Raw genomic sequence first — 51,426 nt, 5'->3', positions numbered from 1 at the left:
TGCATTTGTGGGAGAGTAGGTCGTTGCCTTTTTTGGAAGCCCTTCATAGAAATATGAAGGGCTTTTTGCTTTTATATAAGTTTATTGTTAAATAAATATTTATTTTTTTTGTAAGCTATTGATTTAGTTTTGACTAATGGTTTTTTGAGTTTATTCTTTTTGATTATATTCGCTTACATGAATGATATTAAACAATCTACTTTAATAGTTTTAAATAAGACGAAGTTTTTATTATCTATTTTAAATGATGAATTATTAAGTAATTCAACAATCCCACCATATAAATCAAGTATAGGTTCTCATATAAGACATATATTAGATTTTTATCATTGTATTCTTAATACAAATTCAGAATCAGAAATTGATTTAACTTTAAGAAGGAGAGATTTGCTGGTTGAAACAAAATGTATTTCAGCAATTGGTTATTATATGGAAATTGTAAATGAGTTAGAAAAAAGCAATTTTGATTTTGATGATTATGTATTTGTGGTTGACGATTTAGGGGTTGGAAAAATTAAAATTAAATATACTTTTGGAGCTTTATTGGCGCAAGCTTATAGCCATACAATTCATCATTATGCTATTATTAATTATATTTTGGATGGATTAAAGATTTCTATTGATGATCCTGATTTTGGCTATAACCCTACAACACCAAAGAAATAATCTGTTAATCACCTTTTTTTAAAGATACTGTCTAATATTGTGTTTATACCTTTAAACGCAAAATAAAGAGCCAGACCACAAACAACTAATGAAATTATAAGAATTGGAATGTAAAGAGGTTTTTCTTTATTTGAAAAAGCTATGTGAATAAGGGAAGGTCCTAAAAACATGCACGCTAATGAAAAAAGCATAGTTTTTATACCTTTTGAAAGAAGATTTTTATCTGTTTTATGCTCTTTCACTTTGATAATTTTGAATAGCCATACGAACATTATTATGTTCTTTTAATAACAGTTCAGCTTCTTGCTCTGTTATTTTTAATTCATTTATAATCATTCGAACACCTCTGTTAACAAGCTTATTATTGCTTAATTGCATATTAACCATTTTATTACCTTTTATATGGCCTAATTGAATCATGGTTGTAGTAGTAATCATATTTAGAACTAGTTTTTGAGCAGTCCCTGCTTTCATTCTTGAACTGCCTGTAACGAATTCAGGACCAACTATAACTTCAATGGGAAATTTTGCTGTTAAGGATAAAGGACTATTCATATTACTAGTAATACAACCTGTAGTAATATTGTTGTCATTACATTTTTTTAAAGCTTCAATAACATATGGAGTAGTGCCAGATGCAGCTATTCCAATAACTACATCATTTTGATTAATATTATAAGATTTTAAATCATTCCAACCAAGCGATGTAGAATCTTCAGCAAACTCTATTGCTTTTCTAATTGCAGAATCGCCACCAGCTATTATACCAATAACCAACTCATGGGATACTCCAAATGTTGGAGGACATTCAGAAGCATCTAAAATACCTAACCTTCCACTTGTTCCTGCTCCTAAATAAAATAATCTACCTCCTTTTTTTAATTGATTTACAGTAACAGCGATTAATTTTTCAATTTGTGGTAGTGCTTTTTCTACTGCTAAAGGGACTATTTTATCTTCATTATTTATATTTATCAATAACTCATTAATACTCATCTTTTCTAGATGATTATAATTGGAATCTTGTTCAGTTGTTTTTATAAAATTCATGTTTTAAAAAATAAACATTTTTGTTTTAAGATAAAAAATGAAGGTTCTGTTTTGTATTTTTATCAATCAGTTTATAGATATAAAAAAGCTCCTTTTATGGAGCTAATTTTATTAAGCAATTCCTTTTAAAATGTCGTTAAATGTTTTACTAGGTCTCATACTTTCATTGACTAACTTTTCATCTGGCAGATAGTAGCCACCAATATTTACAGGAGAACCTTGGGTATCATTTAATTCTTTTAGAATTTTAGATTCATTCTCCTTTAGTGATTTTGCTACTTTGCTAAATGTATCTTTTAATTCTTTATTTTCATTTTGAGCTGCTAAAGCTTCTGCCCAATACATGGTCAAATAAAAATGGCTTCCTCTATTATCCAGTTCTCCTACATTACGTGAAGGAGATTTTTTATTATCTAAAAATTTATCTGTAGCCTGGTCTAATGTTTCAGCAAGAATAAGTGCTTTTTTATTGTTGTTTTTTTCACCTAAGAATTCAAGAGAAACAGCTAATGCTAAAAATTCACCTAACGAATCCCAACGTAAATGACCTTCTTCCAAAAATTGTTCAACATGTTTTGGAGCCGATCCTCCAGCGCCAGTTTCAAATAATCCACCACCATTCATTAATGGAACTATAGATAACATTTTTGCACTTGTTCCAACTTCTAGAATCGGGAATAAATCAGTTAAATAATCTCGTAATACATTTCCGGCAACAGAGATTGTATCTTTTCCTTCTTTTAATCGTTTACAAGTATAAGTTGTAGCTTCTATTGGCGATAATATTTTAATATCTAAACCAGTTGTATCATAGTTTGGTAAATATTTATTTACCTTTTTAATTAATTCTTTGTCATGAGCTCTTTCGCTATCTAACCAAAAAACAGCAGGTGTATTTGTAGCTCTTGCTCTTGCAACAGCAAGTTTTATCCAATCTTGAATTGGTGCATCTTTTGCTTGGCACATTCTCCAAATATCACCAGCTTCAACAGTATGTTCCATTAAAACTTTTCCAGAAGCATCTATGACTTTAACAACACCATCTGCTTTAATCTCAAAAGTTTTATCATGTGAACCATATTCTTCTGCTTTCTGTGCCATAAGGCCAACATTTGGAACAGTACCCATAGCGGTTGGATCGAACGCTCCGTTTTCTTTACAAAAATCGATTGTAGCTTGATAAATTCCAGCATAACTACTATCTGGTATAACAGCTTTGGTATCTTGTAATTTACCTTCAGCATCCCACATTTTCCCAGAAGTACGAATCATAGCCGGCATGGATGCATCAACAATAACATCACTTGGAACGTTAAGATTGGTTATGCCTTTTTCAGTATTTACCATTGCTAAAGCAGGACCATTTTTCAAAACCAATTCAATATCAGCTTCAATTTCATGACGTTTAACTTCAGGTAATTCTTGAATTTTAGCTAATACATTACCAAAACCATTATTGGCATCAACGTTTAAGCTTTTAAAAACAGCAGCGTGTTTTTCAAAAACAGAAGCAAAAAATACTTTAACTGCATATCCAAATATAATTGGGTCTGAAACCTTCATCATGGTAGCTTTCATGTGTAATGAAAACAACACATTTTTTGCTTTAGCATCTGCAACTTGTTCTTTTAAAAACTTCAATAATGCTTTTTTGCTCATTACAGTTGCATCAATAATTTCATCTTTTAGGATAGCTAAATTATTTTTTAAAACTGTTTTTGTTCCATTGGCATCGTAATGTTCAATTGATATTGTTGTTGCTGCTTTAAGAGTTTTTGATTTTTCATTATGAGCAAAATCACCTTCTGTCATGGTGGCAACATGTGTTTTTGAGTCTTTACTCCAAGCTCCCATGCTATGAGGGTTTTTTCTGGCGAAATTTTTAATTGCTTTTGGAGCACGTCTGTCGGAGTTTCCTTCTCTTAAAACCGGATTTACTGCACTTCCTTTTACTTTGTCATAAGCTGCTCTTATAGCATTTTCTTCATCAGTTTTTGGGTCATCTGGATAATCAGGTATTAAAAAACCCTTAGATTGTAATTCTTTTATAGCTCCTTTTAATTGAGGGATTGAGGCGCTAATATTTGGCAATTTTATAATATTGGTATCAGGTTTTTTTGCAAGTTCACCTAACTCTGCAAGATCATCTGATTTTTTTTGGCCTTCTGTTAAATATTCTGGAAAGTTTGATAATATTCTTGCTGTTAGAGAGATGTCTTTAGTTTCAATTGTAATTCCAGAAGATTCTGTAATGGCTTTTACTATTGGTAAAAATGAACGTGTTGCTAAAGCAGGAGCTTCGTCTGTAGTAGTGTAAATAATTTTTGACATTTTTGTCTCTCTATTTTAATTAATAAACTATTAAGGGAATTTATAAATAAATCGATTTTTTTTTGCTTTGCGAATATACAAAATTTGCCTTTTTAAAAGGGTTTATTAGTGAATGAAGTTAAATAAATGTATGTATTTTACGAAATTTAAGAAAAGTTTAAAAAACTTCAGAATATCCAAAAAAAAAGTAGAATTTTTTATAAAAAACAAAAGCCATATCACTGTAGAATTTAATCTACTTTGACATGGCTTTCTTTGAAATAACCTTACGTGACCTATTTAACATTTCTGCTAAATCAATTTAAACTTTCGTCTAAATCTTTTCAATTCAAGTTTTGTTATTTCAATGAAACATTTCGTGATGTAATTTTCAATATGCATTGACCTATTACCAAAATGCTTCAGTTTAACTGTTTTTTTTGATGCTGCTAATTTTCCTTTCGCTTTCACGTTAGGTTAACTCCTAGCATTGCTTTTATTTTAACTTTCACTTTCGATCCGGTTAACTTTCAAAGCTTTCAACCGCACTAGTAGCCAGCTACTTTCGTGTCTGGGACTTTTTACAGTGTCATGATTTTCTGCTCACAAACGCTTACACGTTGTACATCAAATCTCAAAAAACAATTATTTATAAAGAACGTTACTTCATATCGAATTTAATATTAATCCACTTTTGAAATGAAAACAACTAATGCTGTTATTAAATTCTTTTGCTAAGATAAATCAACAATTCAAAAAAACAAATTTTATAAGGTATTAGATATCAACTTTTTATAAACTGAACTTATTAACAATTGTTAATAAAAAAAGCCTTGAAATTTTCAAGGCTTTTTATTGGTTTGTCAAAGTAGAAAAAACTTTTAGTAGTGTCTTTTTTCTTTGATTCTTGCTTTTTTACCAGTAAGATCTCTAAAGTAGAAAATACGTGCTCTACGTACTTTACCTCTTTTGTTCACTTCAATTTTTTGTAAAGCTGGTAAGTTAACTGGGAAGATACGCTCTACACCAATAGTTCCAGACATTTTTCTGATTGTGAAAGTCTCAGTAGATCCTGATCCTCTTCTTTGAATTACAACACCTCTGAAAAACTGAGTACGCACTTTTTCGCCTTCTCTAATTTCATAGTACACTGTAATTGTATCTCCAGCTCCAAACTCTGGAAAGTCTTTTTTTGCTACAAATTCGTCTTGTACAAATTTTACTAAAGATTCCATATCTTTAAATTTAAATGGTTGATTCAGAACAACATTCACGATTTTCGCCAGAGGTTAACCCGAAATTGGGTGCAAAGATAATTAATAAATGCTAATCCACAATTATTAATTTAATTTTTATGGTGTTTCCTTTTGCATTGCAAAAGGTCAGGCCATCCGCTTTATCTTTTGTTTCACAAAAGGATACCGCACCGCTGCTATTCTTAACACTTAATCATCCAACAAATCAGGCCTGCGTTCTTTGGTGCGTCGATAAGCCTGTTCTTCGCGCCATTTTTCAATCTCTGGGAAATTACCACTAAATAATAGCTCAGGTACTTTCATGCCTTTATACTCTCTGGGTTTGGTGTATATAGGTGGTGCTAATAAATTATCTTGAAAGGAATCCGTTAAGGCAGATGTTTCATTGCCTAACACACCAGGAATCAATCTTATGATAGCATCGCAAAGCACGGCTGCTGCCAATTCACCACCAGATAGCACATAATCACCGATTGAAATTTCTCGGGTTATAAAATGGTCACGTACTCGCTGATCAACACCTTTATAATGACCACAAAGAATTATAATATTTTCTTTTAATGAAATTTGGTTTGCAATGCTTTGTTTTAAGGTTTCCCCATCTGGAGTCATGTAAATGACTTCATCATAATTGCGTTCTGATTTTAATGCAGAAATACATTTATCAATAGGCTCGATCATCATTACCATGCCTGCACCTCCACCAAACTGGGTATCATCAACAGATTTATAATTATCAGAAGTAAAATCACGCAAGTTGTGAAAGTATACTTCTACCAAATTAGCTTCAATGGCACGTTTTAAAATAGAAGCTTCAAACGGGCTTTTAAGTAATTCAGGTAAAACGGTAATAATATCTATGCGCATGATGATTTACTAGACTACAAAGATAAATGAATTGTTTGGTTTTGCTAAGACTTTTTGAAGCGACATATAAAAGTTGGTAAAAATTCTTATAAAGCAATACCCCTTAATCTTTTGTAAACAAAAAATCCGCAAATTTACTTGCGGATTTTAAATATTTTATATCATTAAAAATCATTTATTTCCTTTTGTTACTTTTTGTTTGTTTATTTCATCTTGTAATTGGCGTCTTACTTTTTGCTCGCGTTCTAGTGCTGTTTTACGGTGTTCTTCAAATTCTTCCTCAATTTCAGAAAGCGCTTGTTTAGCATCTTTAGTAATGATATTGCTGTTTTTAAATTTATATATGAAGAATAATAGAAATCCTAATAACCCAGCAATAATAATCCACATTAGTATATTATAACCAGCTTTACTCATTTGTAAACCAAATAATGACATGCTGTCTTTTTCAGATTTGGTTTTATCCAAATCGCTTTCTGTATTTGTAAGGTTGGTTTTTAAATCGGCTATTTCATTTGCTTGGGTTTTAACGATAGCTTGTGTATCTGTTAAATCTTTATGTAGTGTTTTTAATGAATCAATAACGTGAGACTTTAAAGTTAGAAGCATATTAAGTTTTACAGCTTCATACATTTCACCGTTTGTACCTTTAAAATTACCAGATTTTTTAAGAAGATATTCAAATTGATTATTAATAGTGCCACTATCTAATGAAAGAGTTTCTTCTTCTTGAGTTGTTTGTGCATAAGACGTTAGTGTACAAACTGAAAAAAGAACAATAACGGCTAATGATTTTATGTAATTCATGTTAGAATTGGTTAAGTTAAACTATTTGTTTACGAAGTTAAAAAATAATGTTTAGTATTATTCTTTAAATTTAACAAAAAGCCTCATTTATTGAGGCTTAAATATATACGAAATAATTAAAATTTTGGATGATTATTAATAATATGTATAACGTCTAACTTTTGAAATATATTTTGCAAGTCTTATAACTTGATGGCTATAACCATATTCATTATCATACCAAATGTATAAAACAATGTTTTTGCCATCTGCTCTTACAATGGTTGCCTTACTATCGTAAATAGATGGTGCAGAGCTGCCTATAATATCACTGGATACTAATTCGTCACTCAATTCATATTTTATTTGTTCTACTAAATCACCTTCAAGAGCATACTTTTTTAATATGGTATTAATTCCAGAAATGGATGTGCTGTTCTCTAATTCTAAATTTAAAATGGCTAATGAACCATTTGGAACAGGAACCCGAATGGCGTTTGATGTTAATTTGCCTTCTAAACTAGGTAAAGCTTTTGCAACGGCGCTTCCAGCACCAGTTTCAGTAATAACCATATTTAAACCAGCGGCACGACCACGACGATATTTTTTGTGGTAATTATCTACTAAATTCTGATCGTTGGTATAGGCGTGAATGGTTTCTAAATGTCCACTTTTTACTCCAAAAGAATCTTCAATGGCTTTTAGAATAGGGGTGATGGCATTAGTTGTGCATGATGCTGCCGAAAAAATATTCACAGCATCAGGATTATACTCCAAATGATTAACACCATGAACAATGTTGGGTACCCCTTTTCCTGGAGCAGTGAGCAATACTTTATCGACACCTTTTGATTTTAAATGACGACTTAAAGCCTCTTTATCTCTAAATGCACCTGTGTTGTCAATAACCAATGCATTGGTTATATCATAAAGTGTATAATCGATATCTTCAGGTTGATTGGCTGATATTATATGAACTGTAGTACCATTAATTATTAAAGCATTTTTTTTAGAATCTACTGAAACTGTCCCTGAAAAATCACCGTGTACGGAATCATTTCGTAACAAGGCAGCTCTTTTTTCAAGGGTTACTTCATCTGAATTTCCACGGATTACAATGGCACGCAGGCGTAACTGACTTCCTTTTCCTGTTCGAGCCATTAATTCGCGGGCTACTAATCTTCCAATTCTTCCAAAACCATATAAAATGACGTCTTTAGGTTGGATTTCAGCATTTTTATTTGCGTCTTTCAGTTTTCTGGCAACAAATGCTGTTGCATTTGTGTATTTACCGCTTTCTAAATGAAATTCATAAGTAAGTTTGCCAATATCTAATTTTGCAGGTGGGATATCAAGAGTTTTAATGGCTTGAGCAATTTCAACAGAATCGAATATTGAAATGGGCTTTTGAACAAATTTGCCTGCGTATTCATGCAGGTTGATAATCTGGCTTACGTTTCTATCGATTAATTGATTTCTAAAAATTACCAATTCAATAGATCTGTCATACCAAAGATCGCTTACGATTTTAATAAATTCTACAGTTGCCTTTCGTCTGTCTGATTGAAAAATTAGTTCTTTTTCATAAGTTTCGTTAAAACTCATAATACAAAATAGTTTAGTTTGTTTTTTTTAAATTTTTGCAAAAATACTATATTTCAAACGTTTTCGTAGAGTGTTTGATCAAAAAATAAACCTCTTTAAAATTAATTAAAGAGGTTTAAATTGATAAAATTTATACAGTTATTTATCTAAAGTTGTAGCGTTCCTTTTCGCCGTTTGTATTTATAAGTTCGATTCTTAAAGATTCATAAGAAGACTTGTCTTTTAGAATATTTTGAGCATCCTCAATGGTTTTTATTTTAACATCGTTAATTGATGTTATTATGGAACCTTCTTCAACACCATTATTTCTCCAATAATCAGCATATTTAGTGTCAAGCTGAACAATTTTAATACCATTTGTAGCTTTTACTTTCTTAAGGTCTTCTGGTTTGGTATTTTTTACTTGCCCAACAAGAGGTAAACTTATTGTGTTGTTTTTAAATAATGTTACATCAATTGTTTTTAGTGAACCATCTCTAGAAATAGTTAAATGAACAACATCATTTGGTCTTTTAGCACTTAAATGCCCTGTTAAATCTGAGAATTTGGTTACCTTAATATTATCAATCTCTTTAATGATATCACCTTTATGGATGCCAGCTTTTTCGGCACCGGAATCTTCAACCACACTATCAACATAAACACCCTCGGTATCATTAATACCAATTTTTTCTGCAAAACCACTATTTAAAGCACCTCCACTAATTCCTAAAATTCCATTTTGAACATTGCCATATTCCATAATGTCTTCTATAACTTTTCTGGCAATATTACTTGGAACAGCAAAAGAATATCCAATATATGATCCTGTTTGAGATGAAATGGCAGTATTAATACCTATAAGTTCTCCATTGGTATTTATTAAAGCACCACCAGAGTTTCCAGGGTTTACGGCAGCATCTGTTTGGATAAAAGATTGTGTGTTACTTCCAGATAAATCTCTTGATTTGGCACTTATTATACCCGCAGTTACAGTAGAAGTTAAATTAAACGGATTTCCAACAGCTAAAACCCATTCACCAATTTTAACCTGATCTGAATCACCAAAAGTAGCATAAGGTAATTTTTCATCGGCTTCAATTTTTAAAAGTGCGATATCTGTTTTTGGGTCGGAACCCACAATTTTTGCTGGATACGTTTTGTTGCTGTTTAAAGTAACCGATAGTTCTTGTGAATTATCAATAACATGATTGTTGGTTACAATATACCCATCAGCAGTAATAATCACTCCAGAACCAGTTCCTATTTGAGCACGTTGTTGACGTCTGCCATAAAACAGATCTTCTAAGGTCATTTCTCCAGAGCTTACGGCTAAGTTTTTAACATGCACTACCGTATTTATGCTATTTTCAGCAGCAGTTGTTAAATCTGGCATCTCGTAATTATTTTTTAAATTACTTACATTATTTGTCGTCAGAAAGTTTGGCTGCGTTTCTGCAGTAGTTAAAACAATATTTTTATTTTCCTCTAAAAATAATTTGTAAGCACCTAGAGTTACAAGTCCACCTATTGCCGATACAAATACTAATGTTAAAATCTTCTTCATAATTTTCAATTTAGGTTTTAAATGAATAACGATTAAAATTAAATATTTATTGAATGGGTTATTTTCTTTTAACGATTTTTAACGTCGGTTTTAACGACTATTTAACAACTTAAAAAAACGATTTAATATTTATATATTTGTGGCTAATTATGCAACAGACATTTTATAAATATCAGGGAACAGGAAATGATTTTGTGATGATTGATAATCGTCAGGAAACATTTGATAAAAGCGATACCAAACATATTGCCTTTTTGTGCGACAGGCGTTTTGGTATAGGTGCAGATGGACTTATTTTGCTTGAAAACCATAAGGATTTTGATTTTAAAATGGTTTATTACAATGCCGATGGAAACGAAAGTTCTATGTGTGGAAATGGTGGACGCTGTTTGGTGGCTTTTGCAAAACAATTGGGAATTATCAATGACAAAGCCACTTTTGAAGCAATTGATGGTTTGCACCATGCTGAAATAGAAAGTGGTATTGTAAAACTGCAAATGCAAGATGTAACAACCATTGAAAAACATCCAAAGCATGTGTTTTTAAATACAGGTTCGCCTCATCATGTGCAATTTGAAGAACAGATTGAAAGTTTTGACATAAAAAACCTAGGAGCTAAAATTCGTTACGGATCACCTTATAATGAGGCAGGAAGCAATGTGAATTTTGTAAAGAAAATATCTGAAACAACTTTTGCAGTGAGAACTTACGAACGTGGTGTAGAAGATGAAACATTATCTTGCGGAACAGGTGTTACAGCAGTTGCTCTTGCTATGAATTATCTTGGAGAAACCAGTAAAAATTTGGTAACATTACAAACTCAAGGAGGTGATTTAAATGTATCATTTGAAAAAGATGGAAATTCATATAAAAATGTTTGGTTAATTGGACCTGCCAAGTTTGTTTATAAAGGCAATATATGATTACACTAAAAGGTAAAAACATCTATTTGCGTGCTTTAGAACCAGAAGATTTAGAGTTTATTCATACTATTGAAAATGATGAATCGCTTTGGGAACTAAGTAATACCATAATGCCTTATTCTAAATTTTTAATAAAGCAATATTTAGAACATTCACACAAAGATATTTTTGAAGTTAAACAATTGCGTTTGGTTATATCAAATTATAGTGATAAACCATTGGGAATGATTGATTTGTTTGATTTTGACTTTAAAAATGGTAGAGCAGGAGTAGGTATTTTGGTTAAAGATATTATCGATCGACAATCAGGTTACGGTAGCGAAGCATTGCAATTATTAATTAATTATAGTTTTACACATTTAGGTTTGCACCAATTATATTGTAATATTTCTGAAGAAAATCAAGCGAGTATCAAATTGTTCTCTAGTAAAGGTTTTCAAAAAATCGGACTTAAAGAAGATTGGAACTATGTTAATGGAGATTTTAAAAATGAATACTTATTTCAGTTATTAAATAAATAAATGTATATCAAAAAAATTCTTACAGCAATTGCACTTTTGGGTTTAGTCGTAGCTGCATATTTTGCTTATTTTATATATAATGCCATGTTTAAGCCTAATACTGCATTTAATAATGACAGCGCTTATATTTATATTCCTACTAATGCAACTTATGAAAATGTTAGAGAACAGCTTTTACCACTTTTAAAAGACATTGATAAATTTGATGCCCTAGCAAACCAAAAAAAATATGTTTCTAACATAAAAGCAGGACGATACATTATAAAAAAAGGAATGAATAATAACGATATTATAAATTCTATAAGAAGTAATAATATCCCAATTAAAATATCCTTTAACAACCAGGAAACCATAGAAAAGCTTGCAGGACGTATTGGTTCGCAAATTGAAGCAGATAGTTTGCAATTAGTTCAAGCTATGTTTGATGAATCTTTTTTAAGTAAAAACAATTTCAATAAAGCTACCGCTTTAGGTATGTACATTCCTAATAGTTATGAGTTTTTCTGGAATACATCCGCAGATCAATTTAGAGATCGTATGCTAAAAGAGTTTAAACGTTTCTGGACTGATGCAAGATTAGAGAAGGCAAAATCCATTAATCTTAGCCCTTCTGAAGTTATCGCATTAGCCTCAATAGTTTATGAAGAATCTAAAAAAGCAGATGAACAACCCATTATCGCAGGAGTATATTTAAACAGATTAAAAGTTGGAATGCCACTACAAGCAGATCCTACTATTAAATTTGCTGCTTATCAATTACCTGAGAATAAAAATACTGTTATTAAAAGGGTCTTAAATATTCATAAAGAAATTGATTCTCCATATAATACGTATAAATATGCAGGATTGCCACCTGGACTTATTACTATGCCAGACGTTTCAGCCATTGATGCCGTTTTAAATTATCAAAAACACGGGTATTATTATTTTGCTGCTGATGCAAATAAATTAGGATACCATAAGTTTGCTAAAACTTTAGCACAGCATAATGTTAATGCAAGGGAATACCAAAGGTATCTATCAACTCAAGGTATAAGAAAATAGGTTTGAAAGTTAGATTTAAATATTTTTCATTCTTATTTATTCTAACGGTATTTTCTTATTCACAATCAAAGGTTGATTCATTCTTAACACCAAGCGATACTTTAAATAAACCAAGGCGAAATGCTTTGTTAATATCAGAGGCATCACTTGCTGGAGTCACACTCATTAGTTTAAACCAATTGTGGTATGCCGATTATGATAGATCTAAATTCCACACAATAAATGACAATAGTGAGTGGATGCAAATGGATAAATTTGGCCATCTTTTTTCTTCATACCAATTAGGAAGATTTGGGGCAGATGCACTCAATTGGAGTGGTGTAAGCAAAAAAAATCAGCTTATTTATGGTTCTACCTTAGGTTTTGGTTTTCTAACTACTGTTGAAGTTTTTGATGGTTTTTCAAAAGAATGGGGTTTTTCTTGGGGTGATATATTGGCAAATGGGTTAGGTACAAGTTTGTATGTTGGTCAAGAATTATTGTGGGATGAACAACGTATTTCTGTAAAGTTTTCATTTCATCAAACAAAATATGCACCACAAAGCCCAGATAAACTAGGAAAAAGTTTTCAAGAGCAACTTTTGAAGGACTATAATGGCCAAACATATTGGTTAAGTGCAAATCTTCACTCTTTTTTTAAGGAAAGTAAATTACCAAAATGGATCAATATTGCCTTTGGTTACGGGGCAAACGGCATGTTAAATGGAAGTAAAGATATTGACAATCAGTTGTTAACAAATAGTGATAGATACCATCAATATTATTTAAGTTTTGATGTAAATTTGGAAAACATCAAAACAGATTCACATTTTTTGAGAACTATTTTGAGTGTTTTTAATAGCATTAAAGTACCATTTCCTACCCTAGAATTAAGCAAAAAAAGGTGTGTATTTCATCTATTGTACTATTAAAAAATACACATAATCGATTAATTTTGAATTAATTAAAAAAATGTCTAATTTTGCACGCTGAAATTTTCAGGCATTTTTTTGTTAAAATATGCTGAAGAAATTTAAACATTATGAAAAAAAATATTGCAAGTTATTTAATAGTATCACTTACAATATGCATTTTATTGTATGTTTCGCTTTCATCAAATAAAGCGATTGATTCAAGCAAGTACTCTACGGCAGGTTTAGTGTTAAATTACACGGTAAGCCAAGATGCAGGAACTAAAACTAGTGACTTAGCATTGTTGAACGCAAACAAATCATATTCACCTTTTTTGGGGAAATCATTTGTAGGATTTAAAGAAGCTTTAGCTTTTAAAGAGTCTCGAGGAGATTATTTTACGGTAAATACTTTAGGTTATTTAGGTAAATATCAATTTGGGAAAGCTACCTTAAAGTTAATTGGAATTCATGATTCTGAAGAATTTTTGAAAGATCCTGAACTTCAAGAGCGTGCTTTTATAGCAAATGCAGAGCGTAATAAGTGGATTTTAAGACGAGACATTAAAAATTTTGTTGGTAAGAAAATCAATGGAATTGCAATTACAGAATCTGGTATTTTAGCAGCGGCTCATTTAGCTGGTGCAGGTAGCGTGAAGGATTATTTAAGAAGTTATGGAACTGAAAATTTTGAAGATGCTTATGGTACGACCATTGAGTATTACATGAAAAAGTTTTCTGGTTATGATACGTCTTTCTTGAAGCCAAATAAAAACGCAAAAGCGACTTCAGTTTAAAAAAACAGTTAGTTTTTATGAATAATAAATATTGTAGGTCTTTTATGAAGGTCTACAATATTTTTTTTCCATGAATTTACAGTTTGGGTTTTGATAAATTCTGTTGACAAAGTAATATCACATGCGACACAGATTAATGTGTTAGCATCTAATGTATTGCATAAATCTTCAAGCAATTTGTTGTTTCTGTAAGGAGTTTCTATAAAAATTTGAGATTGATTTTGATCAGAAGAAATTCTTTCTAAATGTTTAATTTCTTTTTTTCTTTCATCTTTATCAATTGGCAAGTAGCCATTAAAAGCAAAACTTTGCCCATTCATACCGGAACTCATAAGAGCCATCAAAATGGAAGAAGGACCAACTAAAGGAACAACTTTTATGTTTTTTTGATGAGCAATTTTAACAATATCAGCTCCAGGATCAGCAACTCCCGGGCAGCCAGCTTCAGATAATAGACCAATATTAGTGCCTTTCAAGCAAGGCTCTAAATATTCAGGTAATAAACTTTTATCTGTAAATTTATTAAGCGGAAAAAGTTTTAAAGTAGCTTGTACTTTTTTAGGGTTAATTTTTTTTATAAAATGTCTTGCTGTTTTTTCATTTTCAACAATATAGACATCAGTTTCTTCTATAATTTTTTTTACTGAAATCGGAAGAACTTCCAAAGGCTCATTATCGCCTAAAGTGGTTGGTATAAGATAAAGTTTTCCTTTTCCAGTATTCATAAGATGTTTTTATTTTTAAGAATTTAGAGTTTAAAAGTACTAAATATTTAGCAGAAGAATATTTTAAACCAACGAATCGGCAATAATAGTACACGCCTCATCTAGCATTTTATAAACATTTTCAAAGCCTTGTTCACCACCATAATAAGGATCTGGTACGTCATAGTTTCGATTGGGATAAACTTCGTTTAAAATAAATTTTACCTTATTTTTATCAGTTTCGTTTCTAGCTATTGAAATAACATTTTGATAATTGGATTCATCCATGACATATATGTAATCAAAGGCATCAAAGTCTTTAATGTTAAATTGTCTGCCTTTTAAATTAGAAATATCAATCCCATACTTTTTGCCAACAGCAATTGACCTTCTATCTGGTTGGCTACCCACATGATAATTGGCTGTTCCTGCCGAATCCACTATAAATTTATTGCTAGGTAGTTTTGATTTTAGAATGCCTTCAGCTAAGGGAGATCGACAAATGTTCCCTAAGCATACCATTAAAATTTTAATCATTACAAAAAAGATTTAAACAGATAGTTTTTTACTTATATCTTCAACATACTTTCTGAATTGCTTGTCGGTTGAAGTTAAATTGTCTACTGTTTTACAAGCGTGAAGTACGGTTGCATGATCTCTTTTTCCTATTTGGGAACCAATACTAGCTAATGATGCTTTTGTGAATTTTTTTGCAAAAAACATAGCTAATTGTCTGGCTTGTACAATATGGCGTTTTCTGGTTTTAGATTGTAACGTATCAATATCCATTTGGAAATAATCTGAAACCACTTTTTGGATATAGTCTATTGAAACCTCACGTTTTGTGTTTTTTACAAACTTTTCAACTATTTGTCTAGCAAGGTCAAGCGTAATTTCTTTTTTATTGAATGAAGATTGAGCTATTAATGAAATGATAGCACCTTCAAGTTCTCTAACATTACTTTTAATGTTTTTTGCAACAAATTCAATAATATCATCAGGCATTTCCACACCATCACGATATAATTTGTTTTTCAAAATAGAAACTCTTGTTTCAAAATCTGGATTTTGCAATTCAGCTGATAGTCCCCATTTAAAACGAGATAATAATCGTTGTTCTATATCTTGCATATCAACAGGTGCCTTGTCACTTGTTAAAATAACCTGTTTACCGTTTTGGTGTAAGTGGTTGAAAATATGGAAAAATACATCTTGTGTTCCAGATTTCCCTGAAAGAAACTGGACATCGTCAATAATTAGAACATCTATTATTTGGTAAAAATGAATAAAATCATTTCTGTTATTTTTCTTTACAGAATCAATGTATTGTTGAGTAAATTTTTCAGCAGAAATATATAAAACCGTTTTTTCAGGATATTTATCTTTAATATCAACACCAATAGCATGCGCTAAATGAGTTTTTCCAAGACCAACTCCACCAAAAATCAATAATGGATTGAATGAAGTTCCGCCTGGTTTCGAAGCCACAGCTAAACCAGCACTTCTGGCTAAACGGTTTGAATCACCTTCTAAAAAATTTTCAAAACTATAATTTGGATTTAGTTGAGACTCAATTTTTACATTACGAATTCCTGGAATAACAAAAGGATTCCTTAATTCTGGATTTTTGTTATTAAGAGGTATATCTACTTCTTGAGATTTAACCGCAGTTCGATTAGAACTTGGTATCTTTTCTGTAAATGGTTGTTTATTGCCGTACGTGTTTTCCATTTTAATGATGTAAACAAGTTTAGCCTTTTCGCCTAACTCTTTTGTTAATGATACCTTTAGAATTTTCACATAATGCTCTTCAAGCCATTCATAAAAGAATTTACTAGGTACTTGAATGCTTAATGCGTTATCTGCAAGCTTAACTGCTATAATTGGTTCAAACCAAGTTTTATATGCTTGCGGTTGTATATTATCCTTTATAAATTCTAGACAATTATTCCATACCGATTGCGCAGTTATACTCATTAATTTTGTTTTATGGTTTGTTAGTTAGTTATTAAACAGAGAAGTAAATTCTCAATCCCATTAGTGTGACAAATATGTGAACAAAATTCTTAAAAAAAAAATCATTTGCTATTGAATATTAAGAAAAAAATCCTCATGTTTATCAACTATCCGAAAGTACAATTTTTTTTTTAAAATACTTATATATTATTCGATGAAAAACCAATTAAAATTTGATGAAATACAAATTAGAGTTCGTTACGGTGAAACAGATCAAATGGGGGTAGTTCATCATGGAAATTACGCATTATATCTAGAGATGGGACGTATTGAATGGTTGAGAAAATTGGGGATTTCTTATAAAAAAATGGAAGATAGCGGTATTAAACTTCCTGTTGTTTCAATGATGTTAAACTTTAAAAAACCAGCATGTTATGATGATGTAATTAATGTGAAAACTCAACTAAAAAACAGGCCTACAGCTAAGATAGAATTTGAATATGAAATCACGGATGAAGCAGGGGAAATCATTGCTACGGCTAGTGTTATTTTAGCGTTTGTTGACATGAAAACAAATAGGCCGGTTAGGGCGCCTCAATACATTTTAGACGTTATTGAGAATTAATTTAAATTATCTTAATTGATACTTCAAAGACATTATTAAACGTTTCAAAGATCAAATTGGAATCTTTTTTTCTTACAGAAATAGTTATCTGACAATTTAATTCTAACTTCTGATTTATAACCTCTAAATTTTTCTCTTTTATAATGCGCATTACCTTATTCATGTTTTTGTAATCAAAAGTAATTAGGTAATCAATGTTAATGGTTTTTTCTACGATAGAGGTATTCTCTAGAACTAGTTGAGCAGTAGTTTTGTAGGCATTTATCAATCCGCCAACGCCTAATTTAATTCCTCCAAAGTATCTAACCACCACAATTAAAATATTAGTAACTTCAAACGATTGTATTTGCCCGTAAATAGGCATGCCTGCAGTATTGTTAGGTTCGCCGTCATCATTTGCTCTAAATGAAATTGTATCAGTTCCTATTTGATACGCATAACACCAATGTCTTGCCGAATGATGCTTTTTTTTAAGGTCGATTAAATGGTCTTTTACCTCGTCTTCATTTAATACTGGAAAAGCATATCCAAAAAACTTACTGTTTTTGTCTTTAAACAAAATTTCTTCTGAAGGGTTTTCAATAGTTTTATATGTGTCTTTTTCGGTCAAACCTTTTAAAATAATTCTTTTTTAGTCTTAAAAAGTGTAGTTACATCCTCATTTTCTGGATTTATATGCCAAACTTGGTAACCTAATTTTTTTGCAGAATTTATATTGTCTGAATTGTCATCTATAAACAAGGTGTGTTTTGCTTCAAGGTTATTTTCCTTTAATACAAATTGGAAAACGTCTTCATTGGGCTTTCTCAACATTATTTCATGCGATAAATAAAATTCATCAAAACAGTTTTTAAAATTCTCATAAAATGGAATGTTTTCTTTTACCCAATTAATATGAATTTCGTTGGTGTTGCTTAAAAGTATGAGTTTGTATTTTGAAGATTTTTTTAGTTCTGTTAAAAACTCTAACCTGTGATTAGGAAAGTCTTTTAGCATGAAATTCCAATTATCAATAAGTGTTTCTTCTGGAATGTTTGGAAAGTTGTCCGAATAAAACTCAATAAATTCTTCTGTAGTAATTAAACCTTGCTCGTAAAGTGAATTGACAGCAGTCATTTCCTCTGGAAAATTTTTAAGTTTAAAAAGGTTGAGAGCATTTTGAAGAGCTCCATCAATGTCAAGATTTAAGAATACGTTTCCAAAATCAAAAACTATACTTTTAATCATTTGTGTAAATTTTAAGAATGTCTTCTTTAATTTTTGTTTCAGAAACCAATTTTCCTGAAAAAGTTGGGGATTTCACGCCTTCATTGAAATAACAATTTCCAGTAAAAATTCTGGCTTCGTCCCATAAGTTTTCATCAATAAAGGTTTGTAATGTTTTAGTTCCACCTTCAATAATAACAGATGTTATCTCATGTTCAAATAAAACAGAACAAATTTGCTGAGCAATATTTCTTGAAAAGTCTATTTCGTTATTATTTATAGCGATGGTTTTTGCCTCGTTATTAAAAACATTAAAGCTTTTAGAAAGTGAATTGTCTTTATCTAAAACCATACGAATTGGATTTTCGCCTGTCCAATCTCTAGCTGTTAAACTGGGATTGTCTTGCAAAACGGTGTTGACGCCAACTAAAATTGCTTGTTCTTCGGCTCGCCATTTATGCACTAATTGCCTAGAAAATTCATTGGTAATCCAAACAGGTTTTTGTTCGTTTTTAGTTTTTGGTGCTATAAAACCATCAGCTGTTTCTGCCCATTTCAAAATAATATATGAGCGTTTTTTATTATGATATGTAAAAAAGCGTTTATGGTGCTCTTTACATTCTTTTTCTAAAACTCCAATGGTAACATGGCAACCTGAATTCATTAGTTTTTCAATGCCTTTGCCTGCAACTTTTTCATTGTCATCAATACATCCAATAACTATATTAGGAATTTTATGGGAGATTATTAAATCACTGCAAGGAGGAGTCTTTCCGTAATGACTGCAAGGTTCGAGTGTAACGTATAATGTAGCTTTTTTTAAAAGCGATTTATCTTCAACAGAATTAATAGCGTTAACTTCGGCATGTGCTCCACCGTACTTGCTTGTAAATCCTTCTCCAATAATAGCGTTATTTAGTACAATAACACAACCAACCATAGGATTTGGGCGTGTTGTTCCTAAGCCATTTTTAGCAATTTCTATACACCTTTTTATGTATTTTTCATGTATATTCACATCGCAAAAATAAGATTAAAAAATGGGTAATAACAATATCATTATAAGAGAAATTCAACCTGGTGATAATGCTCAAATAGAGAGTGTTATTAGAGCATGTTTTCATGAATTTAAAATTCCATTGGTAGGAACCGCTTATGAAGATGAGGAAACACCTAGAATGTTTGAGTCTTTTCAGAATGAAAACGATATTTATTTTGTAATTGAGTCAGATGGTGAGGTGCTTGGTGGTGGTGGCGTTAAACCTTTAAAAGATTTTGAAGCTGATGATGTTTGCGAAATTCAAAAAATGTATTTCTCTCCAAAAGTTAGAGGAAATGGTTATGGTAAGCTTTTGTTTGAAAAATGTATGCAAACTGCCAAGGATTTAGGATATAAAAAGTGTTATTTGGAATCGGCATCACAATTAAAAGCTGCTATACATATCTATGAATCTTTTGGTTTTAAACATTTAGAAGGCGCTTTAGGAAATACAGGACATTTTTCTTGTGGTGTTTGGATGATTAAAGATTTATGAAATTAAAAAGGATTAAGGAATTATTCCAAAGTGAATTAAAGGGATTGTATGAAGTTGAAGAAATAGATAATTTCTTTTATATTCTTATTGAATTTTATTTGGGTTTAAACCGACTTAAATTTGCATTAAGTCCTGAACAACTTTGTTCCAATGAAGAATATCAGCCTATTCTTGAAGGATTAAATGCTTTAAAGAAAAATATTCCCATTCAATATATATTAGGAGAAACTGAATTTTATGGATTGCCATTTAAAGTAAATCCAAGTGTATTAATACCAAGACCTGAAACAGAAGAGTTGGTTCAATGGATTTTGAACAATCTTTCAACATCAAAAAATAAACTTAGTATTTTAGATATAGGAACTGGTAGTGGTTGTATTGCCATTTCATTAGCTAAGAATTTGCCAAATGCTCAGGTATTTGCTCTCGATGTTAGTAATGATGCGTTAAAAACAGCGTCCCAAAATGCTGAATTAAATCATGTAAATATTGAGTTTATTGAAGCTAGTATATTAAACTCAAAAACATGGCATCCGGATTTTAAAAATTTAAAGTTTGATATCATAGTGTCTAATCCACCTTATGTTCGTGGGTTGGAAAAAGAACAAATGAAAGCTAATGTTTTAGATAATGAACCCCATTTGGCATTGTTTGTTGATGACGAAGATCCATTGAAATTTTATAAAGCCATTACACAATTGGCTGTTGATAATTTAAAGGATGAAGGTTCTTTGTTTTTTGAAATCAATGAGTATCTTGGAAATCCAATGATACAATTATTAAAAGAGCATAATTTTTATGATGTTGAATTAAAGCAGGATATTTTCAAAAAGGACAGAATGATAAAAGGAACTAAAAAAGCATGAAATCAATATCTGTGTTTTGCGGTAGTAGCGAAGGGAATGATGATTATATTATTTCTCAAGCTTATAGTTTAGGTGTTGAGTTTGCTAAAAAAGAAATTACTTTAGTATATGGTGCTGCAAAAATTGGCGTCATGGGACAAGTAGCTAGAGGAGTTATAGATAATAAAGGGAAAACTATAGGCGTGATTCCGGAATTTTTAAAATTAAAGGAAGTTTATCATCCTAACCTGTCAGAGCTAATTGTTACGGAAAACATGCACCAAAGAAAAATAATAATGTATGATAAAAGTGATGGTTTTATTATTCTTCCTGGTGGGTTTGGTACAATGGATGAATTTTTTGAAATTACAACTTGGGGACAATTAGGATTACATTCAAAACCTATTGGAATTTTAAACATTAATGGGTTTTATGATGATTTAATAGCATTGGCTCTCAGTATGGTTAAAAAAGGATTTTTAAAACAAGCTAATTTTGATGCATTAGTTGTTGATACAACAATTGAAGGTTTATTAGATAAAATGAATAACTATAAAGCGGTATCAATTCCTAAGTGGTTAAATAAGGAACAAATTTAATAATGAGTATAAAACAGCAAATAGATCAGCTTAGAAATGAATTAAACGAACATAACTATAATTATTATGTTCTTGATACACCAACCATTTCTGATTTTGAATTTGATATAAAACTTAAGGAACTAAAGGATTTAGAAGCTAAACATCCTGAATTTTTCGATGCAAATTCACCAACTCAAAGAGTTGGAGGAGAAATAATCAAGAATTTTGAAACAATACCTCATGAGTTTCGAATGTATTCTTTAGATAATTCGTATTCAAAAGACGATTTAAAAGACTGGGAAATTAGAACTAAAAAGCTAATTGATGGAGACATTAAATATACCTGTGAGCTTAAATATGATGGTGCTTCTATTAGTATAACTTATGAAAATGGAATTTTAGTTAGAGCTTTAACCAGAGGTGATGGTTTTCAAGGAGATAATGTAACAGCTAATATAAAAACCATAAAATCGATTCCTTTAAAGCTGAAAGGTGATTTTCCTTCTAAATTTGATATTCGTGGTGAAATTGTTTTGCCTTTTGAAGGTTTTAATAAAATGAATGAAGAACGTATTGAAATAGGAGAGGAACCTTACAGAAATCCTAGAAATACAGCTTCAGGAAGTTTAAAGTTGCAAGATAGTGCAGAAGTTGCAAAACGTCCGCTTGAATGTTTGTTGTATAATTTAACCGGAGCCAATCTTGGTGTAAAAACTCAATTTGAAAGTTTAGAAAAAGCAAGACAATGGGGATTTAAAGTGCCAAAAGCCGCAAAACTTGTAAGTTCGTTAGATGAGGTTTTTGAGTTTATTGATTATTGGGATGTTCATCGTCATGATTTACCTTTTGAAACAGATGGTGTTGTTATTAAAGTAAATAGTTTACAACAACAAGAAGAATTAGGTTATACAGCAAAATCACCTCGTTGGGCAATAGCTTATAAGTTTAAGGCCGAACAAGTTTCAACCAAATTAAATAGTATTTCATATCAGGTTGGCAGAACAGGAGCTATTACTCCGGTTGCTAATTTAGAACCTGTTGAGTTAGCTGGCACCATTGTAAAAAGGGCTTCTTTACATAATGCAGATCAAATTGAAAAACTTGATATAAGAGTAGGAGATGAGGTTTTTGTTGAAAAAGGAGGTGAAATTATCCCTAAAATCATTGCTGTCGATTTCAGTAAGCGATTACCTGATTCAAAACCTACAGAATATATAACACATTGCCCGGAATGTCATACAGAACTGGTAAGGCAAGAAGGAGAAGCACAACATTATTGCCCTAATTATAATGGTTGTAAACCGCAGATTATTGGTAGAATTCAACATTTTATTTCTAGAAAGGCGATGGATATTGAGGGACTTGGTGGAGAAACTGTGACTTTATTGGTTAATGCGGGTCTTATCAGTAATTATTCTGATTTGTACGAATTAACCAAAGAGCAAGTTATCCCTTTGGAAAGAATGGCTGAAAAGAGTGCGGATAATTTAATAGAAGGCATTAAGAAATCTATTAATATTCCTTTTGAACGTGTTTTGTACGCTTTAGGAATTCGTTATGTGGGTGAAACTGTTGCAAAAAAACTTTCTAAACATTATAAAAACGTCGATGCTTTAGCAAATGCTTCTCAGGATGATTTAATTAATGTTGATGAAATAGGAGTTAAAATTGCTGAGAGTGTTCAAGAGTTTTTTAAATCGGAAAAAAACGTTTTGATTATTGAGAGATTAAAACAATTTGGACTGCAATTAGAAATTTCGGCAGATCAATTAAAAGAGCAAACAGATAAACTAAAAGGGTTAAGTATTGTAGTTTCTGGGGTTTTTGAAACATTATCGAGAGATGAACTTAAAAAACTAATTGAAGATAATGGCGGCAAAGTGAGTAGTTCAATATCTTTAAAAACAAGTTTTATTATTGCTGGTGATAATATGGGGCCAAGTAAGAGACAGAAGGCAGAGAAGTTAAATATTTTGATTATTTCTGAAAAAGAATTCTTACAAAAAATAGAATAATGTTAAAAAAATATCGATAAAAAGTATTTTTTTATCGTTTATTTGTTTTTTTTTATATATTTGTGCTTTAACTATAAAATTATAGTCATGAGTAAGTCAAAAATTATGGTTGGGTTAGTGTTGTTGGTTTATATAAGTTTTGTTGCATTTCAGTTTAATAGCAGTAATTACTTTGCCGCTTCTTTAGATGCTATATTATTACCCTTAATTACTTTAACTTACTTTATAAATAACCCTAAACCAGAATTGTTTTTCTCTCTCTTTTTGATATGTTATTCAATTGCAGACTTAATTGGTTTGAGTGCTAAATTTGATAATGATTTTATTCCGTATTCTTATTACTACTACATTGGAAATGGTGTTTATATAGTTGCCTATTTAGTGCTTTTGGTAAAAATTTTGAGATCACTTTCATTTTTGCATATTATAAAGAATTTTAAGTTACATATAATTGTCTTGATGGGGCTTAATGTTTATATAGCTTATGTTTTGCAGGTTATTGTTAATCCATATGTAGAAATGACGAATGAATATTTTGTTGAAATTATTTATAATGTGTCCATGTTATTGGTTCTTTCGTCATCTTTACTTGCTTATTTTTATAAAGATGACAGAAAATCTTTATTTATGTTTTTGGGTTCTTTAGCTATTGTTTTTTCAGAAGTAATTGGTGTGGCTTATATGTATGTAGACCAGCAAAATTTATTGAATTTCATTTCTACTTCACTAACACTATTGGCTTTTTACTTTTATTGTCAGCAATCAAGCTTTAATAATGAAGAAATTAACCAATTTCATCAGATCAATAATTAAAGATATTTATTAATAAAAGGAATATTTTTTCTGTAAATCACCAAAATAATTGCTGAGAGCAAAAAGGTAATAACCGCAGTTATAAAAAGAGTGCCTCCATCATTATTTACAGCAATTCCTAATTGCGTTAAATGCATCATAATGGCACCTCCAATAACGACTAAGGCAATAAGAGAACCAGCCCAAGCTGTTTTGGGAATTAATAATAGAATACTTGCAATCAATTCAACAATACCAATACTAATTCTTCCAATAGGTTCTAAGCCTATTTTTGTGAATATGTAAACACTATCTGGATGGGTAGTGAATTTAAAGCGTAATGTTTGAATTAGAATGATTGATACTATTAACCTCAATACTAAAGGAGTATATTTTTTCATATTATCAGGTTTAAAGTTTTGTCGTTCAAAAAGTTAATTCATTTCTTAAATTAAATTATTTTTTAAAAGATTCAGTGAAAAGTGTATTTCATCGATAAAACATATAATTATATCGGTAAAGTATTTTTTATTTTTATATTTGAGTAACCTACTTATGTTATTGAATTATGAAACGTTTACTTTTATTTAGTTTAAACAAAGTATTTGTTGGAGCATTGTTTCTTTTGATTGTATTGAATATAATTGGAGCTGTTAGCGAAGATGCTCTGTTTTTACAATCTACAAAACCGTTATTTATTCCTGTTTTTTTAATTTTCTTTTTTATAAATAATAAGTTCAATAACATTCCATTTATTTTATTCTTTTTATACTCATTTTTAGGAGATTCATCCTCTATGTTTTTTTCAAATGAAATATTTTTAAAAGCATCAAGTATTATGTACTTTTTAAGCTATTTGTGTTTATTAAGTTTTATAATCCCAAAATTTAAATTTGAAGAGTTTAATAAAATAATAGCAATTTATTTAACAATAGTATTACTTATAAACATGTTCTTTTTGTATGTAGTGTACGGTGTATTAAAAAGTATTATACCGGATAGCTTAGAGTTATTTTTATTTGGAATTAAAAGTATTTCTTTAATTGTTTTGGTTATTATTGCTTTTGGAGTCTATTTAAATTCTGAGAGTAGGCAGACAATTTTGTTTTTAATAATGACTTTATGCTTTATGTTTAGTGATTTATTGAATTATATAAGTCAATATTATGTATATCACTGGAGCTTTTTAATGTTAGATAGAATATTACATATTTTAGGATTATTCTATTTATTCAATTTTATTATTGAGTATAATAAAAGCTATAAAAAAGAGGAGATAAAAGAAGACAAATTGCCGGCAAACAATATTTTAGCTTAAACAATAATTGAGGTTCCGTTTGCAGAAACATTTTTTGATGAATCAAAATAAAAATCAATTCTCCCTAAGTTTATTCCATAACAACCTACTTGGTTTACTAGCATATTATTGCCTTCTATATTTTTTACAATAGTTGGTTTCTTTAAAAAGGTATGAGTGTGCCCACCAATAATTAAATCAATATCTTTTGTAGATTCAGCAAGTTTTAAATCACTTATTTTATCTGTTTCATTTTTATAGTTATAGCCTAAATGCGATAAACAAATTATGAGGTCGCACTTTTCCTCGGTTTTTAAAATACGTGTCATTTCCTGGGAAATTTCAATGGGGTCAAGGTATTTGGTTTCTTTATAATTTAATTTGTCAACAAGACCTTCTAGTTCTATACCTAAACCAAAAATGCCAATTTTAATCCCTTCTTTTATAAATATTTTATAGGGTTTAACGTGAGTGTCCATCACTGTATTTGAGAAATTGTAATTTGATGAAATGAACTCAAATTTAGCATGTGGCAATTGCGCATATAAGCCATTCACACCATTGTCAAAATCATGATTTCCAATAGTTGCTGCATCATACTTAAGCATACTCATAAGCTTGAATTCAAGTTCTCCTCCATAATAATTAAAATATGGAGTACCTTGAAAAATATCACCAGCATCTAATAATAGTGTGTTTGGATTTTCTTTTCTAATAGATTCAATCAAACTTGCTCTTCTTGCAACACCACCTTTATTGGCGTTTCTTCCATCTTCAGGTCCAAAAGGATCAATATGACTATGCACATCATTAGTATGAAGAATAGTGATTTTTTTTATTTCAGAGGAGGTTGTGAACGAAGATAAACTTAAATTTCCTAATGTTATTAATGCAGTTCCCGCCGATGTTTTTTGTATAAAATCTCTACGCTTCATTTATTGTGCTATTTTTTAATTTGAATAAATCGATCATCAATTACAGGACTAATGGTGTCAACTTTTTTAAAGTAATCTATAAGAACATTTCTGATTTTATAATTTAAATCATACAAACTGTCATTTGGTTTAAAAAAGGTCATATTATCACCTCCATTATATAAAAAATCATTCGTTGTCACGTAATACGTTTTAGAGCCATCAATTTTATGGCCTTTTATGGTGGCATCAACAACTTTAAAATCCTTGTCAATCGTCAATTTGAGTTTTGAGATAGGATGGGCTTTTTTACTTCTACATAAATAACTAACTAAACTATCAATTTGAGTTCCTTTAAGAGCTACAACTACCAAAGTATTTTCAAAGGGCATAAGTTCAAAAGCTGTTTTAGTAGTAATATTACCTTTTGAAATAATTGAACGAATACCTCCATGATTTAATATCACCATATCTATATCTTTTCCAGTTCTAGCTTTAAAAACAGGATTTGCTTGATCATAAACGGCATCGGCCATAAAATTACCAATGGCTGTATTAAATTCTCCATCTGTTTTTGAATAAGTATTTGCTGAGTAAGCCAAAACACTATCTAAATCTTTAATAATATGCTCTCTATATGGTTTTATGAAATTATCAATATCAGAATCTGTTTGTAGACTATCATTTATTGAAATTTGTTTTCCTTCAATTCTGTATGGGTGTATATCATATTGTTTGCAACCAAAAAAAATAAAAATATTTAACAAAAAGATGAAATGTGTAAACCTCATATATAAAACGAATAATTTTGAATGGACTTTTGTTACATTTGCACAAAGCATAAAGATATATGATTTTAAAGGTTTTTAAAGAAAAATCTAAGAAAAAGTACTTGAACAAAATGTTATCAATTCGCAACATTAATGTTAGCGAACATAAGATTAAAAGTTTAGGGGTTATTATTCATATTGATGAAATTGATGACTTTGAATTGTTTAGAGGATTGTCAAAAGAATTAAATGTTCTTCCAAAGGATTTAAAAGTAATAGCGTATTCAAGTAGCGATAAAAAAGAACAAAATTCTTGGGATGCTTGCTTTTTCAATAAAGATTTTGGTTGGAATGGAACTATAAAAAATATTGAATTAAAGACTTTTTTGGATACTGAATTTGATGCTTTAATAAGTTATTATACTCAGGATGAGTTAGAGCTAAAATTATTAACAGCTTTATCTCATGCAAAATTTAAAATAGGCATTTTGCAAACAGATTTTCGTCTGAATGATTTAATAATAAAAACCAATTTAAAAGAATTCAACGTATTTAAAAAAGAACTCATTAAATACTTAACTATATTAAAAAAAATTAAAAATGAATAGTAAATTCCTAGGTACGGGAGTCGCATTGGTTACACCTTTTAAATCAGATTTAAGTATTGATCATGATGCTCTAACCAATATTGTAAATTTCAATGTAGAAAATGGGACAGATTATCTTGTTATTTGTGGTACAACAGGAGAAAGTGTAACTATAACTAAACAAGAAAAGAAGGATGTTATTGCAACTATAGCTAAAGCAAATAAGGGAAGAGTACCTATGGTTTTAGGTATTGGTGGGAATAATACAGCTCAGGTTATTGAAGAAATAAAAGAGACTGACTTAAGTATTTTTGATGCCATTTTATCCGTATCTCCATATTACAGCAAACCAACACAAGAAGGTTTATATCAACACTTTAAAGCTATTTCAGAAGCTTCACCAATTGATGTTATTTTGTATAATGTTCCTGGTAGAACTTCAAAAAACATGGAACCAGAAACAACCCTTAGGTTGGCAAAGGATTTTAAAAATGTTATTGCAGTTAAAGAGGCAGGTAATAATGTTGCTCAATATTTAAAGTTATTAAAAGACAAACCTGAAGATTTTCTTGTTATCTCTGGAGATGACGATTTAGCGCTAGGAGTTGTATTAGCAGGTGGAGCTGGTGTTATTTCTGTAATTGGGCAAGCATTTCCCAAGGAGTTTTCAAATATGATTAGATTGGGGTTAAAAGGTGAAGCAAAACAAGCTTACAGTATTCATTATAAATTAATGGACGTTACCGGATATATTTTTGAAGAGAATAATCCAGCAGGTATTAAAGCTGTTTTTGAAGCTTTAAACCTGTGCCAAGATACAGTTAGATTGCCATTGGTTCCTGCTTCAGATAAATTAAAACAAAAAATCAAGAGTTTTATTGATAACTTTTAAATAAAAGTTAAATATTACTTAAACACTATGATTGCCATAAATCAAGGTTTATTTTAGCCTTAAAATAATATTTTTAAAATCCATATTAAAACCTTAATTTTGCAAACTGTTTTTCAATTTATGAAGAAGTATATCTATATATTAATAGTGTTATTAACTTTTAGTTCTTGTAGCGAATATCAAAAGGCCTTAAAATCTGAAGATACTGCTACAAAATTTAAGTTAGGTGAAGACTTGTATAATGAGGGCAAATACGAAAAGGCCAATAAACTTTTTGCTCAAATTGTTCCAGATTACAGAGGTAAACCACAAGCAGAAAAATTAATGTATTTGTATTCTCAATCATTTTATAAAATGAAAGATTATTACATAGCAGGTTATCAATTTGAACGTTTTGCATCTAGTTATCCAAAAAGTGAAAAACTAGCAGAAGCCTCTTTTTTAAGTGCCAAGAGTAATTATATGTTATCTCCTGTTTATACTAAAGATCAAAAAGAGACTAAACAAGCTATTGAAAAACTTCAGGAATTTATAAACTTGTTTCCAGACTCAGAATATGTGCCAGAAGCTAATACCTTAGTTAAAGAGCTAGATTATAAATTAGAATTGAAGGCATTTAGTATAGCAAAGCAATACGACCATATTTCAGATTATGAAGCATCAATAAAATCATTTGATAATTTTATATTTGAATTTCCAGGTTCAACTTTGCGAGAAGATGCTTTATTTTATAAATTGGATGCTTCTTACAAATTGGCAACCAATAGTGTAGAATATAAAAAACAATTTAGATTGAACGCTGCTAAAGCAAGTGCAGATGCATTTAAAAAATCCTATTCAAATTCTAAATATATTGAAGAGGTAAATGCAATGTCTAACAAAATTGAGGAAGAATTAAAAAATTACAGCAATAAAGCTAATATATAATGAAGATAGATTTAAAAAAAACCAACGCTCCTGTAAATACAATTACGTATGACAGAAACCAAATAGATGAAGCTACAGAAAACATCTATGAGTCTATATCAATAATTTCTAGACGTGCTGAGCAAATTAACTCAGAAATTAAAAAAGAATTAATTGATAAGTTAGAAGAGTTTGCTACTTACAATGATAGTCTTGAAGAAATTTTTGAAAATAAAGAGCAAATTGAGGTTTCTAAATTTTATGAAAAATTGCCAAAACCTCATGCATTAGCTGTTCAAGAATGGCTAACAGATAAAATTTATTTTAGAAATACTGAGGAAGAAACTCAGGAATAATTTCACCATGTCAATATTAAGCGGCAAAAATATACTTTTAGGCATTAGTGCCGGTATAGCCGCTTATAAAACAGCTTCATTAGTTAGGTTATTTGTGAAAGCTGGAGCCAACGTAAAAGTTGTGATGACACCAACTTCAAAAGAATTTGTTACACCTTTAACCTTATCAACACTTTCAAAAAATCCGGTTTTCTCATCATTTACTTCAGAGGATGATGATAATGATGTGTGGAATAGTCATGTAGATTTAGGGCTTTGGGCAGATTTAATGATCATAGCTCCAGCCACAGCAAATACATTATCTAAAATGGCAAATGGTGTTTGCGATAATTTATTATTAGCAACTTATTTGTCAGCTAAATGCCCAGTGTATTTTGCTCCGGCGATGGATTTAGATATGTATAAGCATCCAACCACTCTACGGTCTTTTAATGTATTAAAAAGTTTTGGAAACATTATGATTCCTGCAACTAGTGGAGAATTAGCGAGTGGATTAGTGGGTGAAGGTAGAATGTCAGAGCCAGAAGATATTATGTCATTTCTTGAACATGATATTTTAGACAAACTTCCTCTAAAAGGTAAAAAAGTACTTATTACAGCAGGTCCAACCTACGAGGCCATTGATCCAGTAAGGTTTATTGGCAATCATTCAAGTGGGAAAATGGGTTTTGAAATAGCAAAACAAGCTGCAAATTTAGGTGCTGAGGTTATTTTAATATCTGGACCAACTTCGCAAACCATTTCTCATAGCTTTATTAAAATAGTACCTATTATTTCTGCCGATGACATGTATAATGCGGTTCATAGCTATTTTAATGATATAGATATTGCCATACTTTCTGCTGCTGTTGCCGATTTTAAGCCAAAACATGTTGCTTCTCAAAAAATAAAAAAGAAAGAAAATACGTTAACGTTAGAATTAGAAAAAACTAAAGATATTTTAGCGTCTTTAGGAGCTATTAAAAAGAAACAATATTTAGTTGGTTTTGCGTTGGAAACTAATGACGAATTAGAAAATGCAAAAGGAAAATTAAAAACTAAGAATTTAAATTTAATTGTTTTAAATTCGTTAAACGATAAAGGTGCAGGTTTTAAATCAGACACCAATAAAGTCACTTTTATTGATGATAAACAAAAAGTAAACGAATTTCAATTAAAATCTAAAGCAGACGTTGCTAAAGATTTAATGAATGAAATTATAAAACAAATTAATGCGTAACATCTTATTTATTTTATTTCTTTCTTTGAGTTTAACAAGTTTTTCTCAAGAACTTAATTGTAGTGTTGTAGTGAATGCTCAACAAACAGGAAATGAAAACTTAACTATTTTCAAAACTTTAGAAAAGCAATTAACCGAGTTTGTTAATAATACCAAGTGGACTAATAGAGTTTTTGCACCGCAAGAAAGAATCAATTGTAGCATGGTTATAAGCATAAGCGATTATAGTGTCGAAGCGTTTCAAGGAACAATTCAAGTGCAATCTTCAAGACCAGTTTACGGTTCTTCATACAGTACACCTCTTTATAATGTTAACGATAAAGATTTTACTTTCAGGTATTTAGAATTTCAAAACCTCATTTTTAACCCTACTCAATTTGAATCAAATTTAGTATCTGCCATTGCATTTCATGTTTATATGGTTTTGGCTTTAGATGCAGATTCTTTTTCTGAAAATGGAGGAGATGTGTATTTAAAACAAGCACAAACTATTGTGAATTATTCTCAACAAGAAAATTATAAAGGATGGAAACTTGAAGATGGTTTGCAAAGTAGATTTGCTTTGATAGACAACATATTATCTCCTACATTTAAAGAGTATAGAGATGTTATGTACAGTTATCATAGAGATGGGTTAGATATTATGAGTGAAAATGCAAAACAAGGAAAAGAACAAATTGCAGCTGCTTTAAAACAGTTTGAAACCATGAATAGCAGAAGGCCAAATTCATTTCTTTTGCGTACTTTTTTTGATGCAAAATCTGATGAAATTGAACAGATTTTTAGCGATGGTCCAAACGTGAATATTGCCAGTGTTCAAGAAACCTTACAAAAAGTTGCTCCAACCTATGCTAGTAAATGGAGAAATATTAAGTTTTAAGTTGTTTTAAATTTAAAACTCAACTATATTTAGTTTTCATAATTTTTAAACCTGTTTACCAAAGTTGCTAACCTCACTATCCATACAGAATTACGCTTTAATTGATAATCTTCATGTTGATTTCAATAATGGACTTTCAATAATAACAGGAGAAACAGGTGCTGGAAAATCAATACTATTAGGTGGTCTATCTTTAATTCTTGGGAAACGCGCAGATTTAAGCAGTTTAAAAGACACCTCTCAAAAATGTATTATTGAAGCAGTTTTTGATGTGTCCAATTATAATCTTAAATCACTTTTTGAAGCCGAAGATTGCGATTATGAAGATCAAACAATCATACGAAGAGAAATTTTACCATCGGGAAAATCTAGAGCATTTGTTAATGATTCGCCTGTTAATCTTAATAATTTACAAATCATTGGTGAGCGTTTAATCGATATTCATTCACAACACCAAACCATGCAATTGGTAAGTAATGAGTTTCAGTTTCAGGTTATTGATGCCTTGGCAAAAAATGATGAAATCCTTCAGCAGTATAAATTAGAATTAAAAGATTTTAAAAAACTTCAAAAAGAACTTAAGGAATTATTGGTTTTTCAGGCTGAGGCGATAAAAGAACACGATTATAATTCATTTTTGTTAAATGAATTAATAGAAGCAAATCTTATTGAAGGAGAACTTGCATTACTTGAAGAAGAATATGAAACTTTAAGTAACGTAGAAGCTATAAAAGAAAAATTATCTGAGTCATATCTACTTTTAAATGATGAGCAAATAGGTGTATTGAATTCGCTTAAGGAATTAAAAAATAATTTCTTGAAATTAAAAGGCTATTCTACAAAATATGATGACTTATTTAATAGAGTAGAGAGTAGTTTTATAGAAATGGATGATGTTTACAGGGAAATAGACAGAATGCATGATACTATTGAAGCGGATCCTAAGCGTTTAGAAGAAGTCAATTCCAAATTATTAAAAATTAATAATTTGATGCAAAAGCATGCAGCTAGTGATATTTCAGAACTTATAAAGATTAAGAATGATTTAGATGAAAAAGTATCCATCACAGAAAACTTGGATAATACTATTCAAAAGAAAAGCAAGGAAATTGAATTAAAAACGATTCAATTAAATGCTATAGCTGAAGAAATTAATAATAACAGAAAAAATGCTATACCAGATTTAATTACTCAATTAGAAACTATTTTAAGTAGTTTAGGTATGCCAAATGCACAATTCAAAATTGACTGTGTTTTTGGAGATAGTTTTTATTCTAATGGAAAAGATGAACTTTCCTTTTTGTTTTCTGCCAATAAAGGCGGACAGTTTAATGAATTGAAAAAGGCTGCTTCGGGCGGTGAATTGTCTAGAATTATGTTGGCTATTAAATCGGTACTTTCAAAATATATTCAATTACCAACCATTATTTTTGATGAAATTGATACAGGTGTTTCTGGTGAAATCTCTAATAAAATGGGAGATATTATGTTGCTTATGAGTAAAACCATGCAGGTAATTTCTATTACTCATTTACCTCAAATTGCAGCAAAAGGACACACGCATTTTAAAGTATATAAAGAAGATATTAATGAGGTTACAACAACCAACTTGATGAAGTTGAATCATGATGAACGCATTGTTGAAATAGCTCAAATGTTGGGAGGCATTGAAATGTCATCTTCTGCTATAGCACATGCTAAAGAATTACTTAATTAATTAGTATCTTTGAACCCGAAATAGAATTATTATTCCAATATATATAAACTTAAATTAAATATGTCATACAATTTACTAAAAGGAAAGAAAGGAATCATTTTTGGAGCTTTAGACTCAAATTCAATTGCTTGGAAAACTGCTGAACGAGTTCATGAAGAAGGAGGTCAGTTTGTTTTAACAAATGCGCCAGTAGCTATGCGTATGGGGCAAATTAACGAATTAGCAGAAAAAACAGGTTCTCAAATTATTCCTGCTGACGCAACATCTATAGAAGATTTAGAAAATTTAGTAGCTAAATCAATGGAAATTCTTGGCGGTAAAATTGATTTTGTTTTGCATTCAATTGGAATGTCTATCAACGTTCGTAAAGGTAAACATTATACAGATCAAAATTATGAATGGACACAAAAAGGAACAGACGTTTCTGCAATGTCATTTCATAAAGTAATGCAAACGCTTTATAAAGCAGATGCTATGAACGAGTGGGGAAGTATTGTGGCGTTAAGTTATATGGCTGCACAACGTGTATTTCCAGATTATAACGATATGGCTGATAATAAAGCATATTTAGAAAGTATTGCACGTAGTTTTGGGTATTTCTTTGGAAGAGATAAAAAGGTTCGTGTAAATACGATTTCACAATCTCCAACACCTACTACTGCAGGAAGTGGCGTAAAAGGATTTGATGGTTTTATTGCTTATGCAGATAAAATGTCTCCACTTGGTAATGCTACAGCTTTAGATTGTGCAAATTATACCGTAACATTATTTAGCGACCTTACAAAACGTGTTACTTTACAAAACCTTTATAACGATGGTGGTTTTAGTAATATGGGTGTGAGTGATGCCGTTATGAGCACCTTTGTAGGTGAATAAAAATATTTTTTAAACAGATAAAAAGAGCCACTTTTTAAAGGTGGCTTTTTTGTTTTGATTAGTTACTTTTGTGATATGCAACTACAGTTTTCATTTATTATACCCGTTTTTAATCGTCCAGACGAAATACATGAACTTTTGCAAAGTTTCACAGAGTTAAAAACCATAGAAAATTATGAAATTGTAATTGTTGAAGACGGTTCTAATATTTCATCTAAGGATTTAGTTGAGGGTTTTAAAGAAAAGCTCAATATTTCATATTTTTTTAAAGAAAATTCAGGTCCTGGTGATTCCAGAAACTATGGAATGAAACATGCCAAGGGAAATTATTTTATCATTTTAGATTCAGATTGTATTTTGCCATCTAATTACTTAGATGAGGTTTCCAAAAGTTTAAAATCAGATTATGTAGATTGTTTTGGTGGTCCGGATACAGCACACGAATCATTTACAAATCTTCAAAAAGCCATAAATTTTTCTATGACGTCATTCATCACAACAGGTGGCATTCGTGGAAATAAAAATAGTGTGGACAGATTTCAACCAAGAAGTTTTAATATGGGGATTTCTAAAAATGCATTTGAAGATTCAAAAGGTTTTGGAAGAATTCACCCAGGAGAAGATCCAGATTTAACCATTAGACTTTGGAATTTAGGTTATAAAACAAAATTAATACCTGAAGCTTATGTGTTTCATAAAAGGCGCATTTCGTGGCAAAATTTTTATAAACAAGTATATAAATTTGGAAAGGTTAGACCTATTTTAAACCTTTGGCATCCAAGCACAAAAAAAATCACTTATTGGTTTCCTTCATTATTTTGTTTAGGCTTTTTAGCTGCTTTAGCTTTATTTTTAATAAATATTAAATGGGTCTTATTCATTTTTATATTGTACTTTATTATAGCTTTTATTTTGGCTTTAATGTCAACTAAAAATTTAATGGTGTCATTACTTACATTATTGGCAATTTTAGTTCAATTTTTGGGTTATGGTTATGGGTTTTTAAAATCGAATGTCATGATATTGCTGAATAGAAACAAAAGTCCTGAAACGATTTTCCCTGAATTATTTTTTAAATTAAAATGATAAAAAAATTAAAAAGAAATATTATTACAGGCATTAAGAACAAAAAAATTAATGTGTTTTTTTTATTTTTATTACTGTCATTTTTAATTTTAATTTTCTCAAAATTATCAAAGGAATATACTAACACAATTGTTTTTACTATTAATAAAATTAATGTTCCTAAGGAATATGTTATCTTAAATGATTCAAATACTAAGCTAAACATTACTTTAAGAACACATGGGTTTAATTGGCTTAAATACTATCTGTCTAAGCCAGAAATAACTATAGATTTTTCAAAAGATGTTAAAAGAAAAGGAGCTCAATATATTTGGGATAAATCTAAAGTTTTTATTAATAGTGAGTCCGAATTTGGAAATCAAGTAGAATTACTTAATGTGAGTCCTGATGAACTTTATTTTAAATATGATGTAAATTTGATAAAAAAAGTTCCTGTAATTGTTAGTGATCAAATTAGTTTTAGCCCAGGTTTTGATGCGTTTAATTCTATTAAAGTTGAACCAGATTCCATTCAAATAGTTGGACCAAATGACATGTTAGTTAATATTAAAAGTATAGAAATTGAAAAAATTGCTTTAGAAAATATAAAATCAGATATTTTAAAGGTTGTGAAACTAAAAATCCCAAAAAACAATAAGGATTTAATTTTTTCAAATGAAGAAGTAAATTTAAGCTTGAAAGTTGAAAAATTTACTGAAGGAAGTTTAAAAGTGCCAATCATATTAATAAATATTCCAGATAGTTTGAGTATTAAATATTTCCCAAAAACTATTAATGTTATTTATTATACTAGTCTAAATAACTTTAATGAAATTTCTGCTAAAGATTTTAAAGTAATCTGCGATTTTAGTAAAGTTAATAACAGTCAAACATTTTTGTTACCAGAGTTAAATAAAATTACCAATAAGGTTAAAACAGCTAAAATTAATCAGCAACATATTGAGTTTATTATAACTGAATAAGCAATCACTAAAAAACATGAAAATAGTTGGACTTACAGGCGGTATTGGAAGTGGTAAAACAACCGTGGCAAACATGTTTCATGCTTTAGGAGTTCCTGTTTATATTGCAGATGAAGAGGCTAAAAAATTAATGTCTTCATCAAAAATTATTAAAAGAAAACTTATTACTTTGTTTGGTGATGATGCATACGTAAATGGAATATTAAATAAACCATTTATTGCAAAAACCATTTTTAATGATAAAGCATGCTTAGAAAAAATGAATGCAATAATACATCCAAAAGTTGGCATTCATTTTAAAAAGTGGGTCTTAAAGCAACAATCTTCATATGTTATTAAAGAAGCTGCTATTTTGTTTGAAAATGGCAGTTATAAGCAATGCCACTATGTAATTACAGTAACAGCACCAAAAGAATTAAAAATAAAACGTCTATTAAATAGAGACAATACCTCTTTGGAAAAGATTGAGGCTATTATGAAAAATCAATGGAGTGACGAGGAAAAAACAAAGCTTTCTAATTTTGTAATTATAAATTCAGAACTAGAAAAAACAAAAAAACAAGTAGCTAAAATACATAAGAAAATTCTTGAAAATGTTTAATAATTCTTAAATTTTAACATTTTTGTTAATGTAAGGTTAAAACGCAAGATAGCTAAATGTTAAAATGTTAATTTTGAACAATGAGCAAGAGAATATTTGTCCTATTGGTTCTATTAATGAGTATGTCTCTTATAGGAATCATATTTGTTCAGGCATATTATATTAAAGATTCTGTTAAGAATGAAAAGGAACGATTTGAATTCAACGTAAAAAAAGCGTTGAGTTACGTTTCCAATGCAATTGAGGACAATGAATTAGATACATATTTTGAAAAGTATCAAAAATTAATAAGTGATAAAGATGTTGATTCAGTTTCAGTTTCGCAATTGTTTATTTATCAACAGAATAACAATACAAAAGAAACACTTATATATAAAAGTGGAGTTTTAGAAGAGAACTATAAATTATCTTCATCGCTCTTTGACATTGGAATAGATAGTTCTAATATTAAAAGTATCATTGGAAGCTCAAATCTTGAAGTTTATAAAAATGATGATATTTCTAATAAAGATTTAAAAAAGTCACCCATTGTTAATATTATAAACAGTGGCAGATTGCTAGATGCAGAAAGAAACTATTTTGAGAAAACCTTTAAAGCTTATACAAAAACATTACCTGTATATCAGCGCGTAACAAAAGAACAAATTTCAAGTCTTTTAAGTAAAAAACTTAAAGAAGATAAAATTGACTTAAATTTTGAATTTGCCATTTATGGAAATGATTTAGCTACTAAAGTGCATAGCGATGGTTTTGAAAAAAATTTAGAATCAACCTATAATGTGCCTATTTTTTATGATGAAAACAATCAAAGTAATTATAAGCTTTGGGTAAGTTTTCCTGATGATAATAAATTTATTTTATCATCCATAATAGGAATGATATTTTTATCTGTAATTTTTACATCTATTATAATTTTAGCATATTCAAGTGCCTTGTATCAGTTAGTTAAACAACGTAAAATCTCGCAAATAAAAACAGATTTTATTAACAACATGACACATGAATTTAAAACACCAATAGCTACTATAAACTTAGCTCTTGATGCGATTAAAAATCCTAAAATTATTGATGATAAAGAAAAGGTGATATGTTATCTTAATATGATAAAAGAAGAAAACAAGCGGATGCATGCACAGGTTGAAAACGTATTAAGAATATCTAAACTAGAAAAAAATGAACTTAACATTAGTAAAGACAGAGTTAAGTTACACGATTTAATTAACGATGCCATTACGCATGTAGAATTGATTGTTGAAGACAGAAAAGGACATATAAAAACTTTTCTTGAAGCAGAAAAATCTTCAGTCTTGGCTAACGAAACACATTTTACCAATGTGATAGTTAATATTCTGGATAATGCGATTAAATATTCGCCACAAGCACCAGAAATTGAAGTGTACACAGAAAATGTTGGAACCAACATTCTGTTAAAAATAAAAGATCATGGTAGCGGAATGAGTAAAGCTGCCCAAAAGCGTGTGTTTGAAAAATTTTATAGAGAACACACTGGAAATATACATAACGTTAAAGGTCATGGTCTTGGTCTGGCGTATGTTAAACGAATTGTAGATGACCACCAAGGTCATGTAAAAGTAGAAAGTGAAAAAGATAAAGGAAGCACATTTACCATAAAGCTTCCGTTAATAACATAATTATGGAAGAACAAAACAAGAAAATTTTATTAGTAGAAGACGATCCTAATTTTGGAACTGTTCTTAAAGACTATTTAATGATGAATGATTATGACGTAGTTCATGCCAAAAACGGCATGGAAGGTTTTGAAAAATTCAAAAAAGACGATTTTGATTTATGTATTTTAGATGTCATGATGCCATACAAAGATGGCTTTACTTTGGCGAAAGAAATACGTGAAAAAAATAAAGAAGTGCCTATTGTATTTTTAACGGCTAAAACCATGAAAGAAGACGTTTTAAAAGGGTATAAAGTAGGTGCTGATGATTATTTGAATAAGCCTTTTGATAGTGAAGTCTTGCTAATGAAGATTAAAGCCATTATGCAACGTAAGGCTACAGAAACTATTTCGGATAGCAAACAATTTGAATTCAAAATTGGAGCTTTCGACTTAAATTCTAAACTTCGTTTTTTGCGTTTTAAAGGTGGTGATCCTGTGAAATTATCTCCAAAAGAAAATGAATTATTACGATTATTAGCTTTGCATGAAAATGATTTAATGCCACGTCAATTAGCATTAACTAAAATATGGAGAGATGACAATTATTTTACATCAAGAAGTATGGATGTTTATATTGCTAAATTGCGTAAGTATTTAAAGCTAGATGAAAAAGTAGAAATCCTTAACATACATGGTGAAGGATTTAGATTAGTAATTAATAGCTAATTGATATAAAAATAATGAATTAAAAAGCCAGCTTTAAAGCTGGCTTTTTTTATGTGTTATTATAAAATAAATATATGAATTTTTTTAAGTTCGTTTAACGTTTGGTATATGGAAAGTTGCGTGTTTGCGAGCGAAGATTTTCCGTAGGAAAATCAGACTTAGCAAAATTGCACGAGCCTTTGATTAAGAACTAAATTAAGCATTTTTTATACACGGTGTTTTAAAACGTTTTTTTTAGAATCAAATTCCTCATTCAATGTAGTTAGAAAAGATTTAAGACTTTTATTAATTTTATTCTGAATTTCACAAAGAAACTTAATTCTCTCCTTTTTTAAAATTTTGATTTTATAGTCAATGAGAACTTTTGGAAATGCTTTTTTGAAATCATCTCCAAGTTCATAATTAAGGCTCTTTGCAATTAAATAAATTCCTAATCCATATTCATTTTCAATAGAATCTTTTTCGTCATCTATATAAATTCCGCGATGAGTATTTAAATGCCTATAATCTATATATTCTTTAAATGTTTCATGATAATTTTCAATTTGAGCTAAACAAGGTGTTTCTTTTGGTAGTTTTTGATTAAGTCTTTTCCAGTTACAGTCTTTCCGTTCAATTCCCAAACAATAAACTTCATTTACCAATAATTTCATAATTTCGGATATAGTATGAACTTTGTGAAATAACACTTCTGTATGGTATTGAATATATTCTAATTCTCCAATACCATTTTCATGGTAAAATTTTTTGCTTGGAAATCTTCGTAAAAAGATTGAAATAAAATCTATTTGTTCAAAAACACTTCTTAGTTCGCTGTTAATTTTGCCAACATCAGATAAATACTTTTCATAGATATTTAGTAAATGATAATTGTTTTGTCCATACTTAAATCCAGGTTTTTTACTTAAATCATTTATGATTACAGAAGTAGAATAAAGTAAATTTATAGTAAATGGATTATTTATATACTTTTCTTTTTCTGTCAATTTTTGTCAAATGTTTTATAACTATGCTGATATGAAATCGTTTTAATGTTTTATATCAGACGTTAAACGAAGTTATGTTTTTTTCTGACAAAGTCAAACAACAATTGTCCTCGCACCCATGATAATATTAAAAAAAATGCTTTTTTATTGAATACGTTGTAACAACCACTCTTTAAGTTCATAAAAATTTTGTGGTGCAACACCATGACCTACTGGGAATTCTGAGTAGATGAGTTTAATGTTTAAACTGCTTAAAAATGGTGGAGTTTGTCTGGCCCACTCAACAGGAATTACTTGGTCAACACTTCCATGAGAACAATAAAAATCTAAATGTGAGTAGTCTTTGGTTGTAATATTTTCAGGGATAATATCTTTATTAATATATCCGCTCAAAGCCACTACATTTCTAATTTTTTCAGGATAGGTTAAAGCAACTGCATAACTTAAAATTGTTCCTTGGCTAAAGCCTAAAAGTGACACATTGTTTTTATTAACAGGATATTTGTCAATAGCTTCATCAACAAAATCCGCAATTAAATCCCTAGATTCTTTTGCTTGCTCATTATCACTCCATTTTCCTTGAATGGCATCAAAATTAATAGCATACCAAGCATTTCCATATGGTTGAAGTGAATAAGGCGCCCTCACTGAAATAATAAAAAGCTCTTCTGGCAATTCGCTTGCAAAAGAAAACAAATCGTTTTCATCACTTCCATATCCATGCAACATAATTAATAATGGTGCATTTTCAACTAGGCTAGATTTTCTAACAATATGATATAAAGAAAGTGAAGTGTTTGTCATGGTTATTTACCTAAATTAGCAAATAGTTTTTGGTATAATTCTCCAACAAGTGGTACGGTTTGCGCTTTTCTGGCAATGGCATTTGCAAAACCAAAAATAAAAAGCACACCAAAAAACATATAAAATCCAAAGGTGATAAACCAACTGTCAAAAACACCAACGATATAACCCAATGCAAAAAACGTTAGCCAAAGTCCAAGCGCTTGTCTTATATGAAAACTGGCAAACTCGTTTTTGTTTTCATTATTTAGGTAAAAAGCTATAATGGTTCCAAATATGGTTAAGTAACTAATAATAGCGTTGTTTCTTCCTGCTTCAATATCTTGTTCTGTCATAATTAAGAATTTAGAGAAACTTTATTATTTGAAATAATTCCGTATACTTTTCCTTTTAAATTTTGGTTTTCAAAAATAGCATTTTTTGATTTAGATAAAATGTCATTTGCAGAAAAAGTATATTTAGTATCAGGATTAAAAAGTGTGATATTCAATGTATTACCAATATTTATAGGTGTTTGTTCTACACCAAATCTTGATTTTCCTTTTGTTAAAAGTTCTATGGTTTTCTTTAAAGTGAACATGGTTTGTAAAGCACCAAAAGCACTTTCTAAACCGATGGTCCCATTTTTTGCATGATCAAATTCTACTTTTTTATGTTCGATATCAATGGGGTTATGGTCACTTGTCACCATATCAATAGTGCCATCTTTAATACCTTCTAGCAAAGCATCAACATCTTTTTGAATACGCAAAGGAGGTGAAACTTTATAAGCTGTATTGAAATCATTTAAAATATCATCTGTGAAAAATAAATTATGAATAGCTACACTGCAGGTTACATCTAGCTTTTTCTTTTTGGCTTCTCTAATTAAATCTACAGAACCAGCTGTTGAAATAGTCGGTATATGAAGCTTTCCATTGGTGTATTCTAAAAGGAATAAATCTCTTGAAACTTGTAACTCTTCTGATAGGTTTGGATTTCCTTTTAAGCCCAATGAAGTACTTGTAATGTTTTCATTCATGACTCCTAAACCAGTAATCCTATTATCTTGAGGGAATGAACAAACCAATCCATTAAAATTGCTAGTGTATTGCAATGCCAATTTCATGAGATTAGCATTTGATATAGGCTTTTGATAATCATAAAAGGCTACAGCCCCAGCACTTTTCATGTCAAATAACTCTGCCAAATCTTCTCCGTGGCTATCTTTTGTTAAAGCACCAATTGGTAATAACTTAACAGCATTATTTTCTCCTTTTGAAGTCACAAAAGTAACATCAGAATTACAATCTATTACAGGACTTGAATTTGCATTCATTGCTACAGTAGTAAAACCAGAAGCTGCTGCAGTTTTAAGACCATTTTTAATAGTTTCACGTTCTTCAAATCCTGGTTCACCAAAACAAACGCTGCTATCGAACCAACCTTGTGAAATGTGTAGGTTTTCAAACTTAATTTCCTGATATTTTTTTGGATTTTTTAATTGGTGACCAATTTGAGAGATGACACCTTTTTCAATTAAAAGATCTTGAGTTGTATTATGAAACTCGCTCTTAGGATCTATAATTTTAGCTGATTTTATAAGTATGTTCATTTAAAGTATTTTAATATGAGCATTTCAATAATCAAGAACGCTAATGCAAAAATAACAAACCATTTCCATAGCTCATTAATTTTTGTATCACTTTTTAATGTATTAAAAATGTCGGTAACAGAATCGTTTATTGTTATGTTTTTCAAGCTTGAAAGTTCCTGGTAATTTAGAATACTTTCAGCTCGGTTGTAATTATAACTTACATTTTGAATAGGCTCATTTTTATCACTGACCGAATAAATGTTTGAAACAGAAGGCTCGTCAACAGTTGTAATAACAACTTTATTGTTAAAATACTGCTGTTTAGGAATCAAATTAATATCATTGGAAACAAGCGATAAAATATCATCCTGATGGAGGTTTACAGAAACATCAAAAGTATTTTCATTTCCAATAGTAAAATACAAGGCAGGAATTTTAAAACTAGACTTGGCAATATTATAAAATGTTGGAACTATTAAAGGAGAGTTTTTAAAGTCTGAATTTGAAGCATCCAGTGAAGATGTAAAAATAAACCCTTTATTGTTTTCGATTAAAAATGGCTTATTATCTTCAAACTGAAGTATCAAATTATTTGCTTGATTTGTAACATTAAAAAAACTTTCAACTTTCGGGTATTGAAAGTTAGTTACCTTTTTTTCAAAAACACCATTGGCATATAAAGGATGTGAATAGTTTATTATTGTTACTTGTTTTTCAGTTTCTGAAATAGTCTCAAATAAAGTGTTGTAATTTGATAAAAGCGAATTGTAAGATTGAATATCAATATCTTTTGAAGGAATAACTATTAAAAATCCACCTTGATTTGTAAATAATTTTAAAACACTTGTTAGTGTACTTGGTATGTCCTTAAGTTCATTTAAAACGATTAAATTTTGCTCATTAATAATGTTGTAATCCAGTTGATTTAATAGGGTAGTTGTGTAATTAAACTCTTTGTCTGTATAAATACGCTTTAAAAAAGAATCATCACCATTATTTATGGTTAGTACATTTATTTTTGGCGTTTTATTAATGTTAAAAAATAAACTGTTGTCGTATTGTAAATTAGTGTCTTCAATGGTTATTCTACCATTTGTTATTTCATTTGTAGGAAGCGAAAATGATGTTTCAGCTTCTTTATTTAAAGTTACCGACGTTTTTGCAATCAATTGGTCATTGTTAAATAAAGAAACGGGTAAATTATCAATAGCAATACCTGTATTTTTTAGAATGACTTTTAAGTCTAAATTGTTTCCAGATGAATTAGAAATGTAGGCTGAATCAATAGATACATTATTTATGTTGATAGGATTTAGTTTAACAGCATGAATTTTGAACAATGAATCATTTAAAGGATTAAAAGCAGTGTTGTTTTGTTGAAAATCTGATATAAAAACAATGTTTCTAATTGTTGCTGAAGGTTTAAAAAGTTTTTTACATTTTAATAAAGCCGCATCATATGATAGTGATTTAGAAGAATAATCAAGAGTTAACAGCTCGTTTTTTATGGCCTTAACAGTTGTGTTTTTATAAGTGGTTTCATTTGTGATTAATGAAATGTTCTCGTTTTCTGGAACATCGCTAATAATATCTTGAACAGCACGTTTTAAAAGTTCTCCTTGGTTTCCTTTAGCTTGCATGCTGAAAGAATTGTCAAGGTAAATAACGGTTTCATTTTCAGAGCCAATAGCATCTGAGTTTGCAGAAAATGGTTGAGCAAAGGCAAATATAAGCGCAGTAAATAATAATAATCTGGTAAGTAGTATAAGCCATTTTTTTAATTGTGAGCTTTTGCGGGTTTGTATGGCAACCTCTTTTAAAAAGGCAACATTAGTAAACGCTTCTTTTTGAAATTTTCTAAATTGAAATAAATGAACAATGATTGGGATTAGCAGTAAAAATAAAGCGTAAAGAAGTTCTGGGTGTTTAAACTGCATTTCTTTTTAGATTTTTCAAACGTACATAATTTTTTCCATTTTTTAAGCATATCATAAAGCTAAAAATTCAAAAAAATGCCAATAAAATATGATTACTTCTCTTGCATAAAAAGTATTAACATAACATTAAGAATGTAAAATGTAACATAACTTTACATTTGGAGTCATAAAAATTAGATTTTAATAAATATAGCATGAAAATTAGATTTGTATCAGCATTATTTGTAGCAATATTACTTGCTAGTTGTAGTTCAACAAAAAACACAGGAAACGATTTAGCGATTAGTTTGCCAATAGATACTCAAATAAATTTAACTAAAGTAGTTGAGGATAAGGTGCCAGTAACAATTAATCCAGGGCGTTTTACAACAGAAACAGTAACTTATCATTTACCAAAAGTTGTTCAGGGCACTTATTCTGTAAGTGATTTTGGAAAATACATTGATGATTTTAAAGCATTTGATTATAAAGGAAATCAACTTTCTTTCAATAAAACAGATACTAATACTTGGGTAATTAACAATGCTTTTAATTTAGACTATATTACTTATTATGTAAATGATACTTTCGATATTGAAGTAACTGGTGGTATTGGCGGAGATACACCTTTTTCTCCGGCAGGAACAAACATTGAACCAGATGATTATTTATTAAACTTACATGGGTTTATTGGATATTTTGATTCATTAAAGAGCAGCCAATACAAACTTGAGGTAACTGCTCCAGCAGATTTTGTTCGCTCATCAGCTTTACAAAATGCAGGTACTAAAACCAGTGATGATGGAAAAACAGCCACAACAACCTATTTAGCATCAAGATATTTTGATATCACAGATAACCCAATGATGTATGGTAAATTTACTGTTGAAAAGTTTCAAGTTGGCGACATTAACATTGTGTTAAGTGTGTATTCTCCAACCAACAAGCATTCTGCAGCATCTTTAAAAGATGCGATGTTTAAAATGATGCAAGCTCAAAAGGCATTTTTAGGAGACATTAACAGTACGAAACGCTATGATATTTTCTTATATCTATCAAGAGGAGAACAAGATTCGCCAAAAGGCTTTGGTGCTTTAGAGCATCATACATCAACTGTAGTTGTTATGCCAGAAGATATGCCAGAAGATGCTTTAGACGAAAGTATGATTGAAACAGTTTCACACGAATTTTTTCATATAGTAAGTCCTTTATCTGTGCATTCTGAAGATGTTCATTATTTTGATTATAACAGCCCAACATTTTCAAAACATTTATGGATGTATGAAGGTGTAACAGAATATTTTGCAAATTTATTTCAAGTAAATCAAGGGTTGATTTCAGAAGAGGATTTTTACGGAAAAATGATGGGCAAAATTCAAACGTCATTGCAAATGAACGATAGCATGAGTTTTACCGAAATGAGTGAACATGTATTGGATGATCCTTACGCAAAACAATATTATAATGTGTATCAAAAAGGAGCTTTAATAGGTATGTGTGTTGATATTTTAATGCGTGAAGAAAGCAATGGGCAACGTGGTATTTTATCGCTTATGAAAGAATTATCAAAAAAATATGGAAAGGATAAACCTTTTGAAGATGATAAGTTGTTTGATGAAATTGTAGCCATGACATATCCTTCATTAAGAACATTTTTCGATACACATGTTATAGGAACAACTCCAATTAATTATAACGAGTTTTTTAATAAAGTAGGTTTAGAAATTAAAGAAGGAAAAGTTAAAACAAACTATATTCAAAATAATGGTAATTTAATAATAGGAGGAGACGGACAAAAAGGAACCATTTTCTTTACTGATTTAGTTGCTGATAATAGTTTTTGGACTGAACAAGGTGTGTTGCCAAATGATGTAATTAAAGAAATTGATGGTAAGCAAATGACCTTGCAAAATGCTAATCAAATTTTACAGGACGTTTATATGTGGAGTCCAGGAAAAGATATTGAAGTAAAGCTTGATAGAAATGGAAAAGAAATCATTATAAAAACCAAAACAACACAATCTTATACCAATGGAGAAGCATTAATGCCAAAAGACGATGCTACAGAAGCTCAGATAAAATTGCGTGAAGCTTGGTTAAAAGGATAAAAAATTAAACAATAAAAAGCCTGACAAATTTGTCAGGCTTTTTTGTTTAGTACTTAGCTGCTTTTCCTTTATAAGATGTGCTTTTAATGAATTTCCTTAAATCATCATTAGCAGTTTTTAAATCTTCTTGTCGTAAATACATCATATGCCCACTTCTATAACCTTTAAAAGTAAATCTGTCTTTCATTTTTCCACTTGGATCTATTTGATGCATCGTGTATTTTGCTCCAAAATAAGTAGTAGCACCATCATAATAACCAGATTGTATCATGACTTTTAAATAAGGGTTTTGAGCCATTGCTTGTCTTAAATTTTCTCTGGTATTGTCGTTTCTGTTGTCCCAAGGATGAACATCGCCAAACATATTATATTTTATATCAGTTTTAAAGTTTAAAAATTCGCGAATATAATAGTTTATTGCTGGGGTAAATGAATGCATCCATGATGTTAATTCTGGATTAAAATCCGGACTATCGCCACCTTCGGTTTTATCAATTCCTAAATATCTTGAATCTAATCTTCCAATTGTTTGTCCGGTTTTGTCTCTCAATAAGTCTTTCCAGAAAAAACTAGTAGAAACGTTTAAATTATTTTGTAAAATGGATTTTTTACTTAAACCGGAATAATAAGACATTTTTTCAGCTACATCTTGTTTTTCATTTTCAGAGATAAATCCACCTTTGGCAAGAGCAGGCATTAACTTGTTGAGCGCATAATCTTCAACTTCTGGTAAAATGTCTAACAAATCTTTATTTTGCAAATCTGCCGGCAAGGCTTTATGGTACCAAGCTGCAGCTGTAAAATACGGTAAATTTAATGATGAATAAACAGGTTGATTAGTGCTGTAAAGTTTATAGTCTGCAGGAGAAACCATAATTACACCATTTAAAAACATCCATTGTCTGCTTTGTAATTCGTTTGCTAATCCCATAACACGTGTGCCACCGTAACTTTCGCCAATAATATATTTTGGTGATTCCCATCGGTTAACCCTAGTTAAGAATGTATTCATCCATTCGGCCAAATATTTTACGTCGGCATTAATTCCAAAAAAAGTCTCTCTACTTGGTAATTTACCTTCTTTGTCGGTAATCATTCTTGAATATCCTGTATTCACTGGGTCAATAAAAACTATATCAGCAACATCTAAGATCGAGTTAGGGTTGTCCTCTACACCATATGGTTGAACCGGATAACCTTCAGAATCAATATTTAAAACTTTTGGACCTGTATATGCAATATGCATCCAAACTGAAGCAGAACCAGGACCACCATTAAATGAAAATATTAATGGTCTGTTTTTTTTATCAGTTTTATCTCGTTCATAATAGGTGTAAAAAAGGGTTGCGATAGGTTCTCCTTTTTCATTCCAAACGGGTTGTGTTCCTGCAATAGCTTTATACGAAATTGCCTGATTTTTTATTGTGATGCTGTGAAACGTTGTAACAGTTGTATCAGCAGGAATTTTAATGTTTTGTGAAAATACTGAACAAACCGAAATGGATAAAACCAATGATAAAATTTTTTTCATTTTGTATTTAAGATTAATTGTTTAAATATAAAGAAAACAAATGTTAAAAACCCTCAAAAACCCCTAAACCAAATAAGGCAAAGTCATATTTAACAGGGTCTTTTGAGTCTAATTTTCTTAATGCAGTGTCTAGTTCAATTAATGCTTTGCCATCATTTTGTTTTCTTTTTAGTAAGCCTAATTTTCTTGCAACATTGCCAGAATGCACATCTAACGGACATGATAATTGGCTTGACGATAAAGAATTCCAAATACCAAAATCTACACCAGCATTATCATTTCTAATCATCCATCTTAAAAACATATTAATACGTTTGGCGGCCGAATTTTTTAATGGATCGCTAATGTGCTTTTGTGTTCTAATGAGATGTTCTTCTTCAAAAAAGATAGATTTAAATTTCGAAATGGAACTTTGCAAAGAATTCTTTTCAGCATGTTTTAAAAATACAGATTCTAATCCGTTATGGTTTTTATATATATGTTGAAGGGATTTTATAAACTGGATAAAGTCTTCTCCGTTAAACGTTCTGTGGACAAAAGACTTAAGTTTTTCTAAGTCGGTTTCATGATGATTTAAAACAAAATCATATGGAGAATTATCCAGTAATTCTACCATTCGTTTAGCATTTTTTATAATGCTTTTTCGGTTTCCCCAAGAAATAGTAGCAGTTAAAAACCCAGCAATTTCAATGTCCTCTTTTAATATGAATTGATGTGGAACTTGAATGGGGTCGCTTTCAATAAATTGAAGTTTGTTGTATTGCTCAACCTTGGAGTCAAGAAACTCTTTGAGTTCTGCTTTATTAATGTTTTTAGCCACTAATTGTTTATAATTTTTCCATCAACCATTACAAGTTTTCTGTCTGCTAAATTGGCTAGTTCTTCATTGTGAGTTACAATAACAAAGGTTTGCCCAAATTGATTACGTAATTTAAAAAACAGACTATGTAAATTCTCGGCAGATTCGCTATCTAAATTTCCTGAAGGTTCGTCGGCAAAGATTAAATCTGGGTTATTAATCAACGCTCTGGCAACAGCTACACGTTGTTGCTCACCACCAGATAGTTCGTTAGGTTTGTGATGATGACGATGGGATAATCCTAAAAAATCTAAAAGCTCAACAGCACGTTTTTCTGCATCAGGTTTTTTTGTACCCTTAATAAAAGCAGGAATGCATACATTTTCAATAGCAGTAAACTCGGGTAATAATTGATGAAACTGAAAAATAAAACCAATATGCTCATTTCTAAACTTGGCTAAAGCTTTTTCGTTAAGCGAGTTGATATTAATATCGTTGATTATTAAATCAAATTTCTCGTTTTTTGAGGCAGAATCAAGGGTTCCCAGTATTTGTAGTAAGGTGGTTTTTCCGGCACCAGATGCACCAACAATAGAAACCACTTCACTTTTTTTTATGTGAATATCGACACCTTTTAAAACATGTAAATCATTATAGAATTTATGGATGTTTTTTGCTTGAATCATAAAAAGTAAATATTAATGGTGAATTTACTACTTTAATGTTTTATGTACAATTAAGAATTACTTTTCTTATTAAAAGCATTTTTAATTCCAGCATAATCAATAAAATATTGGATGCGTAAAGAAAATGTATTTTGAATAGATTGATTAAACAGGGTTTTTAAACTTGTTCCATATGAATCTTTTGCGGCATTATCATAATTGAATAACTGGTTTCTATATAAAGCTGTTAAAAAACTTCCCGGAGCAAATTGCCAGGAGTAGTTTAAATCTAAATTCCAAGTGTTATAGTTTATATTAGGATTATTTTCTAAACCATCAGCTTTATACCCTAAATTTTGATTTAAACGCCCATTATCTTCTAAAGTAAACAGATTGTTTTTATATTTTACAGTTGACCAATAATTTCTAAAAGTTAAAGATATTCCGTTGAAAGAATTAAATGTATAACTGGCTTTAATACTGTTTACCTGCGTTTTCCTATTGCGTTCACCAAAAACAATGTCATTTCCAACTGTTGTAACATATCCTCTATCATTGAATTCTTTATTGTACTCGAGAGAATAGGAGATTAATAATTTTTCATTAAATCGAATTCTCGGACTAACTTCAACCCAAAATTCATTTGTGTTTCTGTTTTTTTCGAAAAAAGTAGCACCGCCAAGGCTAGTATCAAAGGCGTATTTTTTATTGTAATTTGAAGAAAACCAAAGGTTAGAATTTATTCTGTCTTCATAAATAAAATAACGCCCTTCTGTTCTTGGCTCAAAATAATCAAATTGTTTACCTATTTGGTAATTTAAGTTTCCACCAAAGTTGTTTAAAGATTTAGTTTCTGCATTATAATTAAAACCAAAACTACTTCCTGTATATTCTCCTGGATTAGCTAATCGGGTATAGTTTACATAGGTGCCAATATAATAATTGTTTAATTTTTTAGTAGGTTCAAAAATTCTATAGGTAAAGTCTATACCAAAGTTGTTATAATTGTTTCTGTACAATAATCCTAAATCATTGATGTCATATTTGGTATCTGCATAACTGTGGTCAAAACTATACCTGAATTTACCATGTGATTTTC

The 51,426-nt window shown here is 30.0% G+C and carries 53 protein-coding genes (1 of these 53 only partly in view); 27 read left to right on the top strand and 26 right to left on the bottom strand.

Translation table 11 applies throughout. The annotated features are described in order from the left end of the window. Positions 1-177 precede the first annotated feature (177 nt). Positions 178-666 carry a hypothetical protein gene (locus V8G69_RS12825; RefSeq protein ID WP_394882415.1) on the top strand — a complete coding sequence of 163 codons (489 nt, stop codon included), beginning with the start codon at positions 178-180 and terminating at the stop codon, positions 664-666. 8 nt (positions 667-674) lie between these two features. On the opposite strand, the gene V8G69_RS12820 is transcribed toward V8G69_RS12825, so the two are convergent. The 8 genes from V8G69_RS12820 to V8G69_RS12785 all read right to left on the bottom strand — a co-directional run bounded on the left by V8G69_RS12820 (position 675) and on the right by V8G69_RS12785 (position 10,086). Continuing rightward, entirely contained in the window at positions 675-938 is a 264-nt protein-coding gene (locus tag V8G69_RS12820; protein ID WP_394882414.1) for a DUF6095 family protein, read from the bottom strand. After that, positions 895-1,716 carry an N-acetylmuramic acid 6-phosphate etherase gene (gene murQ / locus V8G69_RS12815; RefSeq protein WP_394882413.1) on the bottom strand — a complete coding sequence of 274 codons (822 nt, stop codon included), beginning with the start codon at positions 1,714-1,716 and terminating at the stop codon, positions 895-897. Before murQ ends, V8G69_RS12820 begins: the two co-directional genes overlap by 44 nt. Before the next feature lie 111 nt (positions 1,717-1,827). Further along, positions 1,828-4,047, bottom strand: a complete 2,220-nt coding sequence (locus V8G69_RS12810; RefSeq protein ID WP_394882412.1) for an NADP-dependent isocitrate dehydrogenase — start codon at positions 4,045-4,047, stop codon at positions 1,828-1,830. Between the two features lie 860 nt (positions 4,048-4,907). After that, positions 4,908-5,261 (bottom strand): 50S ribosomal protein L19, encoded by a 354-nt coding sequence (rplS, locus tag V8G69_RS12805; RefSeq protein WP_394882411.1) that lies wholly within the window; start codon positions 5,259-5,261, stop codon positions 4,908-4,910. A 210-nt stretch (positions 5,262-5,471) separates the two neighbouring features. Further along, entirely contained in the window at positions 5,472-6,149 is a 678-nt protein-coding gene (gene trmD / locus V8G69_RS12800) for a tRNA (guanosine(37)-N1)-methyltransferase TrmD (RefSeq protein ID WP_394882410.1), read from the bottom strand. 171 nt (positions 6,150-6,320) lie between these two features. Next, positions 6,321-6,956 carry a tRNA (guanine-N1)-methyltransferase gene (locus V8G69_RS12795; protein ID WP_394882409.1) on the bottom strand — a complete coding sequence of 212 codons (636 nt, stop codon included), beginning with the start codon at positions 6,954-6,956 and terminating at the stop codon, positions 6,321-6,323. A 135-nt stretch (positions 6,957-7,091) separates the two neighbouring features. Continuing rightward, positions 7,092-8,540 (bottom strand): glyceraldehyde-3-phosphate dehydrogenase, encoded by a 1,449-nt coding sequence (locus V8G69_RS12790; RefSeq protein WP_394882408.1) that lies wholly within the window; start codon positions 8,538-8,540, stop codon positions 7,092-7,094. 142 nt (positions 8,541-8,682) lie between these two features. Next, on the bottom strand, positions 8,683-10,086 hold the full coding sequence (locus V8G69_RS12785) for a trypsin-like peptidase domain-containing protein (protein ID WP_394882407.1): 1,404 nt from the start codon (positions 10,084-10,086) through the stop codon (positions 8,683-8,685). A 149-nt stretch (positions 10,087-10,235) separates the two neighbouring features. Between V8G69_RS12785 and dapF the strand changes: the two genes are divergently transcribed. The 5 genes from dapF (at position 10,236) to V8G69_RS12760 (ending at position 14,261) form a co-directional block, all read left to right on the top strand. Next, positions 10,236-11,009, top strand: coding sequence for a diaminopimelate epimerase (gene dapF / locus V8G69_RS12780; protein ID WP_394882406.1), 774 nt, complete (start codon positions 10,236-10,238; stop codon positions 11,007-11,009). Further along, the gene (locus V8G69_RS12775; RefSeq protein WP_394882405.1) at positions 11,006-11,530 is read left to right on the top strand and encodes a GNAT family N-acetyltransferase; all 525 of its coding nucleotides are present in this window, start codon (positions 11,006-11,008) and stop codon (positions 11,528-11,530) included. The genes dapF and V8G69_RS12775 overlap by 4 nt, the downstream gene beginning before the upstream one ends. Beyond that, positions 11,531-12,574 (top strand): endolytic transglycosylase MltG, encoded by a 1,044-nt coding sequence (mltG, locus tag V8G69_RS12770; protein WP_394882404.1) that lies wholly within the window; start codon positions 11,531-11,533, stop codon positions 12,572-12,574. Positions 12,575-12,576: 2 nt separating this feature from the next. Further along, positions 12,577-13,485: a DUF2279 domain-containing protein gene (locus V8G69_RS12765; protein ID WP_394882403.1), complete on the top strand. Its 909-nt coding sequence runs from the start codon at positions 12,577-12,579 to the stop codon at positions 13,483-13,485. 110 nt (positions 13,486-13,595) lie between these two features. Further along, a complete protein-coding gene (locus V8G69_RS12760) occupies positions 13,596-14,261 on the top strand; it encodes a peptidoglycan-binding protein LysM (RefSeq protein WP_394882402.1) in 666 nt (221 codons plus the stop codon). An 8-nt stretch (positions 14,262-14,269) separates the two neighbouring features. Here the strand turns inward: V8G69_RS12760 and V8G69_RS12755 are convergent, their stop codons facing one another. From V8G69_RS12755 to dnaA, 3 genes are all read right to left on the bottom strand, one after another. After that, positions 14,270-14,986, bottom strand: coding sequence for an SAM-dependent methyltransferase (locus tag V8G69_RS12755; protein WP_394882401.1), 717 nt, complete (start codon positions 14,984-14,986; stop codon positions 14,270-14,272). Positions 14,987-15,049: 63 nt separating this feature from the next. Next, positions 15,050-15,502, bottom strand: coding sequence for a low molecular weight protein-tyrosine-phosphatase (locus V8G69_RS12750; RefSeq protein WP_394882399.1), 453 nt, complete (start codon positions 15,500-15,502; stop codon positions 15,050-15,052). A gap of 12 nt (positions 15,503-15,514) precedes the next feature. Then, on the bottom strand, positions 15,515-16,942 hold the full coding sequence (dnaA, locus tag V8G69_RS12745) for a chromosomal replication initiator protein DnaA (RefSeq protein WP_394882398.1): 1,428 nt from the start codon (positions 16,940-16,942) through the stop codon (positions 15,515-15,517). Positions 16,943-17,135: 193 nt separating this feature from the next. Here dnaA and V8G69_RS12740 point away from each other — a divergent pair, with 193 nt between their 5' ends. Beyond that, positions 17,136-17,546, top strand: a complete 411-nt coding sequence (locus V8G69_RS12740) for an acyl-CoA thioesterase (RefSeq protein ID WP_394882397.1) — start codon at positions 17,136-17,138, stop codon at positions 17,544-17,546. A 1-nt stretch (position 17,547) separates the two neighbouring features. Here V8G69_RS12740 and V8G69_RS12735 read toward each other — a convergent pair whose 3' ends face one another. Genes V8G69_RS12735 through ribD form a run of 3 tightly spaced genes read right to left on the bottom strand, consistent with a single transcriptional unit; the run spans position 17,548 to position 19,770 of the window. Next, entirely contained in the window at positions 17,548-18,156 is a 609-nt protein-coding gene (locus V8G69_RS12735; RefSeq protein ID WP_394882396.1) for an IMPACT family protein, read from the bottom strand. Between the two features lie 5 nt (positions 18,157-18,161). Next, on the bottom strand, positions 18,162-18,773 hold the full coding sequence (locus V8G69_RS12730) for an HAD family hydrolase (RefSeq protein WP_394882395.1): 612 nt from the start codon (positions 18,771-18,773) through the stop codon (positions 18,162-18,164). Further along, positions 18,766-19,770 carry a bifunctional diaminohydroxyphosphoribosylaminopyrimidine deaminase/5-amino-6-(5-phosphoribosylamino)uracil reductase RibD gene (gene ribD / locus V8G69_RS12725; RefSeq protein ID WP_394882394.1) on the bottom strand — a complete coding sequence of 335 codons (1,005 nt, stop codon included), beginning with the start codon at positions 19,768-19,770 and terminating at the stop codon, positions 18,766-18,768. Before ribD ends, V8G69_RS12730 begins: the two co-directional genes overlap by 8 nt. 22 nt (positions 19,771-19,792) lie before the next feature. On the opposite strand from ribD, the gene V8G69_RS12720 reads away from it, so the two are divergent. From V8G69_RS12720 to V8G69_RS12700, 5 genes are all read left to right on the top strand, one after another. Then, positions 19,793-20,287 (top strand): GNAT family N-acetyltransferase, encoded by a 495-nt coding sequence (locus V8G69_RS12720; protein WP_394882393.1) that lies wholly within the window; start codon positions 19,793-19,795, stop codon positions 20,285-20,287. Continuing rightward, a complete protein-coding gene (gene prmC / locus V8G69_RS12715; RefSeq protein ID WP_394882391.1) occupies positions 20,284-21,153 on the top strand; it encodes a peptide chain release factor N(5)-glutamine methyltransferase in 870 nt (289 codons plus the stop codon). The genes V8G69_RS12720 and prmC overlap by 4 nt, the downstream gene beginning before the upstream one ends. Further along, positions 21,150-21,731: a TIGR00730 family Rossman fold protein gene (locus tag V8G69_RS12710; RefSeq protein ID WP_394882390.1), complete on the top strand. Its 582-nt coding sequence runs from the start codon at positions 21,150-21,152 to the stop codon at positions 21,729-21,731. Before prmC ends, V8G69_RS12710 begins: the two co-directional genes overlap by 4 nt. 2 nt (positions 21,732-21,733) lie before the next feature. Then, positions 21,734-23,728 carry an NAD-dependent DNA ligase LigA gene (ligA, locus tag V8G69_RS12705; protein WP_394882389.1) on the top strand — a complete coding sequence of 665 codons (1,995 nt, stop codon included), beginning with the start codon at positions 21,734-21,736 and terminating at the stop codon, positions 23,726-23,728. An 87-nt stretch (positions 23,729-23,815) separates the two neighbouring features. Next, a complete protein-coding gene (locus V8G69_RS12700) occupies positions 23,816-24,541 on the top strand; it encodes a hypothetical protein (protein WP_394882388.1) in 726 nt (241 codons plus the stop codon). Here V8G69_RS12700 and V8G69_RS12695 read toward each other — a convergent pair. Continuing rightward, entirely contained in the window at positions 24,538-24,921 is a 384-nt protein-coding gene (locus tag V8G69_RS12695) for a DoxX family membrane protein (RefSeq protein ID WP_394882386.1), read from the bottom strand. The genes V8G69_RS12700 and V8G69_RS12695 overlap by 4 nt on opposite strands. A gap of 167 nt (positions 24,922-25,088) precedes the next feature. On the opposite strand from V8G69_RS12695, the gene V8G69_RS12690 reads away from it, so the two are divergent. Next, positions 25,089-25,838, top strand: coding sequence for a hypothetical protein (locus tag V8G69_RS12690; protein ID WP_394882384.1), 750 nt, complete (start codon positions 25,089-25,091; stop codon positions 25,836-25,838). Here V8G69_RS12690 and V8G69_RS12685 read toward each other — a convergent pair. Continuing rightward, positions 25,835-26,752 (bottom strand): bifunctional metallophosphatase/5'-nucleotidase, encoded by a 918-nt coding sequence (locus tag V8G69_RS12685; RefSeq protein ID WP_394882382.1) that lies wholly within the window; start codon positions 26,750-26,752, stop codon positions 25,835-25,837. The genes V8G69_RS12690 and V8G69_RS12685 overlap by 4 nt on opposite strands. A gap of 8 nt (positions 26,753-26,760) precedes the next feature. Continuing rightward, on the bottom strand, positions 26,761-27,522 hold the full coding sequence (locus V8G69_RS12680; protein ID WP_394882380.1) for a 5'-nucleotidase C-terminal domain-containing protein: 762 nt from the start codon (positions 27,520-27,522) through the stop codon (positions 26,761-26,763). A 59-nt stretch (positions 27,523-27,581) separates the two neighbouring features. Between V8G69_RS12680 and V8G69_RS12675 the strand changes: the two genes are divergently transcribed. The 13 genes from V8G69_RS12675 to V8G69_RS12615 all read left to right on the top strand — a co-directional run bounded on the left by V8G69_RS12675 (position 27,582) and on the right by V8G69_RS12615 (position 39,942). Continuing rightward, complete coding sequence (locus V8G69_RS12675; RefSeq protein WP_394882378.1) at positions 27,582-28,109, top strand: DUF6913 domain-containing protein; 528 nt, start codon at positions 27,582-27,584, stop codon at positions 28,107-28,109. Beyond that, positions 28,102-28,980, top strand: coding sequence for a 4-hydroxy-tetrahydrodipicolinate synthase (gene dapA, locus V8G69_RS12670; RefSeq protein ID WP_394882376.1), 879 nt, complete (start codon positions 28,102-28,104; stop codon positions 28,978-28,980). Before V8G69_RS12675 ends, dapA begins: the two co-directional genes overlap by 8 nt. Before the next feature lie 120 nt (positions 28,981-29,100). Further along, positions 29,101-29,907: an outer membrane protein assembly factor BamD gene (locus V8G69_RS12665; protein WP_394882374.1), complete on the top strand. Its 807-nt coding sequence runs from the start codon at positions 29,101-29,103 to the stop codon at positions 29,905-29,907. Positions 29,908-29,912: 5 nt separating this feature from the next. Continuing rightward, positions 29,913-30,242: a DNA-directed RNA polymerase subunit omega gene (locus tag V8G69_RS12660; protein ID WP_394882418.1), complete on the top strand. Its 330-nt coding sequence runs from the start codon at positions 29,913-29,915 to the stop codon at positions 30,240-30,242. 7 nt (positions 30,243-30,249) lie between these two features. After that, positions 30,250-31,461, top strand: a complete 1,212-nt coding sequence (coaBC, locus tag V8G69_RS12655) for a bifunctional phosphopantothenoylcysteine decarboxylase/phosphopantothenate--cysteine ligase CoaBC (RefSeq protein ID WP_394882372.1) — start codon at positions 30,250-30,252, stop codon at positions 31,459-31,461. Beyond that, positions 31,454-32,341, top strand: coding sequence for a DUF4835 family protein (locus V8G69_RS12650; RefSeq protein ID WP_394882370.1), 888 nt, complete (start codon positions 31,454-31,456; stop codon positions 32,339-32,341). The genes coaBC and V8G69_RS12650 overlap by 8 nt, the downstream gene beginning before the upstream one ends. 64 nt (positions 32,342-32,405) lie before the next feature. Continuing rightward, positions 32,406-34,058, top strand: a complete 1,653-nt coding sequence (recN, locus tag V8G69_RS12645; protein ID WP_394882369.1) for a DNA repair protein RecN — start codon at positions 32,406-32,408, stop codon at positions 34,056-34,058. 60 nt (positions 34,059-34,118) lie between these two features. Then, a complete protein-coding gene (locus tag V8G69_RS12640) occupies positions 34,119-34,934 on the top strand; it encodes an enoyl-ACP reductase (RefSeq protein WP_394882368.1) in 816 nt (271 codons plus the stop codon). A gap of 75 nt (positions 34,935-35,009) precedes the next feature. Then, entirely contained in the window at positions 35,010-36,020 is a 1,011-nt protein-coding gene (locus tag V8G69_RS12635; protein ID WP_394882367.1) for a glycosyltransferase, read from the top strand. Beyond that, the gene (locus tag V8G69_RS12630; protein WP_394882365.1) at positions 36,017-36,982 is read left to right on the top strand and encodes a CdaR family protein; all 966 of its coding nucleotides are present in this window, start codon (positions 36,017-36,019) and stop codon (positions 36,980-36,982) included. The genes V8G69_RS12635 and V8G69_RS12630 overlap by 4 nt, the downstream gene beginning before the upstream one ends. A 16-nt stretch (positions 36,983-36,998) precedes the next feature. Continuing rightward, positions 36,999-37,583, top strand: coding sequence for a dephospho-CoA kinase (coaE, locus tag V8G69_RS12625; protein WP_394882364.1), 585 nt, complete (start codon positions 36,999-37,001; stop codon positions 37,581-37,583). 80 nt (positions 37,584-37,663) lie between these two features. Beyond that, positions 37,664-39,235, top strand: coding sequence for a sensor histidine kinase (locus V8G69_RS12620; protein WP_394882363.1), 1,572 nt, complete (start codon positions 37,664-37,666; stop codon positions 39,233-39,235). 2 nt (positions 39,236-39,237) lie between these two features. Continuing rightward, positions 39,238-39,942 carry a response regulator transcription factor gene (locus tag V8G69_RS12615; protein ID WP_394882362.1) on the top strand — a complete coding sequence of 235 codons (705 nt, stop codon included), beginning with the start codon at positions 39,238-39,240 and terminating at the stop codon, positions 39,940-39,942. Positions 39,943-40,148: 206 nt separating this feature from the next. Here V8G69_RS12615 and V8G69_RS12610 read toward each other — a convergent pair whose 3' ends face one another. The 5 genes from V8G69_RS12610 to V8G69_RS12590 form a co-directional block, all read right to left on the bottom strand. Continuing rightward, the gene (locus V8G69_RS12610) at positions 40,149-40,928 is read right to left on the bottom strand and encodes a Cthe_2314 family HEPN domain-containing protein (RefSeq protein WP_394882361.1); all 780 of its coding nucleotides are present in this window, start codon (positions 40,926-40,928) and stop codon (positions 40,149-40,151) included. 144 nt (positions 40,929-41,072) lie between these two features. Next, entirely contained in the window at positions 41,073-41,732 is a 660-nt protein-coding gene (locus tag V8G69_RS12605) for an alpha/beta hydrolase (RefSeq protein WP_394882360.1), read from the bottom strand. Between the two features lie 2 nt (positions 41,733-41,734). Continuing rightward, complete coding sequence (locus V8G69_RS12600) at positions 41,735-42,067, bottom strand: hypothetical protein (protein ID WP_394882359.1); 333 nt, start codon at positions 42,065-42,067, stop codon at positions 41,735-41,737. 2 nt (positions 42,068-42,069) lie between these two features. Further along, positions 42,070-43,326: a dihydroorotase family protein gene (locus tag V8G69_RS12595; RefSeq protein ID WP_394882358.1), complete on the bottom strand. Its 1,257-nt coding sequence runs from the start codon at positions 43,324-43,326 to the stop codon at positions 42,070-42,072. Beyond that, positions 43,323-45,245 carry a BatA and WFA domain-containing protein gene (locus V8G69_RS12590; RefSeq protein ID WP_394882356.1) on the bottom strand — a complete coding sequence of 641 codons (1,923 nt, stop codon included), beginning with the start codon at positions 45,243-45,245 and terminating at the stop codon, positions 43,323-43,325. Before V8G69_RS12590 ends, V8G69_RS12595 begins: the two co-directional genes overlap by 4 nt. 194 nt (positions 45,246-45,439) lie before the next feature. Between V8G69_RS12590 and V8G69_RS12585 the strand changes: the two genes are divergently transcribed. Continuing rightward, the gene (locus V8G69_RS12585; protein WP_394882355.1) at positions 45,440-47,332 is read left to right on the top strand and encodes a peptidase M61; all 1,893 of its coding nucleotides are present in this window, start codon (positions 45,440-45,442) and stop codon (positions 47,330-47,332) included. A gap of 46 nt (positions 47,333-47,378) precedes the next feature. Here V8G69_RS12585 and V8G69_RS12580 read toward each other — a convergent pair whose 3' ends face one another. The 4 genes in view from V8G69_RS12580 to V8G69_RS12565 are tightly spaced (at most 50 nt apart) and all read right to left on the bottom strand, a layout consistent with a single transcriptional unit that may run on beyond the window. Then, positions 47,379-48,863 carry a S10 family peptidase gene (locus V8G69_RS12580; RefSeq protein WP_394882354.1) on the bottom strand — a complete coding sequence of 495 codons (1,485 nt, stop codon included), beginning with the start codon at positions 48,861-48,863 and terminating at the stop codon, positions 47,379-47,381. A gap of 43 nt (positions 48,864-48,906) precedes the next feature. Then, positions 48,907-49,671: a TIGR02757 family protein gene (locus tag V8G69_RS12575; RefSeq protein WP_394882417.1), complete on the bottom strand. Its 765-nt coding sequence runs from the start codon at positions 49,669-49,671 to the stop codon at positions 48,907-48,909. Positions 49,672-49,682: 11 nt separating this feature from the next. After that, entirely contained in the window at positions 49,683-50,348 is a 666-nt protein-coding gene (locus V8G69_RS12570) for an ABC transporter ATP-binding protein (RefSeq protein WP_394882353.1), read from the bottom strand. A 50-nt stretch (positions 50,349-50,398) separates the two neighbouring features. After that, positions 50,399-51,426, bottom strand: the end of a protein-coding gene (locus V8G69_RS12565) for a DUF5916 domain-containing protein (RefSeq protein WP_394882352.1). 1,408 nt of this gene lie beyond the right edge of the window; the window shows 1,028 of its 2,436 coding nt (coding positions 1,409-2,436); its start codon lies beyond the right edge, outside the window — the gene reads right to left on this strand; it ends in the stop codon at positions 50,399-50,401.

Origin of the sequence: Gaetbulibacter sp. M235 (assembly GCF_043876835.1) — a bacterium.
Lineage (GTDB): Bacteria > Bacteroidota > Bacteroidia > Flavobacteriales > Flavobacteriaceae > Yeosuana.
This window is presented reverse-complemented; position numbering and strand designations above follow the sequence as displayed.

Excerpts from the sequence above, each read along its gene's own strand:
- V8G69_RS12790 (WP_394882408.1), bottom strand. The coding sequence starts at position 8,540 with ATGAGTTTTAACGAAACTTATGAAAAAGAACTAATTTTTCAATCAGAC.
- V8G69_RS12700 (WP_394882388.1), top strand. The coding sequence starts at position 23,816 with ATGAGTAAGTCAAAAATTATGGTTGGGTTAGTGTTGTTGGTTTATATA.
- V8G69_RS12680 (WP_394882380.1), bottom strand. The coding sequence starts at position 27,522 with ATGAGGTTTACACATTTCATCTTTTTGTTAAATATTTTTATTTTTTTT.
- coaE (WP_394882364.1), top strand. The coding sequence starts at position 36,999 with ATGAAAATAGTTGGACTTACAGGCGGTATTGGAAGTGGTAAAACAACC.
- V8G69_RS12740 (WP_394882397.1), top strand. The coding sequence starts at position 17,136 with ATGAAAAACCAATTAAAATTTGATGAAATACAAATTAGAGTTCGTTAC.
- murQ (WP_394882413.1), bottom strand. The coding sequence starts at position 1,716 with ATGAATTTTATAAAAACAACTGAACAAGATTCCAATTATAATCATCTA.
- prmC (WP_394882391.1), top strand. The coding sequence starts at position 20,284 with ATGAAATTAAAAAGGATTAAGGAATTATTCCAAAGTGAATTAAAGGGA.
- trmD (WP_394882410.1), bottom strand. The coding sequence starts at position 6,149 with ATGCGCATAGATATTATTACCGTTTTACCTGAATTACTTAAAAGCCCG.
- V8G69_RS12755 (WP_394882401.1), bottom strand. The coding sequence starts at position 14,986 with ATGAATACTGGAAAAGGAAAACTTTATCTTATACCAACCACTTTAGGC.
- V8G69_RS12730 (WP_394882395.1), bottom strand. The coding sequence starts at position 18,773 with ATGATTAAAAGTATAGTTTTTGATTTTGGAAACGTATTCTTAAATCTT.
- V8G69_RS12750 (WP_394882399.1), bottom strand. The coding sequence starts at position 15,502 with ATGATTAAAATTTTAATGGTATGCTTAGGGAACATTTGTCGATCTCCC.
- V8G69_RS12600 (WP_394882359.1), bottom strand. The coding sequence starts at position 42,067 with ATGACAGAACAAGATATTGAAGCAGGAAGAAACAACGCTATTATTAGT.
- V8G69_RS12635 (WP_394882367.1), top strand. The coding sequence starts at position 35,010 with ATGCAACTACAGTTTTCATTTATTATACCCGTTTTTAATCGTCCAGAC.
- dapF (WP_394882406.1), top strand. The coding sequence starts at position 10,236 with ATGCAACAGACATTTTATAAATATCAGGGAACAGGAAATGATTTTGTG.
- V8G69_RS12570 (WP_394882353.1), bottom strand. The coding sequence starts at position 50,348 with ATGATTCAAGCAAAAAACATCCATAAATTCTATAATGATTTACATGTT.
- V8G69_RS12690 (WP_394882384.1), top strand. The coding sequence starts at position 25,089 with ATGAAACGTTTACTTTTATTTAGTTTAAACAAAGTATTTGTTGGAGCA.
- mltG (WP_394882404.1), top strand. The coding sequence starts at position 11,531 with ATGTATATCAAAAAAATTCTTACAGCAATTGCACTTTTGGGTTTAGTC.
- V8G69_RS12630 (WP_394882365.1), top strand. The coding sequence starts at position 36,017 with ATGATAAAAAAATTAAAAAGAAATATTATTACAGGCATTAAGAACAAA.
- V8G69_RS12595 (WP_394882358.1), bottom strand. The coding sequence starts at position 43,326 with ATGAACATACTTATAAAATCAGCTAAAATTATAGATCCTAAGAGCGAG.
- V8G69_RS12605 (WP_394882360.1), bottom strand. The coding sequence starts at position 41,732 with ATGACAAACACTTCACTTTCTTTATATCATATTGTTAGAAAATCTAGC.
- coaBC (WP_394882372.1), top strand. The coding sequence starts at position 30,250 with ATGTCAATATTAAGCGGCAAAAATATACTTTTAGGCATTAGTGCCGGT.
- V8G69_RS12615 (WP_394882362.1), top strand. The coding sequence starts at position 39,238 with ATGGAAGAACAAAACAAGAAAATTTTATTAGTAGAAGACGATCCTAAT.
- V8G69_RS12710 (WP_394882390.1), top strand. The coding sequence starts at position 21,150 with ATGAAATCAATATCTGTGTTTTGCGGTAGTAGCGAAGGGAATGATGAT.
- V8G69_RS12675 (WP_394882378.1), top strand. The coding sequence starts at position 27,582 with ATGATTTTAAAGGTTTTTAAAGAAAAATCTAAGAAAAAGTACTTGAAC.
- V8G69_RS12585 (WP_394882355.1), top strand. The coding sequence starts at position 45,440 with ATGAAAATTAGATTTGTATCAGCATTATTTGTAGCAATATTACTTGCT.
- V8G69_RS12775 (WP_394882405.1), top strand. The coding sequence starts at position 11,006 with ATGATTACACTAAAAGGTAAAAACATCTATTTGCGTGCTTTAGAACCA.
- V8G69_RS12795 (WP_394882409.1), bottom strand. The coding sequence starts at position 6,956 with ATGAATTACATAAAATCATTAGCCGTTATTGTTCTTTTTTCAGTTTGT.
- V8G69_RS12695 (WP_394882386.1), bottom strand. The coding sequence starts at position 24,921 with ATGAAAAAATATACTCCTTTAGTATTGAGGTTAATAGTATCAATCATT.
- rplS (WP_394882411.1), bottom strand. The coding sequence starts at position 5,261 with ATGGAATCTTTAGTAAAATTTGTACAAGACGAATTTGTAGCAAAAAAA.
- V8G69_RS12665 (WP_394882374.1), top strand. The coding sequence starts at position 29,101 with ATGAAGAAGTATATCTATATATTAATAGTGTTATTAACTTTTAGTTCT.
- V8G69_RS12620 (WP_394882363.1), top strand. The coding sequence starts at position 37,664 with ATGAGCAAGAGAATATTTGTCCTATTGGTTCTATTAATGAGTATGTCT.
- V8G69_RS12590 (WP_394882356.1), bottom strand. The coding sequence starts at position 45,245 with ATGCAGTTTAAACACCCAGAACTTCTTTACGCTTTATTTTTACTGCTA.
- dnaA (WP_394882398.1), bottom strand. The coding sequence starts at position 16,942 with ATGAGTATAACTGCGCAATCGGTATGGAATAATTGTCTAGAATTTATA.
- V8G69_RS12650 (WP_394882370.1), top strand. The coding sequence starts at position 31,454 with ATGCGTAACATCTTATTTATTTTATTTCTTTCTTTGAGTTTAACAAGT.
- V8G69_RS12685 (WP_394882382.1), bottom strand. The coding sequence starts at position 26,752 with ATGAAGCGTAGAGATTTTATACAAAAAACATCGGCGGGAACTGCATTA.
- ligA (WP_394882389.1), top strand. The coding sequence starts at position 21,734 with ATGAGTATAAAACAGCAAATAGATCAGCTTAGAAATGAATTAAACGAA.
- V8G69_RS12720 (WP_394882393.1), top strand. The coding sequence starts at position 19,793 with ATGGGTAATAACAATATCATTATAAGAGAAATTCAACCTGGTGATAAT.
- V8G69_RS12580 (WP_394882354.1), bottom strand. The coding sequence starts at position 48,863 with ATGAAAAAAATTTTATCATTGGTTTTATCCATTTCGGTTTGTTCAGTA.
- V8G69_RS12820 (WP_394882414.1), bottom strand. The coding sequence starts at position 938 with ATGTTCGTATGGCTATTCAAAATTATCAAAGTGAAAGAGCATAAAACA.
- V8G69_RS12760 (WP_394882402.1), top strand. The coding sequence starts at position 13,596 with ATGAAAAAAAATATTGCAAGTTATTTAATAGTATCACTTACAATATGC.
- V8G69_RS12640 (WP_394882368.1), top strand. The coding sequence starts at position 34,119 with ATGTCATACAATTTACTAAAAGGAAAGAAAGGAATCATTTTTGGAGCT.
- V8G69_RS12810 (WP_394882412.1), bottom strand. The coding sequence starts at position 4,047 with ATGTCAAAAATTATTTACACTACTACAGACGAAGCTCCTGCTTTAGCA.
- dapA (WP_394882376.1), top strand. The coding sequence starts at position 28,102 with ATGAATAGTAAATTCCTAGGTACGGGAGTCGCATTGGTTACACCTTTT.
- V8G69_RS12825 (WP_394882415.1), top strand. The coding sequence starts at position 178 with ATGAATGATATTAAACAATCTACTTTAATAGTTTTAAATAAGACGAAG.
- V8G69_RS12785 (WP_394882407.1), bottom strand. The coding sequence starts at position 10,086 with ATGAAGAAGATTTTAACATTAGTATTTGTATCGGCAATAGGTGGACTT.